The sequence below is a fragment of the Pseudomonas sp. MCal1 genome (assembly GCF_026341415.1).
GTDB lineage: Bacteria > Pseudomonadota > Gammaproteobacteria > Pseudomonadales > Pseudomonadaceae > Aquipseudomonas.
Genome location: NZ_JAKUMP010000024.1, coordinates 1 through 52,590 on the forward strand (window position 1 = coordinate 1; position 52,590 = coordinate 52,590).

Sequence of the window (52,590 nt, forward strand, 5' to 3'; positions counted from 1 at the left end):
AGCCCGGGACGCTCCGCGTCCCAAAGCGGACGCAGAGCGTCCATTGAGGCATTCCCACGCGGAGCGTGGGAACGATCGGGGTGAGGGGGAGTATCGGGGGAAGGAGTCAGACCAACAGCTCTTGCAAGGTCGCCAGGCTGTCGGCCTCATCCACGGTCTTGTCCTGGCGCCAGCGCAGCATGCGCGGGAAGCGCACGGCGATGCCGCTTTTGTGCCGGCGGGAGAGGGCGATGCCTTCGAAGCCCAGTTCGAACACCAGGCTTGGTGTCACGCTGCTGACCGGACCGAATTTTTCCACGGTGGTCTTGCGCACGATGCTGTCCACTTCGCGCATTTCCGCATCGGTCAGCCCGGAATAGGCCTTGGCGAACGGCACCAGCGCCCGCGCACTGGAACCGGGCGGGCCGTCCCACACCGCAAAGGTGTAATCGCTGTAGAGGCTGGCGCGGCGCCCATGCCCGCGCTGGGCGTAGATCAGCACCGCGTCGACGCTGAACGGATCGACCTTCCATTTCCACCACACGCCCATGTCCTTGGTGCGGCCGACGCCGTACATCGCATCCCGGGCCTTGAGCATCATGCCTTCGACCCCAAGTCGCCTGGAGGCCTCACGCTGGCGGGCGAGATCGAGCCAGTCATCACCCGTCAGGAGCGGCGAAGGCAGCAGCACCGGGTTGTTGCATTTGGCGATGACCTGCTCCAGTTGCTCACGACGTCTGGCCTGGGGCTGGTTGCGCCAGTCTTCGCCCTGCCATTCGAGCAGGTCATAGGCGAGTACCACCACCGGCGCGTCTTCGAGGATTTTGCGGTCCAGCGACTTGCGGCCGATCCGCTGCTGCAACAGCGCGAAGGGTTGCACCGCCGGAGCCTGCGTCGTCTGGGGATCGAACGCGTCTTCGGTGACCGGGCGGTTGTTCTTCCACACCACGATCTCACCATCGATCACTGTGCCGTCAGGCAACCCTTGCACCAGTGTGTCGAGTTCGGGAAAACGTTCGGTGACCAGCTCTTCGCCCCGGGACCAGACCCACAATTTGCCGTCGCGCTTTACCACCTGCGCCCGGATACCATCCCACTTCCACTCCACCTGCCAGTTGCTTGCAGGCCCGAGCAGGGTGTCGAAGGTTTCCACCGGTTGCGCCAGCGCGTGGGCGAGGAAGAACGGGTAGGGCTGGCCTCCGCGCTGGGCGTGTTCATCGCTGGATTCGGGCGCGATCAGTTTCAGGTAGCTGTCAGCGCTCGGCCGGTTGGACAAGTCGGTGTAACCCACCAGCCTTTGCGCCACGCGTTTGCTGTCGAGCCCGGCCATGGAAGCCAGGGCTCGGGTCACCAGCAATTTGGACACGCCAACCCGGAAGCTGCCGGTGATCAGTTTGATGCACAGCATCAGGCTCGGTCGATCCAGTTGCGCCCACAGTGCGGGTAACTGGTGGGCGAGGTATTCCGGGGTTTCACCGCGCAAGGGCAGCAGTTTGGCTTCGATCCATTCGGCGAGGCCGGCCTCGGAGGTGTGCGGGTGTTCCGGCAACACCAGCGAGATGGTTTCCGCCAGATCGCCGACTGCTTGATAGCTCTCCTCGAACAGCCACGGCTCCAGCCCGGACACTTCGACCGCCAGATCCCGCAGGATCCGCACCGGCACCAGTTGCCGAGGCCGCCCGCCGGACAAAAAGTACACCGCCCACGCGGCATCCTGCGGTTGCGCCTGAGCGAAGTAGGTCTGCATGGCCGCCAGTTTGGCGTTGCTGGAGGTGGTGGCGTCGAGTTCGGCGTACAACCCGGCGAAGTCTTTCATGGCTGCACCTCGGCGACGGCGGGCGTGGCGGTGGAATGCTCTTCTTCATCGTCACCGTATTCAGTATTGAAGCCTTGGGCGTCGAGCCCTTTTTCGCGCAGATGGCGCACCAGTACACCAATCGAGCCGTGGGTGACCATGACCCGTTCGGCACCGGTCTGTTCGATGGCCCACAACAGGCCGGGCCAGTCGGCATGATCCGAAAGCACGAACCCGCGATCGACCCCGCGCCGCCGGCGGGTGCCGCGCAGGCGCATCCAGCCGCTGGCGAAGCTGTCGCTGTAATCGCCGAACCGGCGCATCCAGCTGCTGCCGCCGGCCGACGGCGGGGCGATGACCAGCGCCTGGCGCATGATCGGGTCGTTCTTTTTCACGTCGCCGGCGTAGATCGTCGGCGGCAGGTAGACGCCGGCCTCGCGGTAGACCCGGTTCAGCGGCTCGACCGCACCGTGGCTGAGGATCGGCCCGAGGGTTTCGTCGATGCCGTGGAGAATCCGCTGGGCCTTGCCGAACGAATAACAGAACAGCACGCTGGCCTTGCCGGCCTCGATGTTGGCCTGCCACCACTGGTTGATCTCGGCGAATACCTGCGCCTGTGGCTGCCAGCGATAGATCGGCAGGCCGAAAGTCGATTCGGTGATGAAGGTGTGGCAACGCACCGGTTCGAACGGCGCGCAGGTGCCGTCGGGTTCGATCTTGTAGTCGCCGGACGCGACCCAGACTTCGCCGCCGTATTCCAGCCGCACCTGGGCCGAGCCGAGCACATGGCCGGCGGGATGAAAACTCAGGGTGACGCCGTGGTGGGTCAGGCGCTGGCCGTAGTCGAGGGTTTGCAGGTTGATGTCCTGGCCCAGGCGCGCGCGCAAAATCCCTTCGCCAGGGCTGGCGGCCAGGTAATGCTGGTTGCCGCCACGGGCATGATCACCGTGGGCATGGGTGATCACCGAGCGCTCGACGGGCCGCCACGGGTCAATGTAGAAATCCCCGGCGGGACAGTAGAGGCCTTCGGGGCGAGCGATAACAAGGTCCATGGTGTTACCGGAATGGAGGACTTGTTAGCTATGAGGCAGGCGCGAAGTCAGAAGTTCTATCGAGTTTTTTACTGTCACATGATCGGTCCCACGCTCTGCTTGGGAATGCAGCCCGTGACGCTCCGCGTCCCTTGAGGCATTCCCACGCGGAGCGTGGGAATGATCAACTGTGGGGGGATTACTTGCCGGGGGTAAGCGTCAACCGCGTCTTGCCATACACCCGGTCAAAGTTCTGCGGCTGCATCGGCAGGCCGATGTACTGGCCCTTGAGCCACGGATCGATGCCGTTCAGGTAGTTCGGGCTCACCGGATTACCCGATTGCCCCGTCCCGTTCTGCCCCATCAGCGGCTCGCTCTGACCGAAGTCGACGATGAAACGCATCGACGGCGCACGGGTGGTGTTGAAGTCCTGGCCCCAGGCAAACGCCGCCATGTTGAGCGTGGTGTGGTCGCCGCCCGCCGCGATCGGGCCGCGAACAGTCTGGCCGTTGGCATTCTTCCACTCGTAGCGGTGCAGTTTGCCCCACTGCCACGACCGGCGGTCGCCACCCAACTGACTGTCGCCAGCGCTGATCGCAGCCGCCAGACTGCGGGCGAGAATCGCCGGTTTGTCTTCTTTTTGTGGCGTACGGGCGTCGTCCCAGAACGGACTGTCTTCGCGGCCCAGCAAGTGATCGGCCTGTGCGGCGTAGGACAGATCGCCGTTGGCGATAAACGCTTTCCACGCCGGACTGTTTTGCGGGCCGAGTTCGTCGAGGAAAATCTGCTTCATGCTTTCCTGCAGGAACAGCTCGTAAATCGCCGCATCGGCGGAAGTCGGGCTGAGCTTGCCGTCGAACGCCATCAGACGGGTGTAAGCCTCGCGGGCCTTGCTGCGCTCGGCGTCCGGCAGCGCGTCGATCGCCTGTTTCAGCGGCTGCGCCATGCCCGGTGCTTCGAACATTTTCTTCAGCTTGGCAGCGAAGGTGGTGGTCTGGTCGTACTGCATGGCGATCACGCTGCGACCGTCGTGTTTGCCGCTGCCGGCCAGTTCAGCCAGGCGCTCGCCACGTTCCGGCGCCGCCCAGGAATTGGACAGTTGCATGCCGTAGCCATGGGGAATGACCCGCTGGTTGGCGGTGCCGAGCCAGCCCTGGGCCGGATCCTGATCGTAGGGATGCAGCATCGGGTCGGCGTAGCCGTCCCAGTCGAAGCGACCTTCCCAGCCCGGCGACGGCAGCAGGCCTTCGCCCTCACGGCGGTTCGGGAAACGTCCGGTGACTTGCCAGCCAATGTTGCTGGCGTCGGCAAACACCAGATTCAACGCGATGGCGCGGATTTCCCGGCTGGCGTCCGAGGCGCGTTCAACGTTCTGGGCGCGGCTCAGATCGAAAAACGCATCGAGGGATTTGTCGTCGGTGAAGCTCGGCGTCTGCAGGGCCAGGCCGAAACCTGCGCCCTGCGCGGCGGCTTGAACACTGTTGAGCAGCGCGCCATGGCGGGTTTCGTACACCGCTTCGCGAATTGGCCGCTGGCCTTTGACGAAATAGGTTTCGTTGCGCACGGCGACCGGTTGCCACTTGCCGTTGACCTCGTAGGACAGCGTGCTGCCCTGACGACGGATTTTTTCCAGGAACAGGTCCTGGTTATCGCCGAGCACGCTGGTCAGGCTCCACGCCACCTTGCCGTTGAAGCCGCCGAGCACCATGGGCAGACCCGCCACGGTCACACCGGCGGCCTGGTATTTCGGTGCGCGGATCTGCACGAAACTCCACAGCGACGGCGCGGCCAGCGGGCCATGGCTGTCGCTGGCCAGCAGGCTCTTGCCGCTGCGACTGCGTTGCGGGGCGATGGCCCAGTTGTTCGACGACTGAGTGCCCAGCAGGTTGATGGCGGCCAGTTGTTCGCTGGCGTTGCTCAGTTCCGTCAGCCCCGGAATCTGCCCGTTGAGCTTGATGCCTTGCAGCTTGTCGGCCTCGGCCAGCGGCAGGTTTTCGTCAGGGGCGGACGGCGTCAGCCACGCCAGTTTGTCGTTGGTCACCGTCTGCGCCAGCACCAGCGAAGCGATTTCTTCCGGTAGGTTGGCCGACTGGCTGAAATTCAGCAGGCAGAAGATCAGCGCCGAATCTTCCGGTTTCCAGTACTCGGGCTTGTAGCCGCTGGATGCCAGATCCCCCGGCAGTTTGTCGGCGTAGCGGAACAGGTAGGCGTTGACGCCCCGGGCATAGACTTCGAAGAAGCGCTTGAGCCGTGGCGACGAGGCCTTGTACAGCTCGCCGGCGCTTTTCTTCAGGTTGACGGCGCGCATGTAGCGGTCGGCGTCGAGCATCGACGAACCGGACATTTCCGCCAGACGGCCCTGGGCCAGCAGGCGCAGGGTGACCATCTGATTGATCCGGTCGCTGGCATGCACGTAGCCGAGGGCGAAGAGTGCGTCGTGGAAGCTGTTGCTTTCGATCAGCGGCATGCCCATGGCATTGCGGCGTACCGAAACGTTCTGCGCCAGGCCCTTGAGCGGCTGCACACCGGAGGTCGGCGGGAGGGTGTCCTGGGCGTTCCAGGTCTGACAACCGGTCAGGCTCAGAACACCGGCCACTGCTGCGGCAACGCCGAACCGGGGAAGAAAATGTGAAAGGGCTGGCGAGGCCATGGCAAAGCTCCTGCGGGGGTGTAGAGGCTGGGGGCGCAATAAAGCCGCTACGTTAGTGAGCAGGTGGGGGCCGCGCAAGCGGGGCGAGCGGTTATTTGTTCCCGCTCATGCAGATCGTTCCCACGTCGAGGCGCCGAACCGTCTGCGCGGGAATGCAGTCCGGGCCGCTCTGCGGCCCATTTCCACGCGGACGATTCGACGCCTCTGCATGGGAACGATCAAGACAGGTCAGGACTTTGGCGGATTGATCTTCTGCACCAGCGCATACGCCTTCACGGTCGCCGGGCGATCCTTGATGTGGTTGAACCAGCGCTGCACGTTCGGGAAGTTTTCCAGGTTCTGGCTCTGCCACTTGTGCGAAACGATCCACGGGTAGATCGCCATGTCGGCGATGCTGTATTCGCTGCCGGCGACGAACTCATTGTTCGCCAGTTGCTTGTCCAGAACCCCGTACAGGCGCGCGGTTTCGTCGATGTAGCGCTTGATCGCGTAGGGGATTTTTTCCGGGGCGAACTGGCTGAAATGATGGTTCTGCCCGGCCATCGGCCCCAAGCCGCCCATTTGCCAGAACAGCCATTGCAGCGCCACCTGGCGGCCACGCAGATCCTTGGGCAGGAACTTGCCGGTCTTTTCCGCGAGGTACAGCAGGATCGCCCCGGACTCGAACAGCGACAACGGTTCGCCGCCATCGGCCGGCTCATGATCGACGATGGCCGGGATGCGGTTGTTCGGCGAGATTTTCAGAAAGTGCGGCTGGAACTGCTCGCCCTGGCTGATGTTGATCGGGTGCACGTCGTAGCGCAGGCCGGCCTCTTCGAGGAACAGGGAAATCTTGTGGCCGTTGGGCGTGGTCCAGTAATACAGGTCGATCATGGAAAACTCCAAATCAGGAAAATGACTTACGTGCGGACAGCAAACGCCGGCTTCAGGTTGTCCTGTGTGCGTTTGATAGCTTGCTTACTCACAGGAGGTGATGCTCAAGTACGGGAAATTCAATGACCCTGCGTGAGAAAAATCGCCATGGAGCTCAAGGCCAACGCTGCACTTATCATCATCGACCAGCAAAAAGGCATTCTGGAACCGCGTCTGGGGCGGCGGAACAATCCGTCGGCCGAAGAGCGGATCCTCGATTTGCTGGGCTTCTGGCGGCGCAGCGGGCGGCCGGTGATTCATGTACAGCACCTGTCGCGCTCGCCGCAATCAGTGTTCTGGCCAGAGCAGTCAGGGGTGGAATTTCAGGACCGGTTCTTGCCGCAGGACGGCGAATGGCTGATCCGGAAACAGGTACCGGATGCGTTTTGTGCGACGGGGCTCGAGGCGAAGCTGCGTGAGGCGGGGATCGGGCAGTTGATCATTGTCGGCGTGGCGACGAACAACTCGGTGGAGTCCACGGCACGCACGGCGGGCAATCTGGGGTTCGAGGCGTGGGTGGCGGAGGATGCGTGCTTTACCTTCGACAAGGCTGACTATTTCGGCACGTGGCGTTCGGCGCAAGAGGTGCATGCCATGTCGCTGGGGAATCTGCACGGGGAGTATGCGACGGTGGTTGGCAGTGCGGAGATTCTTGCGGCCCGATAGGGCTTTGCTGAATGTGCCGCCGCCATCGCCGGCAAGTCGAATCGTCGCACCGCAGCTCCCACATTCGACCGAGTTGCTCCTGACGGAACGCGATCCCTGTGGGAGCGAGCTTGCTCGCGAAAGCGGTGTGTCAGGCGAAGTCGGTCTTCGCCCGAAGCATCAAGCGCCGTGGCACTTCTTGAACTTCTTGCCGTTGCCGCATGGGCAAGGGTCGTTGCGGCCAACGTCTTTCAGGGCATTGCGCACCGGTTCCTGGTGGGCGTGGCCGCAGTTCGGGCCGTGGACATGGCCATGGTCGTGATCATGGTGGTGGTCATGATCGTGGTTGCAGTCAGGGCCATGGACATGAGGTTGCTGGGTCATCGGGGTCACTCCGTAATCAAATCGGCGGGGATTATCACGCCATTGCGCGCCAGGTGCACGTAGTGAGCGATGAATAAACCGGTTTCCATCTCGCCTTCCAGCCGATAGGGAATCTGCTGGTTCGGGTTTTTCAGCATTTTCACCACCTCTTTGACCTTCGGCCACAGGTTGGTACGGATCGGCACGTTGTAGAACGCGCTGCTTTTGGGGTTCACCGTGATCCAGTGTTCGTGCTCGCCTTCGGCCAGCAGCATGTCGGCCAGGTGTATGCGGTATTCCAGGCCGCGCACGGTCAGGTCGCTGTCGTTGGGGTTGTCGATGCGAAAGTGCAGGATGAATTTCTGTTCCAGCAACCTGGCGCGTACTACTTCGACTTTCACCAGGTGCACGGCGGGATCGCGGGAGTCGTCGCTGAACCAGGACGCACAGCCGCCGAGCCCCAGAAACACGAGCAGTGAAAGGACCTGAAATGTGCGCCAATGACCGAGCATGGTTTAACTCCCTTTGCGGCCCAGTCTAGCCTCAGCTGCCGAAATACCCCGCACAGCATTTCTTGAACTTCTGGCCGCTGGCGCACGGGCAGGCGTCATTGCGGCCCAGCTTCAGTTGCACGGTCGGGTCGATGAAATACCAGCGCCCGCTGTTCTGCACGAACGACGAGCGTTCGCGGTGGCTGTGCTCGCCCTGACCGTCATGCCAGCGCGCAGTGAACGTGACGAACGCGTGTTCCGGCTGGCCGCCGAACACTTCCGAGCTTTCCACGTCCAGACCGAGCCAGGTGCTCTGGGCGCTCCAGTTGCTGATCGACTGGCGATCCAGCCCCGCTTGCTGGGCGGGCAGGGTGGTGGCCACCAGATAATCGACCAGACCCAGCACGTAGGCGCTGTAGCGCGAACGCATCAGGGCTTCGGCGCACGGGGCCGGGTGGCCGGCGTGATAAGGACCGCAGCAGGCATCCAGCAGGTTGCCGCTGCCGCAAGGGCAAATGGCTGTACTCATTGCATTACCACCAGTATTTCCCGAAGTTTTCCGGATTGGCCCAGAACCGCGAATTGAGCCAGTCGGGGACTTGTTTGTAGTCAAGCAGATCGTAGGTGAAGAGGGTCAGCACCTGTTCGTCCCGGGCGAAGCGTTCGCTGGCCTGCAGGGCCAGGGAATAAAAATCGGTCTCCTGCCAGCCGCTGGCCGGCAGATCCGCCAGCACCGCGATGCGGCTGGCGTTGAGGTTGCGGATCCCGCCCAAAAGATTGAGGCCGTCGCGCTTGGGCAAATGTTCCAGGCAATCGACCACCAGCGCCAGGTCGAAACGGCGCGCCGCCAGTTCGGCCGGCAACGCACCGGGCGCGGCGTGCGCGACGCAGGTCTGCGGGTGCGCCTGCTTAAAGGCAGCCAGCGCCGGGAATTCGCTGGCGCCGATCAGCAGCAGGCGTGCCGGGGCGTAGCGGTCGAGCAGGGTGGCCAACGCCTGCTGCGGGGTGCGGGAAGAAATGGCAACGTTCATCGAAGGTCCTCAATCAGAGCGCCAAGACTAGCCTGCCCGGACGCCAAGGCCTAGATCTCTGGCCTGCGGGTTTGCGGCAAATTCGCCGAAGTCCCGTGAACAGGCGCACAAACGGCAATGGCCTATTGCTGGCGGAGATTAAAACTCCGGTCTTTACTCCCTGAATCGGTTCTAAGCCGATCCCTCAGGAGAAAACTAGATGAGCATAGTTCGGACAGCATTACCCTTGGTTCTGCTAACCAGTGTGTTGACTGGTTGTGCAGGTTTGCAGAAAACCGACTGGCCGACCTGTGCGGCAGTCGGCGGTGTCGTCGGTGCGGGCCTCGGTGCGACCGAAAGCTCCGCATGGGCGGGGTATGGCGCGTTACTCGTCGGCGGTACGGCAGCAGCCTATTGCTGGGTTCACGGTGATGGCGATGAAGACGGCGATGGTGTGCCGGACAGTCGCGACAAGTGCCCGGGCACGCCTAAAGGCGTACAGGTCGATGCTGACGGCTGCCCTCCACCAGCCCCTGCGCCAGTGGTCGAAGAAGCTGTAGTGGTCAAGGAAGAAACCATTGTCATCCGCGATGTTCACTTCCAGTTCGACAAGGCCACGCTGACTCCGGCCGACAAACTGGTCCTGGATAAAGTCGCTTCGCGCCTGAAACAGGAATCCAGCACGGCGCAACTGACCGTGACCGGCCACACCGACAGCGTCGGCAGCGATGCCTACAACCAGAAACTGTCGGACCGCCGTGCGCACTCGGTGGTCAAGTACCTGGTCGAAAGCGGCGTACCGCAAAGCAGCTTCGTGTCGGTGACCGGTGCCGGTGAAAGCCAGCCGGTGGCAGACAACAAAACTGCCGACGGTCGCGCGTTGAACCGTCGTACCGAAATCAAAATCAACCGCTAGCCCCCCTCGCATCCGCGGCTTGTGCAGTCGCGGATGCGGGTCTTTACTCCTGTGTAACCGGTATGGGCCGGTGACACAGGAGCTTTAACGATGAGTGTTCTTACAAGGTCCGTCTTGCCGGTTCTGCTGCTGGGCAGCCTGTTGACCGGTTGCGCCACCCACAGCGATGGCACCGCTCCCCTCAATCAACGTACCTGGCCGATCTGCAGCCTTATTGGCGGACTGGTCGGCGGCGGTCTCGGCGCGCTCGAAAATAGCGGCTGGGCCGGCGGTGGCGCTGCGCTGGGGATCCTCACTGGCGGATTGATCTGTTACGCCCAGGATGGCGATGAAGACGACGACGGCGTATTCGATCGCCGCGACCGTTGCCCCGACACCCCGGCCAACACTCCGGTCGATCATCGTGGCTGTCCGTTGCCGCAATACCCGGTCACCGAGAAACCGGCCGAACCGGCCCCGCAAACCGAAGTCATCACCCTCAACGACGCCGGCAACGTGTTGTTCGATTTCGATAAGTCCGATTTGAAACCCGCTGCCAGAAGCCAGCTGGACACGTTGATGGACAAACTGTGCAATGCCGATGTGGTGAGCATCAAAGTCATCGGCCACACCGACAGCAAAGGTTCGGATGCTTATAACCAGGCGCTTTCGGAACGTCGAGCCAGCAGCGTGGCGGAATATTTGCTGAGCCAGGGCCTGGCGCCGAACAAACTCACCAGTGAAGGGCGCGGCGAGAGCGAACCGGTCGCCGATAACAATACTGATGAGGGGCGTGCGCAGAACCGTCGGGTGGAACTGCACATCAATCGTTAGATAACGTCTGTAGTCTGCAGGCTAGAGCTGTCGGTCGATGAATCTCGTCGAACCGGCAGCCATCCGGCGACGGACCGGTTTTTTTCATTTTCCCCTCTGGCTTATCCCCTGCAGAAGCCGTTACTGTGCGCCCAAAGAATAATTCGCAACACGGGGGAGCGTATGAAGGTGTTCTGTGGGCTGGGGCGATTGTTGACCCTGCTGTTCTGCTGCGTTGTGCTGGCCAATCAGCTGGTGCCGTTTGTTCATCCGCTGCACCTGATGGTCAATCTGGCCGCCGGTCTGCTGCTGGCGATCCACCTACTCGAAGTGCTGCTGTGCAATCGCAGCCTCAAGGGCCGTCCGCACCCCTGGCGTGATCGTGGCCGCATCCTGTTGTTCGGCGTATTCCACCTGCAAACCATCCCGGCCCCGGCCGCTCCGGAGGCTTCCCATGCGTAAACTCTGCCTGCTCGCTGCATTCATCAGTCCCCTGGCCTGCGCCCAGGTGGTCAGCGTCGAAACCAACTCCCTCATGCGTCTGCCGAACACCGCCAGCACCTTGCAGCTGGAAAAACTGGTGGTCGCCGATTACGGCACCTTGCTGATTCCTTCGAACGTGACCGAACTGAATGTCGGTGAATTGCAGCTGGGCCACGAAGCACGCATCGCCATCGTGCCGAGCGAACAGGCGCTGGATATGAAAGTCATCCGCGCCGAACTCGCCGAAGGCAGCCAGATCACCGCCCGTGGCGCGCCGGGGACGTACGAAAAAGCCGCCCGCGCCGGGCGCAATCTGAATCTGCAATTCAAAGCGTTGAATGCGCCGAAACTGGTGGTCGATGCCCGTGGCGGTACCGGTGCGCCGGGTTTTGTCGGGCTCGATGGCGCCAACGGTCAGGAGCCGGGTTGCACCTGGGGTCAGGCAGGGCGCGGTTTTGATGGCAGCAACGGTAGCGACGGTCAGCCAGGGGCGCCGGGCGCACTGGTGCGTCTTGAAGTGCCGCGGGAATTTCCGGCCGAGCTGATCAAGGTCGAAGTCGCCGGCGGTGCCGGTGGTCCGGCCGGTCCTGGGGGCAAGCCGGGTGCGGGTGGCAAGTCCAAGGGCTGTCTGGTCTATCGTGCCGATGGTGGCAAGAGCGGCAAACCGGGGGCCGACGGACAGCCGGGGCCTGCGGGGGCGGCGGGGTCTGTCACCGTACAGCGCCTCTGACCGATTGATCGTTCCCACGCTCTGCGTGGGAATGCCTCAAGGGACGCTCCGCGTCCAGTGACGCGGAGCGTCACGGGCTGCATTCCCACGCAGACGGTTCGACGCCTCGACGTGGGAACGACCAGCATCACTTCAGAACGACGGTCGCGCTGCGGCAATCGCCACCAGCACCATCCCGACCAGCAGATTGAACCCCACCACCTTGCGAATCCGCCCCAGCACTGCCGCACCGGCCGGCCAATCCTTCGCCTGCACCGCCGTGCGCAGTTCCGGCAGCATCAATGCCTGAATGCGGATGAACAGCGCAGTCATCACCACATACAACCCCATCATCACTTGCACGTAACGCGGCGCGCTATCGAAGGCGATGTGTTGCAGATGCAACATGCCTACTCCGGTCACCGGCAGCAAAATCACCGCCCCCCACACCCAACGAAAAAAACCTTGAAACACTTCCACCCAGAGCGTCAGGCGCCCGGGACCGTCCAGCGCCTTCATCGCCGCAGGACGCAGCACCATCCAGGCGAAAAACATACCGCCGACCCACACCAGCGCGGCCAGTACATGGATGGGGTAAACGAGGCTAAAAGGTGTCATTGGGGTACTCCGTTCTGCGCGGGATCGATTCGCGGGGTATGATAGCCCCCCATTCGAACCACTGAAAATTTATCCAGCGTTTTTTGCGCCCGACACTCAATGATCAGCACTGAACTCAAAACCACGATCCAGGGCGCCTACTCGCGTTTTCTAGAGGCCAAGAGCCTCAAGCCGCGTTACGGCCAGCGCCTGATGATCGCTGAAGTCGCCAAGGTCCTCGGGGATATCGACACCGATGACGAAGGCCGGCGCAGTGGCGACCCCGCGATTGTCGCGGTGGAAGCCGGCACCGGTACCGGCAAGACCGTGGCCTACAGCCTGGCGGCGATCCCGACGGCGAAGCTGGCCGGCAAACGCCTGGTGATCGCCACCGCCACCGTCGCCCTGCAAGAGCAGATCGTCTACAAGGACTTGCCCGACCTGATGCGCAACAGCGGGCTGAACTTCAGCTTCGCCCTGGCCAAGGGCCGTGGCCGCTACATGTGCCTGTCCAAGCTCGACATGCTGTTGCAGGAAGGCCATGCCCAGACCGCCACCGCCCAGTTGTTCGAAGAAGAAGGCTTCAAGATCGAGGTCGATGAGGCCAGCCAGAAGCTGTTCACCAGCATGATCGAGAAGCTCGCCGGCAATAAATGGGACGGCGACCGCGACAGCTGGCCCAACGCGCTGGAAGACGCCGATTGGGCGCGCCTGACCACCGATCACAGCCAGTGCACCAACCGGCATTGCCCGAACTTCGGCCAGTGCGCCTTCTACAAGGCCCGCGAAGGCATGGGCAAAGTCGACGTGATCGTCACCAACCACGACATGGTGCTGGCCGACCTGGCGCTGGGCGGCGGGGCGGTATTGCCCGATCCGCGCGACACCATTTATGTGTTCGACGAAGGCCATCACCTGCCGGACAAGGCCATCGGCCACTTCGCCCATTACACGCGCCTGCGTTCCACCGCCGACTGGCTGGAAACCACCGCCAAGAACCTCACCAAACTGCTGGCCCAGCACCCGCTGCCGGGTGACCTCGGCAAGCTGATCGAGCAGGTGCCGGAGCTGGCGCGGGAGATCAAGACCCAGCAGCAGTTCATGTTCACCGCCTGCGAACAGATTGCCGATTTCAAGCCCGGCGAAGACGTTGAGGGCCGCGAACGCCCGCGTCATCGCTTCATCGGCGGGGTGATTCCCGAACACATGCGCGAGATGGGCATCGAGCTGAAAAAAGGCTTCGCCCGCCTCAACGATCTGTTCACCCGCCTGACGGATCTGCTCAAGGAAGGCATGGACGGCGAGGTCAACATCGGCATCGCCAGCAATCAGGCCGAAGAATGGTATCCACTGTTCGGCAGCCTGTTGTCCCGTGCCTCCGGCAACTGGGAACTGTGGACCGCATTCACCGCCGAAGACCCGGAAGACAACCCGCCGATGGCCCGCTGGCTGACCCTGGCCGAAAGCGGTTCGCTGTTCGATATCGAGGTCAACGCCAGCCCGATCCTCGCCGCCGAAACCCTGCGCCGCAGTCTGTGGAACGTGGCCTACGGCTGCCTGGTGACTTCCGCGACCTTGACCGCGCTCGGCACGTTCGATCGCTTCCGCATGCGCGCCGGCCTGCCGAAAAAAGCCGTCACCGCCGTGGTGCCGAGCCCGTTCCATCATGCCGACGCCGGAGTGTTGCGGGTGCCGGACCTCAAGGCCGACCCGCGCGATGCGGCCGCCCACACCGCCGCGATCATCCGCGATCTGCCGGAACTGGTGGAAGGCTCTCGCGGCAGTCTGGTGTTGTTCTCGTCGCGCAAACAAATGCAGGACGTGTTCGACGGCCTTGACCGCGACTGGCGCAAGCAAGTGTTCATTCAGGGCAACCTGTCGAAGCAGGAAACCCTGAACAAGCACAAGGCGCGGGTCGATGGCGGCGATTCCAGCGTGCTGTTCGGTCTTGCCAGTTTCGCCGAGGGTGTGGACTTGCCAGGGGCCTATTGCGAGCACGTAGTGATTGCCAAGATCCCGTTTTCGGTGCCGGACGATCCGGTCGAAGCCGCGTTGTCTGAATGGATCGAAGCCCGGGGCGGCAATCCGTTCATGGAAATCTCGGTGCCCGACGCCTCGCTGAAGCTGGTTCAGGCCTGCGGTCGTCTGCTGCGCACCGAAGAAGACCGCGGCACCATCACTTTGCTGGATCGGCGACTGGTCACCCAGCGCTACGGCAAGGCGATCCTCAATGCGTTGCCTCCTTTCCGTCGTGAAATATCCTGAGACATCGGTGGGCAGTTTTGCCCGCCGCGCTGTCTATCTCTCTGTCATTGCTTTTCCATTGGCCCTTGTGGGTCGTTAGGGAGAATTCCGTTCTCATGATTCGTCGTTCGTTGCCTGCCATTTTTGCCCTGGTTTTCGCTGGCCCCTTGCTGGCGGCACCTGCCGGCCAGCAGACCCTGTTCAACTTTGTCCGCCCCGCCGATGTGGTGAAAGTGGCGACCGAAAACGCCGACCTGCCGCAAGCCAACGCCGAGCAGACCCCGGAAGGTGAAGTGCTGCGCCGGGTGACGTTCAATCCGACGGCCCGCCCGACCTTGCGTCTGTCCCCGCAGACCGGTGCCTGGGACTGGTCGCAGTCCGGCATGATGAGCCTGCGCATCCAGAGTGCGATGAACTGGGCGGTGACCGTCTACGTACAAATCCAGAGTAACGACGGCAAGACCCTGGTCAGCCGCGTTGATCTGCCGGCCGGCCCGGCGCAGACCTTGCTGGTGCCATTGACCGCGACCTCGCCACTGAGCCAGGGCATGAAGGCCGGGCCAGTGATGCCGATGACGATTGACGGGCAGCGCATCCTGCTGGCGAGCAGCAGCGGTGAGCTGGATCGCAGCCAGGTGGTATCGGTCAGCCTGTCGATGGACCAGCCGAAAGCCGCGCAAAGTCTGTTGCTTGAGCGTTTTGGCGTGCAGGACGAAGGTGAGGTGATCAAATCCGCCTACGGCAATCTGGTGGATGCCTATGGCCAATCGACTCGCGGTAAGTGGCCGGAAAAAGTCGCCAACGACGAACAACTGAAATCCGCCGCCGCCAAAGAACAGCAACAACTGAAAACCTGGCTGGCCGAGCGCGAAAAGTCGTCGCTGGACAAGTTCGGTGGCTGGAATAAAGGCCCGGCGTTCAAGGCCAGCGGTTTCTTCCGCACCGAAAAGCGTGACGGTCGCTGGTATCTGGTGACGCCCGAGGGCCATCCGTTCTATTCCTTGGGCGTAAACACTGTCAGCCCCGAGGTCAACCAGACCTACGTGGCCGGTCGCGAATACATGTTCGAATCCCTGCCCAAACCAGGAGAGCCGCTGGCCAGCCACTTCGGCGAAGGTGACAACCGTGGCGGTAACGGTGTCGATCAGGGCCGTGGTTACAATTTCGGGCGCTGGTACGACTTCTACGGCGCCAACCTTCAGCGCCTGTATGGCGAGCCGTGCATCCCGGACAGCGGCAACAAAGCCGGAGTGGCCGAAGCCGCCAAGGCTGGCGCCGCAGAAGAGGCGGCAACCAACGCCAGTGCACCGGTAGCCGCCTCCGAACAGCCGAAAGCCGGGGTCGCCGAGTCGGCTGCCACCACCGGGCAAAGCGTAGCGACACCGTGCAACAACACGGTCGACGAGCAAAAGTGGGCCAGCCACACCCTTGATCGCCTGCAGGCCTGGGGCTTCAACACCGTCGGTAACTGGAGCGCCCCCGTCCTTGGTGACGCCGAGCGCATGCCGTACACCTTGCCGCTGTCAATCGTCGGCGACTACACCAGCATCAGCACCGGCACCGACTGGTGGGGCGGCATGCCTGACCCGTTTGATCCACGTTTCGCCATGGCCACCGAGCGCGCCGTGGCGATTGCCGCCCGCGATCATCGCGATGATCCGTGGCTGATCGGCTACTTCGCCGACAACGAACTGGCCTGGGCCGGCCCCGGAGATGATCCGAAATCTCGCTACGCGCTGGCTTACGGCACCTTGAAAATGACTACAGACGTGCCGGCCAAACGTGCGTTCCTCAAGCAGTTGCGCGACAAGTACCGCAACCAGGCGGGGCTGTCGAGGGCCTGGGGGATTGATCTGCCGGCATGGGAATTGATGGAAGACCCGGGTTTCGAGGCGCCACTGCCGAATCCGGAGCATCCGGAAATCGAGGCCGACTTCAAATACTTCCAGAAGGTTTTTGCCGACACCTACTTCAAGACCATTTCCGACTCGCTGAAATGGCACGCGCCGAACCAGTTGCTGCTCGGCGGCCGTTTCGCCACCAGCACCCCGGAAGCGGTGGCCTCCTGCGCCCAGTATTGCGACGTGCTGAGCTTCAACATGTACACCCTGCAACCGCAGGACGGCTATGACTTTGCCGCGTTGCGCAGCCTCGACAAACCGGTGCTGATCACCGAATTCAACTTCGGCTCCACCGACCGTGGCCCGTTCTGGGGCGGCGTGACCCCGTTGAGCAAGGAAGAAGATCGCGGTCCGGCCTACGCCAACTTCCTCAAGCAGGCGCTGAGCGAGCCGTCGATTGTCGGCGTGCACTGGTTCCAGTATCTGGATCAACCGGTGACCGGCCGCCTGCTCGATGGCGAGAACGGTCACTTTGGTCTGGTTGGCGTCACTGATCTGCCGTTCCAGGGTTTTGTCGAAGCCGTGCGCAAGAGCAACCTGGCGACCGTCGATCAGTTGAACAAAGAGGCGCAAAAAGCGGCTGCCGCATCGGACAAGGCTGGCCACGAAGCCGAAGGCGGCCGCAAGGCTGACGCCGGCAAAGGCCCGGGGCAGGGCGCTGGCCACAGCGGCGGGCATTCCGGCAACGGTCACTGATCGTTACGAAACCTGAAGACCGCCCGGCCCGCAGCAGTTCCCAAAACCCTCACGGGCTGGAACAATGCGGGCCACTTTGTAGAGCGTTTTCGCCGGGGAGTTGCGGGTGCAGATTCAGGGACATTACGAGCTTCAATTCGAAGCGGTGCGCGAAGCCTTCGCCGCACTGTTCGACGATCCCCAGGAACGCGGCGCCGCGTTGTGCATCCGGGTCGGCGGGGAAACCGTCCTTGACCTCTGGTCCGGTACCGCCGACAAGGACGGCGCCGAGGCCTGGCACAGCGACACCATCGCCAACCTGTTCTCCTGCACCAAGACCTTCACCGCCGTCACCGCGCTGCAACTGGTTGCCGAAGGCAAGTTGCAGCTCGATGCGCCAGTCGCCCGTTACTGGCCGGAATTCGCTGCCGCCGGCAAGGAATCCGTCACCCTGCGCCAATTGCTTTGCCATCAGGCCGGTCTGCCGGCCCTGCGCGAATTGCTGGCACCTGAAGCGCTGTACGACTGGCAAACCATGGTCAACGCCCTCGCGGCCGAAGCACCGTGGTGGACGCCGGGCACCGGTCACGGCTATGCCGCGATTACCTACGGCTGGCTGATCGGCGAATTGCTGCGGCGCGCCGACGGCCGCGGGCCGGGGGAATCGATTGTGGCGCGGGTCGCCAAACCGCTGGGGCTGGATTTCCATGTCGGTCTGGCCGACGAAGAATTCCATCGCGTGGCGCACATCGCCCGGGGCAAGGGCAACACCGGTGATGCGGCCGCCCAGCGCCTGCTGCAAGTGACCATGCGTGAGCCGACAGCCATGACCACCCGGGCCTTCACCAATCCGCCTTCGGTGCTCACCAGCACCAACAAGCCGGAATGGCGGCGCATGCAGCAACCAGCGGCCAACGGCCACGGCAATGCCCGCAGTCTGGCAGGGTTCTACGCCGGTCTGCTCGACGGCAGCCTGCTGGAAAGCGAAATGCTCGACGAATTGACCCGCGAACACAGCCTCGGCGAGGACAAGACCTTGCTGACCCGCACCCGTTTCGGTCTCGGCTGCATGCTCGATCAACCCGACGTGCCGAATGCCACTTACGGCCTCGGCCCGCGTGCATTCGGGCATCCGGGTGCCGGCGGTTCCATCGGTTTTGCTGATCCGGAGCACGATGTGGCCTTTGGATTTGTGACAAATACACTGGGGCCGTACGTCTTGATGGATCCGCGCGCGCAGAAGCTGGCGCGGGTACTTGCCACTTGTCTGTAAAGCGTCGCCCGAGGTTCCAGGGCCGGAACCTCATGGCGATTTTCGTTTCAAAGCGTCTGTTTATCCGGGCGAAAGTCCTCTGATTGTTCACTAATTCTTTTTGTGGGTTTCCAATGTCGTCCAAACAAACTCTCGCCCTGGCCCTGTGTTTCGCAATCACCGGTTGTGCACAGACTCCGAAGAACGACGCCGATGGCGGCAGCTGGTGGCCGTTCGGTTCTTCCGACAAAGTCGCCGCCAAGGAGCCGGCTCCGGCACCTGCACCGTTGAAACCGGCTGCTGCCGCGCCGGTGGCCAAGGCCGAGAGCAGCAACCCCTGGTACTGGCCGTTTGGTTCGGACGACTCGGCGGACAAGGCTGAAGTGAAAGCTGAAGCCAAGCCCGAGGCAAAACCGGTCGAAGTCGCCAAGGCTGAGGCCGACAAGGGCGGCAAATGGTGGTGGCCGTTTGGCGGCAAGGAGCAGGACACGGCCAAAGTCGTGCCGATGCCCGATCCGAAAGTGACTCAGGCCTGGCTGGATGATTACGAGCCGCGCCTGCGCACCGCGATCAAGGACAGCAACCTGCAACTCGAGCGTCGTGAAAACGTACTGGTCGTAACCGCGCCGGTGGAAGGCTCGTTCAACCCGGATCGCCCGGCGATGCTGTTGCCGGTAACCCTCGGCCCGTTCACCCGCGTGGCGAAAATCCTTGAAGCCGACCCGAAAACCGCCGTGCTGGTGCTCGGTCACAGTGACACCACCGGTGCCGCTCCGGCCAACATCAAGCTGAGCCAGGAACGTGCCCAGGCGGTGGCGGCGATCTTCCGTCTCAGCGGTCTGCAGCGTGATCGCCTGATGCTGCGCGGCATGGGTTCCGAAGCACCGCGCGCCGCCAACGACAGCGTTGAAGGCCGTGCCCTCAACCGTCGTGTCGAACTGCTGGTGACCCCGCAGAACACCATGGTTGCGCTGCTGAGCAAGTACAACATGCCAGCACCGAAGCCAGTGACCATGGTCGCCGCTCAGGACGTCAAGCCTGCCGCCAAACCGGTGACCCCGGCGCCGGCTGCGAAGAAGGCCGCCGTACCGGCCACCAAAAAGGCCCCGGCCAAGAAAGCTGCTGCCAAGGCTCCAGCGAAGAAGGCCCCGGCCAAGGCTCCGGCGAAAAAGACCGCGCCCGCCAAAGCTGCCGCAACCGACAAGAAAGTCGCTGCGACCGATACCACCAAAAAGTGATCCGCTAACGAAAAGGAATGCGCCGTGACCCAGTCTCTGGCAGATATGCGTCGTGATTACACCCGGGACGGCCTGACCGAGGCGCAAGCCCCGGCCGAGCCCTTTGCGTTGTTTCACCAGTGGTTTGCCGAAGCGGTGAAAACCGAACAGGCGCCAGTGGAAGCCAACGCGATGACCCTGGCCACGGTGGATGCGGACGGCCGTCCGCATTGCCGCATTCTGCTGCTCAAGGGGCTGGACGAGCAGGGCTTCACCTTCTTCACCAACTACGAGAGTGCCAAGGGCCAGCATCTGGCCGCGAACCCCTTTGCCGCCATGACGTTCTTCTGGCCGACCCTGGAGCGCCAGGTGCGGATTGAAGGGCGGGTGGTGAAGGTCTCGCCCGAAGAGTCCGACGCGTATTATCAGGTGCGACCGCTGGGCAGCCGACTGGGCGCCTGGGCTTCACCGCAGAGCCGGGTGATCAACGGCCGGGGTGAACTGGAAGACTTGCTCAAGGCGACCGAACAGCGCTTCACCGACACTCAGCCTCACTGCCCGGAACACTGGGGCGGCTACCGCTTGCTCCCCGAACGCATCGAGTTCTGGCAGGGCCGCGCGAGCCGTTTGCACGATCGCCTCAACTACCGTGTGCAGGGCGCCGAGTGGATTCTTGAACGTCTGGCACCCTGAGCAGTCTACCGAGCGGGATAACCTGCCGCAGCGGCCTCAAGCCACTTCGGCAGGTCCCGGCGCTTGATCTTCTGTGCCTGAGCCTGCTCCAGCCGTTCAAGCATGAATGCGCGTTTGCCTTCATCCTTGCCGGCCAGTGACAAGGCCAGATCGCGATCCATCCAGCGTTTGATCCGCACATACAGCCACCAGTGGAAGTACAGGCCGGCGGCGGTGGTGACGACAATGATGAAGTAATCCATGGAAATCCTCGGGTCGACGACGCAGGAAATGGAATTTGGCGCTACTGTTGGGTGAGTTCGCGGGTGCCTGTACCGGACCTGAATGAAAGCAACTTTATCCGGGCCACGTCGTGACAGGCGTCAAGCTGCGGAGTTTAATGAATACCTGTCCTTTGGAGTTGATGCTATGCGTAAGTCTGTTCTGCTGGTTGCTTCCTTTTCCACGATGGCGATGTTGCTGACCGGCTGCCAGTCGAGCCTGACCGGTGACTCCTACTCCCGTGACGAAGCGCGTCGCGTGCAGACGATTCGCATGGGCACCATCGAATCCCTGCGTCCGGTGAAAATCGAAGGCACCAAGACCCCGATCGGCGGCGCCGCCGGTGCAGTGGTCGGCGGTGTCGGCGGCAGCGCCATCGGCGGCGGTAAAGGCAGCATCGTTGCAGCCGTTATCGGTGCCGTGGCCGGCGGCCTGATCGGTTCGGCCACTGAAGAAGGCCTGACCCGCACTCAAGGTGTCGAAATCACCGTGCGCGAAGACGACGGGAGCATGCGCGCCTACGTGCAGCAGGTTCAGGAAAATGAAGTGTTCCGCGTCGGTGAGCGGGTACGGATTTCGACTGTCGGCGGGACCAGCCGCGTTTCGCACTAAGCGCAAACGAGCGGTAAAGGAAAACCCCGATCAGGTGACTGGTCGGGGTTTTTGTTTGGTGTTCAGCAGGGATCGCGATAGACGAATGCGATTTGGTAGGACGTATCTTTAAAGGCGTGGGGGATTTTCGACGTGAATAAGGGCCGACATTAAGAGAAGTCGAAGGCTTGTGATCTAGATCAGTTTATCGAGTACGAACTCTTTAAACCAAGGTGGCTGTACGTCTGATTTAATTTCAATCAGCTCCCCGTCCGTAATCTCTGCTACATGTGTCAGTCCTTCGCTACCTTCGTCGGAGTTATCAAAGATATAGGCTCTGTTCGAGGTGAGGATTGCGTCCGATAGAAGCGCCAGAGATCTCCAATAACGCTTTCGTATCTTTTCAGGAGGAACGTTGTGACCACCCTGCGATACGCGATAGGCAACCCTGGCAACATTGATTTCCGGGTCGGCTGTTGCAACGTAATAGACGTAAACCCTATACCCGGATCTCTGGGCTTCGTAGAGCAAATCGACCTTGTCTGAGGAGGACATTACAGTTTCGAACGTAAAACTGATTTTCTCTTTGATCAGAGAACGCCGTATGAAGTCGGAGAGAGCGGAGGCTACATATGAGTCGATTTGAGTATCCGAGAAGCTGAGCCTGTCACCTTCAATCGCAATCGAATCCAATTTTGCCAATGACTCCGGAGCTTTTTTCAGCAGGGCGTGGCTGCGGAAAAAGTCGAAAATGTCATTTTTGTGAGATTCGATGCGATAGGTGGTGAAATCAAAATATCCAGTGTCCTTGATTGCACGCTCTATATCATCCGGGTTTATGTAATTGCCTAATAGATGCGCAGGAACCAACCGATTAAAGGTGCTTTTTCCTGATCCATTTGGTCCGGCGAATATACGTATCCTCGGTGTGCTCAAGAAACGACCTGTTTAGACAGTTTGCTGATGTGCAGGCGAGTCCCGCTTTTCAGGTTTCCATAGGTGCCGATCGAACGCAGTGCGACTGAAGACTTTTCTGTCACTTCAAACAACTGACCATCTTTGGCGACAAGCACCGCAGCCCCATTGGCAAGTGCCATTTTGTAGGCGTTATTGAACGCTTTCAGGGCAATGTCCGGAATATAAGATTCCTGCACGGCGATCTGACTGTCCGTCATGGGGCGCTTTTCTGCTTTGCGTGACATGGAAAACTCCGAAAAAACGTTCTGGGGTAACGCTGCTGTCAACAGAAGATATAGCACACTTGAAAGGCTCAGGTTAAGCGCTGCGAGCAGCACCAACGGGACACTTACCAACGGTTTGCAGGGGGCTGGAGCCCAATCATGTGTGTGAATCTTTCATTGAATCCTGGGCCTTCCAGCGAGAGGCGCCGTATTGATCGTGTTAACTGCTTTGAGTGGATCTTTTTCTGCTCGCCGCCAACGTCACCGCATAACCGATCAATGCCGCGAACACCGAACCGGTGAGAATGCCCATCCGGTCCATCCCGGCGTATTCACTGGCACCCGGCACGAAGGCGAGGGAGCCGACAAACAGGCTCATGGTGAAGCCGATCCCGCAGAGGATTGCCACGCCCAGCACCTGGCCCCAGTTGGCGCCCTGAGGCAGTGCGGCGATGCCGGATTTGACGGCGAGCCAGGTCAGGCCGAACACGCCGATGGTCTTGCCCAGCAGCAGGCCGACGGCGATGCCCATCGGAACGTGGTGGGTGAAGCTTTCGGCGGTCACGCCGGTCAGCGACAGGCCGGCGTTGGCGAAGGCGAACAGCGGCAGGATGCCGTAGGCGACCCACGGGTGCAGCGCGTGTTCGAGGGTCAGCAGTGGCGAAGGCTCGGCATTCCTGGTGCGCAGCGGAATGCAGAAAGCCAGGGTCACACCCGCCAGCGTCGCGTGAACACCGCTCTTGAGCACGCAGACCCAGAGGATCAACCCGATGATCATGTACGGTCCGAGCTTGACCACCCCGAGCCGGTTCATCGCCACCAGCGCCGCGATGCACGCGGCAGCGAGGCCCAGCGACAGGGTCGAGAGCTCGCCGGAGTAGAAGATCGCAATGATCACGATGGCGCCGAGGTCGTCGATGATGGCCAATGTCATCAGGAACAGCTTCAGCGACACCGGCACGCGCTTGCCGAGCAAGGCCAGCACGCCGAGGGCGAAGGCAATGTCGGTGGCGGTCGGAATGGCCCAGCCGTCGAGGGCGGCCGGGTTGTCACGGTTGAGGAACCAGTAGATCAGCGCCGGCACCAGCATGCCGCCGATGGCCGCCGCGCCGGGCAGGACGATCTGCGACGGTTTCGACAACTGGCCGTCGAGCACTTCGCGCTTCACTTCCAGGCCGATCAGCAGGAAGAACAGCGCCATCAGACCGTCGTTGATCCACAGCAGCAGGGGCTTGGCGATCTTCAACGCGCCGATCTGCGCCACCACCGGAGTGTCGAGCAGGCCGCTGTACAACCACGACAGCGGCGAGTTGTTGATGATTAGAGCCAGGATGGCCGCGGCGATCAGTAACAGACCGCTGGCAGCTTCCAACTGAAAGAAACGCGTGAAAGTGCTACGCAGAGGCAAGGTCGCTCTCCATCGATAAAGTCAAAAGGTGGCACACCCTAACCCGTACTGTTAGTTGTTAAAACAAAAGTTATATTCTTTTTTGTTATATATGGTTACAAGGCGCATGCCAGACCTGCAGCAGAGCCTAGCAGTTGCCAAAGGTATTGAAGCTCAGCTGTATCTGTCAGTGCTGTAGGTTTTTTCCTAAGCTTGGGGGCTGAGCCTGTGAAGGCACTTCTGCCCGATTCAATGAGAACGACAGCCATGAGTGACAACCGACAGTGGGCCCGCGAAGCCATCCGGATCATCGAAGCGGACTTCCAGCGCAGCGCCGACACTCACCTGATCCCCTTGCCGCTGCCGGGGTTCGCGGGCATCGAGTTGTACTTCAAGGATGAATCCAGCCACCCGACCGGTAGCCTCAAGCATCGGCTGGCCCGTTCGCTGTTTCTCTACGCCTTGTGTAACGGCTGGCTGAAACCCGGCGCGCCGGTGATCGAGGCGTCCAGCGGTTCGACGGCGATTTCCGAAGCGTACTTCGCGCGGATGCTCGGCCTGCCGTTCATTGCGGTGATGCCGGCGACCACGTCCAGGGAAAAGATCGCGCAGATTGCGTTCTACGGTGGCCAGAGTCATCTGGTGCAAGACCCGACGCAGATATACGCCGAGTCCGAACGCCTGGCCCGCGAGCACGACGGTCATTTCATCGACCAGTTCACCTACGCCGAGCGCGCCACGGACTGGCGGGCGAACAACAACATCGCCGAGTCGATCTTCCAGCAGATGCGCTACGAGCAACACCCGTGCCCCACCTGGTTGATTTCCAGCCCCGGCACTGGCGGCACCACCGCGACCCTCGGCCGTTACGTGCGTTATCGCCAGCACTGCACCCGTGTGCTCTGCGCCGACGCCGAGCGTTCGGTGTTCTTCGACTACTACCAGACCGGCGACGCGAGTTTGCGGCTGGATCACGGTTCGCGGATCGAAGGTATCGGCCGGCCACGGGTAGAAGCGTCGTTCCTGCCGAAGGTGATCGACGCGATGGTCAAGGTGCCGGACGCCTTGTCGCTGGCGGCCATGCATTACCTGGCGCAGCGTCTGGGCCGGCATGTGGGCGGGTCGAGCGGGACCAACCTGATCGGTGCGTTGATGGCGGCGCAGCAGATGAAAGCGGCGGGGGAGTCGGGGTCGATCGTGGCGATCCTGTGCGATGGCGGCGAGCGCTACGCGGACACCTATTACGATCAGGCGTGGCTCAAGGCGCAGGGCTATGAGCTGGAGGGATTGATAGCGGTCGTGGCGGCGAGTGCCGAACGGGGTGAGGCGCTGCCGGCCAGCGTATTACGCGCCAATATCTGACGCCGAATACCTCTGTGGGAGCAAGCTCGCTCCCACAGGGGTTGTGTCACTTCAAAGCATGTTTATCAGGCTTCGAGGCCCAGGATGTCTCGTGCCACGGCTTCCGCAATCCGAATCCCGTCCACACCCGCCGACAGAATCCCGCCCGCATAACCCGCGCCTTCGCCGGCCGGGAACAGACCTTTGACGTTCATGCTCTGCAGCGCCTCGTTACGCGTGATGCGCAGCGGTGACGAGGTGCGGGTCTCGATTCCCGTCAGCACCGCATCGTGCAGTGAATAACCGCGAATCTGTTTCTCGAACGCCGGCAATGCTTCACGAATGGCTTCGATGGCAAATTCCGGCAGCGCCAGGGCCAGATCGCCCAGAGCGACGCCCGGTTTGTATGACGGCTCGACTTCGCCCAACTCGGTCGAAGGAATGCCATTGATGAAGTCGCCGACCAATTGCGCCGGCGCCTTGTAGTCGCTGCCGCCGAGGATGAAAGCGTGGGATTCCAGACGTTCCTGCAACTCGATCCCGGCCAGCGGGCCGCCCGGATAATCGACTTCCGGGGTGATGCCGACAACGATGCCGGAGTTGGCGTTACGCTCGTTACGCGAGTACTGGCTCATGCCGTTGGTGACTACGCGGTTCGGCTCGGAAGTCGCCGCCACCACCGTGCCGCCCGGGCACATGCAGAAGCTGTAGACCGAACGGCCGTTTTTGGCGTGGTGCACCAGTTTGTAGTCGGCAGCGCCGAGTTTCGGGTGACCGGCGTATTTGCCCAGTCGCGCGCGGTCGATCAGCGATTGCGGGTGCTCGATGCGGAAACCCACCGAGAACGGCTTGGCTTCCATGAACACACCACGGCTGTGGAGCATGCGGAAAGTGTCGCGGGCACTGTGGCCCAGCGCCAGAATCACGTGTTTCGAATGCAGGATCTCGCCGCTGGCCAGTTCGACGCCGACCAGTTGGCCGTCCTCGATCAGCACGTCGGTGACACGCTCCTGGAAGCGTACTTCACCGCCCAGAGCGCGGATTTCTTCACGCATGGTCTCGACCATGCCGGTCAGACGGAACGTACCGATGTGCGGCTTGCTGACGTAAAGAATTTCTTCCGGCGCGCCGGCCTTCACGAATTCATGCAGAACCTTGCGGCCGAGGAATTTCGGATCCTTGATCTGGCTGTACAGCTTGCCGTCGGAGAACGTGCCCGCGCCGCCTTCGCCGAACTGCACGTTGGACTCGGGGTTGAGCACGCTTTTACGCCACAGGCCCCAGGTGTCCTTGGTGCGCTGGCGCACTTCGGTGCCGCGCTCGAGGATGATCGGCTTGAAGCCCATCTGCGCCAGCAACAGGCCGGCGAAGATCCCGCACGGGCCGAACCCGACCACGATCGGGCGCTGGCTCAGGTCGCTTGGCGCCTGGCCGACGAATTTGTAGCTGACATCCGGCGCCATGTTGACGTTACGGTCGTCGGCGAACTTGCCCAGCACTTTGGCCTCGTCGCGCACTTCGAGGTCGATGGTGTAGATGAAGCACAGTTCGGAGGACTTTTTGCGCGCATCGTAGCTGCGCTTGAACAAGGTGAAATCGAGCAGGTCATCGCTGGCGATGCCCAGGCGTTGCACGATGGCAGCGCGCAGGTCTTCGTCGGGATGGTCGATCGGCAGCTTGAGTTCGGTGATTCGTAACATGACAGGATCCGGTTCGCGGGGCGCACAACTGCGCCAGGGCGTTTGAAGGCGGCGATTATAAGCCGCAACGGCCGGATCTCGTGAGGGTAAAACGATCAGTCGTTACGTGAACCGCCGAAATACCCGCAACCGCGCTGTACCATGCCGTCGATACGCAACTCGGCGCTCATGTGCTGCACGCTGCCGGTGTTGCTGTCGACGCAGCGCTGCGGCGCTACCCACAACTCGATGCGCTGGTTGTTGGCTTCGCTGCTGAGGTTGAAACGACCGTCGCCCAGTTGCTCTTCGACGTAGGGCACGGCGAGTGGTGGCTGGCCTTCGCGGTCGATGACCAGGCCCTTGCCGCTGACCTTGACGTTCCATTCCGGACCATGGCCGGCGGCGCGCAGGATCAGCTGTTTGAAGTTGGGGTCGTCACAGGCAGTGCCGGAACGTTCGACGCGATAGAGCTGCGTCAGGTCGAGGCGGTCGCCGGCGATCTTTCCGCGCACGTCTGCGAACAACTTGCCCTGTTGATCGGCCAAGGTGGCGGCCTCTTGCAGGATGCTGGTGCCGCCGATGTCATTGACCACGTACTGGCGCTGCTCGCCGCACGCCTGGAAAACCAGTTTGCCGTCGGCAGCGGTCAGTTGTCCCTGCATCCGCGTCTGGCCGACGTGGGAGGCACTTTCCCGCGCACCATCGAACAACTGGCACGCGGCAAACAACGGGAGCAGGGCAACAACGATCAGGGAACGGGCAACACGCATCTTTGGCTCTCCAGACAAGTGTCGCCACGTTACGCAGGCTGACCGTTCATCACAAGGGTTTAGCCCACGTGAAATGTCTGACCTGTCTGCAAGCCTTCGACACTTTTGGCGTAGGCCAATGCCACATCCGCCGCAGGAACCGGCTTGTAGCCACGGAAGTACGGGGCGTAACTGCCCATGGCTTCCACCAGCACGGTCGGGCTGATCGAGTTGACGCGCAGACCGCGTGGCAGCTCGATGGCCGCTGCGCGGACGAAACTGTCGAGCGCGCCGTTGACCAGTGCCGCCGACGCGCCGCTGCGGATCGGATCGTGGCTGAGCACGCCGGTGGTGAAGGTGAAGGATGCGCCGTCGTTGGCGAATTCGCGGCCGATCAACAGCAGATTGACCTGGCCCATCAACTTGTCTTTCAGGCCGAGGGCGAAGCTGTCTTCGGTCATTTCACCCAGCGGGGCGAAGGTTACGTTGCCGGCGGCACACACCAGCGCGTCGAACTTGCCGGTCTGTTCGAACAATTTGCGAATCGATGCGCTGTCGCTGATATCCACCTGGAAATCGCCGCTGTTGCGGCCGATACGAATGACTTCATGACGCTGCGACAGCTCTTTGTCCACCGCCGAACCGATGGTGCCGCCGGCGCCGATCAACAGAATTTTCATCGTGATTGCCTCAAGTGATTGAACGAGGTTTCAGTCTAGAGTGGTTTTTTCTGCGGATAAGCGCACTAATGGGCAACCTTTGGTTTTCAAACGGAAACAATCCATGAGCGAGATGGATGATCTGGCGGCGTTCGCGGTGTTGATCGAGGCCGGCAGTTTTACCCTGGCGGCGCAGCAATTGGGGTGCAGCAAGGGGCAGCTGTCCAAGCGTATCAGTCAGCTGGAGGCGCGTTTTTCCGTGGTGTTGCTGCAACGTACGACGCGTCGGCTGAGCCTGACCGCGGCCGGTGCGGCGTTGTTGCCACAGGCACAGGCGCTGGTAGTCCAGGTAGAGCGAGCGCGTCAGGCATTGGCGCGATTGAAGGACGACATGGCTGGCCCGGTGCGTATGACGGTTCCGGTGTCGCTGGGAGAAACGTTCTTCGACGGTTTGCTGTTGGACTTCTCGCAGAAATACCCCGAAGTGCAGATCGAACTGGAGCTGAACAACAGCTACCGCGACCTGTCCCGCGACGGCTTCGATCTGGCGATTCGCACCGAGGTCGCCAATGACGAGCGACTGGTGGCCAGGCCGCTGCTGGCCTGGCAGGAAATGACCTGCGCCAGCCCCGCCTATCTGGAACGTTTTGGCGAACCACTGACGCCGCAGGCACTGGCCGAACACCGTTGCCTGCTCAACAGTCATTACAGCGGTCGCGAGGAATGGCTTTATCACCAGCAACACGAACTGCTGCGGGTGCGGGTGTCGGGACCGTTCGCCAGCAATCACTACAACCTGTTGAAGAAAGCCGCACTGGCCGGCGCCGGGATCGCTCGCCTGCCGTCCTATCTGTTGCAGGCGGAATTGGCTGACGGCCGATTGCGCTGGCTCCTTCGCGATTTTCAGACCCGTCGCATGCCGATGTACCTGGTGCACCCTTATCAGGGAGGATTACCGAAACGGACTCAGGTGCTGGCGGATTACCTGATCGGCTGGTTCAAACTCAGCGGCGAAGCGCTGGACCGGTTGTAGTGCCTGGCGATCAGGTGATCGATCGACACTTTGCCCGGCCCGGTGGCCATCAGGTACAGCAGAACCGCTGCCCAGGTGCCGTGAGTCGGGTAGGCGTCGGGGTAGACGAATAGCTCGATGACCAGCGTCATGCCCAGCAAGGCCAGCGCTGAAAACCGTGTGGCGAAGCCGATCAGGATCAGCATCGGGAAGAAGTGCTCGGCAAACGCCGCCATGTGCGCGGCGATGTCCGGCGACAGCAACGGCACGTGGTATTCGCTCTGGAACAGCGGAATCGTCGAGTCCGCCAGATGCGGCCAGCCAATCTGGAATGTTCCGTCGATCAGGTCGATGGCCAGGCCCTCGACCTTGGTCTGTCCGGATTTCCAGAACACCGCCGCGATGGAAAAACGCGCGATGAAGGCGATCAGGCTGTGTGGGATTTTTTCCAGCAGCGCGATGGCGCGCGCAACGAGACAGTTCATGACGACACCTTTGGATAGAAATGAGTGATGACTTGGCGGTTGATCAGCAGGGCGAGGGTCTGGCTGAGGTCGAAGGCTTCGGCGGACTCCAGCGCCTGCGTGAGTGACAGGCCGGCCTTGAGGTGGCGAATGAACTGGCCGGCGCCGCGATCCACGGCGAACACCTCGACCTCCAGTCCGTTGCGCAGAATCAACGCGTGTTGGGCGTGAAGAGGATCGATCCCGGCCAGTGTGGCGTCGTGCTGATGCGCGGCCCAGATGTTCACTACGGCGAAGCTTGAATCGAGCAGATGCAGCGAAGGGTGCAGGCCGATGCGCAGTTCATTCAGCGCATCGGCATCTGCAAACACGGCGGCGATCCGCTCCTGACTCAAAGGCAAAGCATCGGCCGCGTGATAAGCCAGCGTGCGCAAGCGTTCCAGCCGCGCGACGTCGGCCAGATAGGGGACGCTCGCGGCAGGTTCGAATCTGCTGATGAAGTCCGCCAGCTCACTGCCGTAGTCGCTCATCAACGGACTGTGTGGCGGATGGCTTTGCACGAAAACGCCGGCCATGGCCTGGAAGAATTCGTCACCCACCAACTGCATCACCACGGGATAGCTGTCGGCCAGTGCGTTGATCAGCGAACCCTGCACGTTGTTGCGGTAGACCGCGAAACGGCTGGCAGGATCGGCGCCGTTGGTGCTGCACAAACCGTCGGGGCAGGGCAGCCCGGTATCGAGCAACGCAGCGCTGAACGCGGTTTGATTACTCATGGCCGAGCTCCCGCACCCAGCAACAGCGCATCGGCCTGCTGCGCTTCTGCCAACAGCACGTTAAAGGCCGGCACCTGATTGTCCCGTTCGATCAGCGTCGCCACCGGGCCGACGCGTTCCAGCGCTTGCCGGTACAACGACCAGACGGCTTGATCGATTGGCGCGCCGTGATCGTCGATCAGCAAACGATCACCGTGGCTGTCGGAGTCTTCAGCAAACCCCGCCAGATGAATCTCGCCCACTGCGCGCAGAGGTAGTGCGTCGAGATAGGCCAAGGGATCACGTTGATGGTTGATGCACGAGACGTAGACGTTGTTCACGTCCAGTAACAGGCCGCAGCCACTGCGCCGGACGACTTCACGGATGAAATCCGCTTCGTCGATGGTCGAGCGCTCGAACGCCAGATAGGTTGCCGGGTTTTCCAGGAGCATCGGGCGTTTGAGGGTGTTCTGCACCTGGTCGATGTGGTCACAGACGCGGTTCAGCGTCGGTGTGTCATACGCCAGAGGAAGCAAATCATTGAGAAACACCGGGCCATGGCTGGACCAGGCCAGGTGTTCGGAAAAGGATTGGGGTTGATAGCGCTCGATCAGTGCCGCCAGGCGTTTGAGGTGCTGGACATCCAGCGCGCCTTCGGTACCGATAGACAGCCCGACACCGTGCAGCGACAGCGGATACGCCTCGCGGATCAAACCCAGAAAATGATGGAACGGGCCGCCGGCCACCATGTAGTTTTCGGCGTGGACCTCGAAGAATCCGATGTCCGGAAGAGAACCGAGCACTTCACGAAAGTGCCCGGTCTTGAGCCCCAGCCCGGCGCGGGGCGGGAGCCCGGTGAGGGCTGCCCGAGTGCGGGGGGAGGCATGGTCGCAGGAGGTGATCATGTTCGTCACTCGGGCAGGCCGTGGATCAGGACTTGGCCTTGAAGGCTTCCATCTGGCCGAAACCGGTCGGCGAGGTCTTGCTTTCGGTGGTGGTGCAGGTGCCTTTCGGTACGAATTTCCAGGCGTTGGCCTGGTAATCCATTTTCGCTGTGCCTGCGCAGGTGGTGCCGGCGCCGGCGGCGCAGTCGTTATGACCTTTCATGGCCACGCCGAAGCATTTTTCCATGTTGCTGTTGTCGGCGGCCTGAGCGGTCGAAACGGCGGCCATGCTCAGGGCAGAACCGAGGGCCAGAACCAGGGCGGTGGCGGACAGGGTGCGGGTGGTAGCAGTCATGATGTTTCTCCGGTCTTTTACTTGGATTGAACAAGCGAATGCGCTTGCTTGCCCCACTAGAGAAACGACTTGGCGATGCGTTACAGCGATCGGTAAAAGTTTTTTTCCGGCACAAACAGAAAACGGCCCGAAGGCCGTTTTCTGTTTGCTGCGATCCATCAACCGCCGAGGTACGCCTCGCGTACTTTCGGGTCGGTCAGCAGCGCTTCACCGGTGCCTTGCATGACCACCCGGCCGTTCTCCAGCACGTAGGCGCGGTCAGCGATTTTCAGTGCCTGGTTGGCGTTCTGCTCGACCAGGAATACCGTCACACCATCCTTGCGCAGCTGTTCGATGATGTCGAAGATCTGCTGGATGATGATCGGTGCCAGGCCCAGCGACGGCTCGTCGAGCAGGAGCAGTTTCGGCTTGCTCATCAGCGCGCGGCCGATGGCGAGCATTTGCTGTTCGCCGCCGGACATGGTGCCGCCACGCTGGTTGAAGCGTTCTTTCAGGCGTGGGAAAAGTCCGAGAACCTTGTCCATCTGTTCCTGATAGTCGCCCTTGTCGGTGAAGAATCCGCCCATGGACAGGTTTTCTTCGACAGTCAGGCGGGCAAACACCCGACGGCCTTCCGGCACCACGGCGATGCTTTTGCGCATGATCTGCGACGAGTCCTGGCCGACCAGTTCCTCACCCATGTAGCGGATGCTGCCACTGTGGGCCTGCGGCGAACCGCACAGCGTCATCAGCAGCGTGGACTTGCCGGCACCGTTGGCGCCGATCAGGGTCACGATCTCGCCCTGGCGGACTTCGACGTTGACGCTGTGCAGGGCCTGGATCTTGCCGTAGAAGGTGGAAACGTTTTCGAACTGCAGCATTTACGCTTCCCCCAGGTAGGCTTTGATCACTTCAGGATTGTCGCGGATCTGTTCGGGCGTGCCGTCGGCCAGAGGCGTGCCCTGATTGATCACGACGATGTGGTCGGAAATGCTCATGACCAGTTTCATGTCGTGTTCGATCAGCAGCACGGTCACATTGTGCTCTTCACGCAGCACGCTGATCAGCGCCTTGAGGTCTTCGGTTTCCTTCGGGTTCAGGCCGGCGGCCGGTTCGTCGAGCATGAGAATCCGCGGACGGGTCATCATGCAGCGGGCGATTTCCAGGCGACGCTGCTGACCGTAGGCCAGGGTGCCGGCGGGGCGGTTGGCGAACTCTTTCAGGTTGACCTTTTCCAGCCAGTACTCGGCGAACTCCATGGCCTCGCGCTCGCTCTTGCGAAACGCCGGGGTCTTGAACAGGCCGGACAGGAAGTTGGTGTTCAGATGACGGTGCTGGGCGATCAACAGGTTCTCGACCGCCGTCATGTCCTTGAACAACCGCACGTTCTGGAACGTGCGCACCACGCCTTTGAGGGCGATCTTGTGGCCCGGCAGGCCCTGGATCGGCTCGCCGTCCAGCAGGATGCTGCCGCCCGACGGCTGGTAGAAACCGGTCAGGCAGTTGAACACGGTGGTCTTGCCGGCGCCGTTCGGCCCGATCAGTGCCACCACCTGTTTTTCCTTCACGGTCAGGGCCACGCCGTTGACCGCCAGCAGGCCGCCGAAGCGCATGCTCAGATTTTCGACTTTCAGGATCTCGCGGCTCATTTGCGCAGCTCCATGTGAGGACGTTGCATGGGCAGCAGACCTTGAGGTCGCCAGATCATCATCAGCACCATCAGGGCGCCGAACATCAACATGCGGTACTCACTGAACTCACGCATCATTTCCGGCAGCAGGATCATCACCACAGCCGCGAGAATCACGCCCAGCTGCGAGCCCATGCCACCCAGCACCACGATGGCGAGGATGATCGCCGACTCGATGAAGGTGAACGATTCCGGCGTCACCAGACCCTGACGGGCGGCGAAGAAGCTGCCGGCAAAACCGGCGAAGCTCGCGCCCAGGGTGAACGCCGACAGCTTGATCACGGTCGGGTTGAGACCCAGCGCACGGCAGGCAATCTCATCTTCACGCAGTGCTTCCCACGCACGGCCGATCGGCATGCGCAGCAGGCGGTTGATGATGAACAGCGCCGCCAGCGCCAGCAGCAGGGCAACCAGGTAGAGGAAGATCACCTTGTTGATCGAGTTGTATTCCAGGCCGAAGTACTCGTGGAAGGTTTGCAGGCCTTCCGCGGCCTTGCGTTCGAAGGTCAGGCCGAAGAACGTCGGTTTCTCGATGTTGCTGATGCCGTTCGGGCCGCCGGTGATGTCGGTCAGGTTACGCAGGAACAGGCGGATGATTTCCCCGAAACCCAGGGTCACGATCGCCAGATAGTCGCCGCGCAGACGCAATACCGGGAAACCGAGCAGGAAGCCGAACGTCGCCGCCATCAGGCCGGCAATCGGCAGGCAGATCCAGAAGCTCAGGCCATAGTAGTGCGACAGCAGCGCGTAGCTGTAGGCGCCGACGGCGTAGAAGCCGACGTAACCCAGGTCGAGCAGACCGGCCAGACCGACCACGATGTTCAGGCCCAGGCCGAGCATCACGTAGATCAGGATCAGCGTCGCGATGTCCACCGCGCCACGGGAGCCAAAGAACGGCCACACCAGCGCACCGATGATCAGCGCGATGATGAAGTAGCGCTGGGTGGTCGGCAGGGTCAGGAAGTTGCTGGCCTTGGCCGGGATCAGCGGCATGCCAGGCGACGAACGCCACGCCTTGCTGATCTGCTGGTTGAACAGCACCCGCAGGAACATCAGCACCGAGCAGATGGCGATGGTCGCCAGAATGGCCGGGCTGGTGTTGTGCACTTCCAGGTTGATGCCGACGATGGTCAGTTTCAGACCCAGTACCGGATAGGCCACGGCCCAGACCAGCAAGGCGCTGAACAGCGCCTGTTTAAGATTCCTGTTCATACTTTCTCAACCTCCGGACGGCCCAGAATGCCGGTCGGACGGAACAACAGCACCAGAACCAACAAGCCGAAAGCCACGACGTCCTTGTACTGGTCGCCGAAGATATCGGCGCCAAAGGCTTCCGCCACCCCGAGCACCAGCCCGCCGAGCATGGCGCCGGGGATGCTGCCGATCCCGCCCAGTACCGCAGCGGTGAAGGCCTTGAGGCCGACGAGGAAACCGGCGTTCGGGTTGATCACGCCGTATTGCATGCTCAGCAGCACGGCCGCGACGGCCGCCAGCGCAGCACCGATGACGAAGGTCAGGGCGATGATGTTGTTGGTGTTGATGCCCAGCAGGTTGGCCATCTTGATGTCTTCGGCGCAGGCGCGGCAGGCGCGGCCCAGGCGAGAGCGGGAGATGAACAGCGTGAGGCCGAGCATGGCGATCAGGGTCACCACGAACACCACGATTTGCATGTAGGAAATCAGCACTTCATGTGCGCCACCTGGGCCGAAGGCAAAATTGCCCGGAATCAGGTTGGGGATAGCTTTGTCCTTGGAGTCTTGCGCCAGCAGAACCGTGTTCTGCAGGAAGATCGACATACCGATCGCGGAAATCAGCGGGATCAGACGGTTGCTGCCGCGCAACGGGCGGTAGGCAATGCGTTCGATGCTGTAACCGTAGGAGCTGGTGACGACGATGCTGGCGATGAAAGCCACGGTCATCAACAGCGGGACGCTTTCGAGTCCCATCATGGTCAGCCCGGCGATGGCGATGAACGCCACGTAGGAACCGATCATGTACACCTCGCCGTGGGCGAAGTTGATCATTCCAATGATGCCGTAGACCATCGTGTAGCCGATGGCGATCAGGGCATACATGCTGCCAACGTTCAAGCCGTTAACCAGCTGTTGGAAGAAGTGATAGATGTCAGGCATTACAGCGCTCCTAAAAACCTGATACGCATTTCACTGGTGGAGTCATTTTCCCGCCCGGTCCCGTGGATCTTTATCCACTTCGAATCCGGGTTTTGCCAGCGAACCGCTGATGACGGTTTTGAGATTTTCAGGTGGGGAGACTGGCGGATCACGCCAGCGCGGCCCAATACATTCGTAAAACAAAGCCCACGGCACGCCGTGGGCTTTATTGGCAGTCAGTCAGGCAGCGCCTTACTGAGGCGACACTTCGGTTTTAGGTTTGCCGTTGTGCCACTCGTAAACCACGAATTTGAAGTCCTTCAGGTCGCCCTTGGCGTCGAAGCTCAGATCGCCGGTCGGGGTCTTGAAAGTACCGGCATGGATGGCTTCAGCCACTTTGGCAGGGTCTTCGGACTTGGCCGCAGCGATACCGCCGACAATCACTTCAACTGCCGAGTAGGACGGGAACACGAACGGACCGCTCGGGTCTTCTTTCTTGGCCTTGAATGCATCGGCCAGGGCCACGTTGGCCGGATCCTGGTCGAAGGATTTCGGCAGGGTCACCAGCAGGCCTTCGGACGCGTCCTTGGCGATCTGGGTGATCGAGTCGTTACCCACGCCTTCCGGACCCATGAACTTGGCTTTCAGGCCTTTTTCCTGGGCTTGACGCAAGATCAGGCCCAGCTCCGGGTGGTAGCCGCCGTAGTAGACGAAGTCGACGTTGGCTTGCTTGAGTTTGGCGATGATCGCGGAGAAGTCCTTGTCGCCGGCGTTGACGCCTTCGAACACGGCAACCTTGGTGCCTTTCTTCTCGAGGGTGGATTTGACGGCGGTGGCGATGCCTTCACCGTACTGCTGCTTGTCGTGCAGCACGCCGACGATTTTCGGCTTCACGTGATCGGCAATGTAGTTACCGGCGGCAGGGCCCTGGGCGCTGTCCAGACCGATGGTGCGGAAGACCATTTTGTAACCACGGTTGGTGATGTCCGGGCTGGTGGCAGCCGGGGTGATCATGATCACGCCTTCGTCTTCGTAGATATCCGAAGCAGGCTGAGTGGAGCTGGAGCACAGGTGACCGACCACGAACTTGACGCCGTCGTTGACGACCTTGTTCGCAACCGCTACCGCTTGTTTAGGATCGCAAGCGTCATCGTATTCAACGGCTTCGAGCTTCTTGCCGTCGACGCCGCCTTTGGCGTTGATCTGTTCGATGGCCATTTTCGCGCCACTGAACTGCATGTCGCCGTACTGGGCTACTGGACCGGTTTTGGGGCCGGCGATACCGATCTTGATGGTGTCAGCCGCGAACGAATGGCTGGCAACCCCGGCCAGAACCATAGCGGCAAACAGTTTGGAAATCTGCTTAGTAGCCTTAGTCATAGTGCTCCACTCTTACTGTTGTATTTTTTAGAGTCCTGACGCCGTAGCAGCAGAACCGGGACAGATATCTGGGCGATACCCTCCGGAAAAGCCCCCGGCAACTGTACCGGTACAGTGTAGAGCGCCGGTTGTTGGCCTGGGAAGCTGGCGCCAGGGGGCAAAACCTGAGGGTGTCGCTTAAATGAAAGAAAAAGACAGAATTGCGGCTGGGCGTTCAGAGGGTTTATGCCCAATCATCAGCATTCCCTGGCGTTCCTGCTCTTTTCATTCGGTACGGCCTTTTGCAACCGGGTTTTTCTGCCGGACCACCGACGTTATCATTCGCGCCGATTTCTTTTCCGGACAGTCCCATGAATCAAGAACCTAGCACCCTCTATGCCAAGCTGCTTGGTGAAACCGCAACTATTACGTGGAAGGAGCTGGAGCCCTTCTTTGCCAAGGGTGACCTGTTATGGGTCAGCGCCGAGCTGGATTTGATCGCCGTAGCAGAGGCAATGGCATCGAATCAGAGCGCGAAAGTGGCTGCCTGGCTGGGCGAAGATAAGGTCGCCAAGCTCTCTGCGCCGCGGGCGCAAGACATTCTTGAGCGCGATCCCGAGTTGTGGTCGGTTGTGGTGCGACCGTGGATTCTGATCCAGGAAAGGGCGTCGCGCTGAATCGATGCCCTTTTGTGGTGCGTGTCACTGCCGGGAAAAAGTGTGTAGCCGAGTAGCGTGATGGCACGTTGCCGTAGAGAAATGCCACAAGCGTGGGTGGCATAACGGTGACGTAAACGTAACGGGCACAGTTCAGTAAGCAGCCTAACGGCTGCTTAATTGTTTCGGGATGTTGGAAAGACTGAAATTTCCAGGGAATTTCGGGGCCTCATCGCTGGCAAGTCGAGTCGTCGCACCGCAGCTCCCACAGGGGCCGAGTGAACACAATATTGTGGACACCACGAAAACTGTGGGAGCTGGCTTGCCAGCGATGGGGGCGACCCGGTCTTCGATCAGACCGAGTAAGACTTGCCAGTATGGTTATTGAGGGAAATAACCTTGGTCTTGCCGATCCGGTGACGGTAGATCTCGCGCAGGTACTTGATCGACTTCTTCACGCAATCGCGCGACAGGCGAATGTCGTTGATCGAGACAAACTTCTCTTTGTCGTTGATCAGCTCGCGGTACTTCTTCTCGTACATCGGCTTGATCGCATACCAGTTGGTATCCAGGATTTTCGCCGGGTTCTCGAACTCGTTCAGCAGGTCGTCGATGCGGTCTTCGTCGAATGCTTCGCTGATGATGAAATCGAGGATCGAATTGTCCAGGGTGTCGTCGAAACGGTACGGGGTCTTGGCGAAGCAACGCTTGATGAACGCCACGATCAGCGTCAGGAAGTCGTCCGACAGGCACGGGCTCTTGGCGATCAGGGTGGTCAGCGACAGGTTGGCCGAGGCGCCGATCACCAGCGCGTAGCGCTTGAGCGTGGTGTTGGGGAACAGGCTGTTGAGGTGGGTCTTCAACCGGTTCAGGTCCATGTACGACAGCTTGTAGTCTTTTGGCAGCGAAACGATCGAGACCACCGACGAGCAGTTCTTGAAGAAGTGCAGGTCGTGCAGCGCGGCCGCGTCGTAGCCGGAATTCTTGTACTGCTCCAGCGACGCGCGATAGCGCTTGGACTCGATCGGCAACAGGCTGATGCCTTCGATGGCCTGGGTCACTTTGTTGAAGTGCGGCAGGTCGATCGAGCGGAAGAACAGGTCGTCGATGTTCAGGCGCTGCGGCTCTTTGTCGAACACCTTGAATTTGTCGCTGCTCGGCGGCGGCGTTTCCGGCACCACGGACTCGGCGTAGGCAATCGCCACCGGGCCGGCCAGGCTCATGAACAGGTCGTTGGCATCCAGGCGAATGGTCTCGCCGATGTCGATGCCGGCGCGACGGAAATAGTTCTGGTCGTAGTCGGTCGTAACCGCCTGGGCCGTCAGAATGTTGAAGATCTGCTGCGAGATATATTGGTTGGCGTGTTTCTCCATCGCATTGACATCAATGTTCTGGATGTTGCCGTCATCGCTCTCTTCGGCGTAACGCATGATGTCGTTGGAGATCAGCATCATCGCGTTCCATGGGCGGATACGGCCCATGACGCTGGCTTCGCTGCTGTCTTCGTTGGCGAAGTTGTACGAGAAATCCCATTCTTCCGACAGGTATTTGCACAGCAGGCGACCGGCGTTGATGTGCAGCGCCTCGGACATTTCGCTGCGGTGGTCGGAAATGTTCGGCAGTACGCAGATGCCGCTGGTGAAGATCGGTTCGAACACGAACGAATGACCGCTCTTGCCGTCATGCTCGTCCATCGGCTTGGTGTCGAACGTCTTGTTCATGTACGAGTGCTGCTGGGCTAGGCCGAATTCCGAGGCCATGCCCGAACCGGTACCGCCGCCGGCACTGAAGATCGAGAAATACAGGCGCGACTGGTTGGCCTTGATCCCGCAGCTGTCGATCAGGTACGAGTGGATCATTTTCCAGTCAGGGCTGGAGAAGCGCTGGGTGTCCTTGTTGAGGATGATCTTCGCCAGATACTGGCCGAGGATCGGCGCGTTACCGGCGCCACCGGCGTGGACTTCCGACAAGTCCATGATCTTCATCTTGCTGTAATCGCGCAGGAAACCGCTTTTTTCGCCCTTGCGCGAGAAACGGATGCGCCCGGCAATGTCCTTGTCGAGGTCGCCGAGCATCACCAGCGGTTCCACCAGAAACACCGGTTTGCTGCCCTTGTTCGGGCCGATTCGCAGGTTGGTCTTGATCCACTGGGCCGGGCTGTAGCCTTTGTCGGCCAGGCGACGCTCGCTCGAAGGACGATCTTCGTTGTTGAATTCGTTGAGGTAGAACTTGCGCGCGTTGTACACCAGCTCCGCCACGTCGAGGGCGATGTTGGAGCCGCAGCGACCGAGGCCGATCAGGCACACCGAGGGGAATTCCTGGTCGTTGTGCTGTTCGTTGTCGCCTTCCAGATGCGGCGGGCGCGGGAACACCAGGTCACGCAGGCCATCGAGATTGTCGAGGATGCGGTCGGTATTGGTTTCGGTGAAATACAGGTATTGCTGGGTGCCCAGCGGACGCGAAGGTGGCAATGGCTTCATTGGGGCAGGGCTGTTCGCCGCAGGGCTCAGAGTCAGATCGGATACCGCAGTGGCCGGATTGTTTTTAGAAGTCATTGTGCGCCATTTACCTGGACTGGTTGGATCGGCGACCGCTGTCGTCGAGCCTCACGGAATGGGAATCTCGCGTCTTTTTTCTGCGCGTGTTTGGCCCGTGCGTCAGGGTGATGGCCTGAGTGCCGCGCGGGGGAATCCTTTCCTGATTGATGATGGATCGGCCATTATTCGGCGATCTTTAATCAAAAGGAGGCTAAATGATGTCAACGCGACCTTCGTTGGGGTTTGCCGGAATCGGCCTGATGGGCCTGCCGATGTGCCGCCGTCTGCTGGCCGCCGGTTATCCGTTGACCGTGTGGAACCGCAACCCGGCCAAGTGCGCGCCGCTGGTCGAGGCCGGCGCCCGGCAGGTGGCGACCCCCGCCGAACTCTGTGAACAGGCTGATGTGGTGATGTTGTGCCTGGCGGACACGGCGGTGGTGCGCGAGGTGGTGTTCAGCCCGGCCGGCGTGGCCGAAGGGGCGAAACCCGGTCAGTTGCTGGTGGACTTTTCCAGCCTCGAACCGACGGCCACCCGAGAAATGGCGGCTGAGCTTGCCGGCAAGACGGGCATGGCCTGGCTCGATTCGCCGGTGTCCGGCGGAGTGGTCGGGGCCGAGGCCGGCAGTCTGGCGATCATGGTCGGCGGTGATGCCGCGGACCTTGATCGGGTACGCCCGGTGTTGCTCGAACTCGGGCAGCGCGTCACGCACATGGGCGGCGTCGGCACCGGCCAGGTGACCAAGGCCTGCAATCAGATGATCGTCGCCTGCAATGCCTTGGTGATCGCCGAAGTGGTCGCGCTGGCCGAGCAGTCCGGGGTCGACGCCAGCCTGATTGCCGAGGCGCTGGCCGGTGGTTTCGCCGATTCGAAGCCGCTGCAGATCCTCGCCCCGCAAATGGCCGAAAGCCGTTTCGAGCCGGTGAAGTGGCACGTGCGCACGCTGCTCAAGGATCTGGATACCGCAGTGAAGTTTTCCCGGGAAACCGGCTCGGCCACGCCGATCAGCGGATTGGCCGCACAACTGATGCGCCTGCATGGGGCACAAGGCTTTTTGCAGAAGGATCCAGCGACACTGGTGCAAATGTACCGCGCGCCAGACTCAGCGGATTGACCGTGTGCGCGTGTTTGCGCTGGTTGATTTCCTCCAGCACCGGGCGCAGTTCGGCCAGCGGAACCGGGCGACTGAGCAGGTAACCCTGAATGAAGTCGCAGCCCGAGCGCTCGAGGAACTCGTATTGCTCCAGGCTCTCGACGCCTTCGGTGACCACCTGTAAATGCAGGGTGTGCGCCATGACGATGATCGCCTGGACGATCTCCATGTCGGCGGTGGCCTTGGGAATGTCGAGGATGAACGAGCGATCAACCTTCAAGGTGTTGAGCGGCAGGCGCTTGAGGTAGGCCAGCGACGAATAGCCGGTGCCGAAGTCGTCGATCGACAGTGACACGCCGAGGGCGCGGATCTGCCGCAACAGCACCAGGGTGTTGGCGATGTTGCCCATCAAGGCGTTTTCGGTGACTTCCAGTTCCAGCCGTTCCGGGGCGACGCCGGCGCTGCGCAAGGCATGCTCGATTTCATTGGCCAGTTCTTCCCGGGCCAGATTCAGCGGTGAGCAGTTCCAGGCGATCTTCAAGTCTTCGCAACCATGGCGCGACAACTCGCCGAGGTCTTCACAGGCCTTGCGCAGGACCCAGTTGTCGAGCTCGGCGATCAGGCCGTTGTTTTCGGCGATGGCAATGAAGCGATCCGGGGTGAGCAGGCCGTGCACCGGATGCTGCCAGCGGATCAGCGCTTCGAGCTTGGTGACCTTGCCGGTCTTGAGTTCGAAGATCGGCTGGTAATACAGCAGCAGGCCGTTTTCTTCACGCAGCGCATGGCGCAGTTCTTCCTCCAGTTGCAACTCGAGGCTGGCGCGGTTTTTCAGGTTGGAATCGAAGAAGTGCACGCCGTTGCGCCCGGCGCCCTTGGACTGGTACAGCGCAAGATCTGCGTGCTTGAGCAGTTCATCGCAGGTCGTGCCGTCTTCGGGAAACAGGCTGATGCCGATGCTGGTCGTCATCACCATGCGCCGTCCGGCCAGCTCGATCGGCTCTTTCATCTTGAGCATGATGCGCTGGGCCAGATTGCGCGCTTCTTCGCGGTCGCGCAGGCCGATCAGGATGCAGAACTCGTCGCCGCCAAACCGCGCCACCACGTCTTCATGGCTACGGACCGAGCCCTTGATGTGCTGGGCGATAACCTTGAGCAGTTGATCGCCGGCGTCATGGCCGAGGCTGTCGTTGATGCGTTTGAAGTGGTCGATGTCGAGAAACATCACGGCCAGCATGCCGCCTTCGCTGGATTTCTGGCTGAGCTTTTCCGCGAAGATCTGATTGAAACCGCGCCGGTTGATCAGGTTGGTCAGGGCGTCGTAGTTGGCCACGTGCTGCAGCGACATGCGTGCCTGATCGAGCTGGCTGAGGAGGGCGTTGACCCGGCGCAGGTCGTGTTCCTTGTTCTGCAGCTTCTTGTCGGCCAATGCGGCGCTGATGGCGCTGCCGAGGATCAGCAATGTGATCAACGCGACGGTGAGGCCCAACTGCAAGTGACTGGTTTGCGACGTCTGAGTCGGCAATTGCCCCTCGGGCAGCACCAGTTGCAGTGCGGCCATGCCGGTGAAGTGCATGCTGAGGATGCCCGCACCGAGAATCAACGCCGCCACGTATTTGAGCATCTGGATGTGCAGGCCGTTGCCTTCGCGCAAATGACCGGCCACCCACAGCGCGGCGAAGCTGGCGCCGATGGCGATCACGATCGATGAGATGAACAGAGTGGGTTGGTAGTAAGTCGTGGCGGCGGATTCGATGGCCGTCATGCCGACGTAGTGCATGCCGGCGATGCCCAGGCCGATGACGATGGCGGTCTTGAGGTATTCCAGCAGGCTTGGTTGGGGCGTGCTCAGGGTGTGCATCGCCAGCCAGGATGCGAGTAACGCAATTAACAGCGAAAACAGGGTCACGGGCAGATCGTACTGAATGTCGATCGGCGCCTGGAACGCCAGCATGCTGATGAAATGCATGGCCCAGATGCCGCCGGCCAGGCAGGTTGCGCCGATCCAGCGCCACAGTCGCTGCGAACCGGGTTCTTCAGCGTGGGCGACCCGTTCGGCCATGTCGAGGGTGGCGAAACTCGCGGCGCAGGCGACCAGGTAGGCCACCAGCACCAACAGGGGATTGTGTGTGCAATTGAGGATGACCTGCCCGCTCTCCGGCTGCTCGGCAACAAATTGCAAACCAAGCCATTCCATAGCATGCCCCGTCTCTGAATACGTCCTTACTGCGTCATCAACGCAGGCGAATGTCTGGAGTATAGAGGCGGTTTTTGCCGTGCAAGCGATAGTGGCACATTGGCGCTAATGATTTCGGCATTAGCGTCATAGCGATTGGCGCTAAGTGCCCGGATGCCGGAGTTCAGGCGACTTCGTTCCAGTGCGGTTGCAGTGGCGGCAGGCCGAAACGGGCACGTGCCTTGTCACAGTCGATGTTCTGCGCGCCGTTTTCCCACGATGCTTCGAACTCGCGGCAGGGGCTGGAACGCTTGTCGTAGATCGTGCAGGCCACTGACTTTCCGACTTCGCCTTCCAGCGCGGTGCAGCGCGGCGCCTTGCGGTCGGTGCCGATCATCGCGACCCGGCTGGGCGTGATCTGAGTGACCAGTTCATCGGGGACTGTCCCGCCGGAGGACGCGCATTCACCCCAGAAAAAAGAAACACGAAAATGGGAACAGCAGGCACCGCAATTCAGACACGGACTGGCTTCGGACATGGGCGGGGGTATCAAAGGGATTGATTGGCAGGATCCGGACGGATCCGGCGGCCATTCTAGGCTTTGCCACGGCGTTGGGAAGGGGGGCGCGAAAGTATTTTTTCATTGCCGGATTTTTCCGCAAAACCCCCGGTTTCAGGGGGATTCGAAGCATTTCAAGGGCTTACGTTTCGTTACACGGCCATGGCTTGTCATCAGGCTGACGAATGATGACAGACAGCCCCGACGAGCGTGACTAGATTGCAGGTTCCGGGCTCGGATGCGTTGGCAGTGAAGCCCCAATAACAATAAAGAGACGGACCCATGCAGAACTCGACCCAAGCGGCGAATGCCTGGCGCATTCTGTTCCTGCTGTTCCTCGCCAACCTGTTCAATTTCTTCGACCGCACCATTCCGGCGATCATCATCGAACCGATCCGCATGGAATGGCACCTCAGCGACTTCCAGCTCGGGATCGTCGGCACCGCGTTCACGCTGGTCTACGCGATTGCCGGATTACCACTGGGGCGCCTGGCCGACACCGGTTCGCGCAGCAAACTGATGGGCTGGGGCCTGGCGACCTGGAGCGCGCTGACTGCCGTTAACGGTCTGGTCGGCAGTTTCTGGAGTTTCCTGCTGGTGCGCATGGGGATCGGCATCGGGGAAGCGAGTTACGCACCCGCCGCCAACTCACTGATCGGCGACCTGTTCCCGGCCCATCGCCGCGCTCGGGCCATGGGCATTTTCATGCTCGGCCTGCCGCTGGGGCTGCTGCTGGCTTTCTTCACCATCGGCTGGATGGTCAAGGCGTTCGACAGCTGGCGCGCGCCGTTCTTTATTGCCGCCGTGCCAGGGTTGGTGCTGGCGGTGTTCATGTTCTTCATCAAGGAACCCAAGCGCGGCGCGGCGGAAACCGTGCAGGTGTCCCAGGAGAAAGTCGACAAGCCGATCCGCCGCGTTCTCGCCGTGCCGACCTTCCTGTGGCTGGTGATGGCCGGGCTGTGCTTCAACTTCGCGACCTACGCCTGCAACTCGTTCCTGGTGCCGATGCTCCAGCGTTATTTCCTGATGCCGTTGCAGGAAGCGGCGGTGGCGACCGGCGTGATCGTCGGTGTGACCGGGCTTGTCGGGTTGACCCTCGGCGGCTGGATCGCCGACAAGATTCACCAGCGGGTGGCCAACGGGCGACTGCTGTTTGCCGCGTTCAGCCTGATCATCTCGACCCTTTGCACGGCGTGGGCGCTGCATGCCGGGCGTATCGAGATCGGGGTGTTTGTCGCGGTGTTCAGCGTTGGCTGGCTGTTCGCCTACAACTTCTATACCTGCGTCTATACGGCGATTCAGGACGTGGTCGAGCCACGCCTGCGGGCTACGGCGATGGCGCTGTTCTTCGCCGGGTTGTATCTGCTCGGCGGCGGCCTGGGGCCGGTGGTGGTGGGTGGTTTGTCGGATCACTTCGCCAAGTCGGCAATGGTCTCGGCGGGTGCCGAGCAGATGACCGAAGCGTTCAAGGCTGTCGGCCTGCATGATGCGATGTACCTGATTCCGGCGGCGCTGTTCCTGACCATGGTGTTCCTGTTCCTCGCGTCGCGGTGTTTTGTGCGGGATGCGAAGCGGATGAAGGAAGGGCTGGTGGCAGTGGTTGAGCCGCAGAGTCAGGCCGTTACCGCTTGATGACCTGCATCGCCTGATCGTTCCCACGCTCTGCGTTGGAATGCAGCCCGGGACGCTCTGCGTCCCATTCGAGAGCTGGAACGCGGAGCGTCCCTTGAGGCATTCCCGCGCGGAGCGTGGGAACGATCTGCGGTGTACAAAAAAGGCCCGCATCACTGCGGGCCTTTTCATTTTTGGCGATGGAGCAGGGCGGTTCAGCCCGCTACCAGCACCCGGATCGCTTCCAGTCGCAGCGCCGCTTTGTCGAGCATCGCCAGACCTTGTTCACGCTGCTTGCGCAGGGCGTCCAGTTCGCTGTCGCGCACGGTCGGGTTGACTGCTTGCAACGCGGTCAGGCGCGCCAGTTCTTCGTCGGTGTCGGCTGCCAGACGACGGCGGGCTTCGGCGACGCGCTCGGCGTGGCGTGGGGCGACCTTGCTTTCACCGGCGTTGATCCGTGGCGTCAGCTGGTCGCGCTGGGCCTGGATGAACTTGTTCGCGCTGGCGCGCGGCACGCTTTCCAGTTGATCGTTCAGGGTTTCGAAGGCCACACGCGACGACAGGTCGTTGCCGTTGGCGTCGAGCAGGCAGCGCAGGGCGGCCGGCGGCAGGTAGCGACCCAGTTGCAGCGAGCGCGGGGCAACCACTTCGCTGACGTAGAGCAGTTCCAGCAGTACGGTGCCTGGTTTGAGCGCCTTGTTCTTGATCAGCGCGACGGCGGTGTTGCCCATCGAACCGGACAGCACCAGATCCATGCCGCCCTGTACCATCGGATGTTCCCAGGTGATGAACTGCATGTCTTCGCGCGACAGCGCCTGGTTGCGGTCGTAGGTGATGGTCACGCCTTCGTCGTCGCCCAGCGGGAAGCTGGCGTCGAGCATCTTCTCGCTCGGCTTGAGGATCAGAGCGTTTTCCGAATGGTCTTCGCTGTCGATACCGAAGGCGTCGAACAGGGTTTCCATGTAGATCGGCAGGGCGAACTGATCGTCCTGTTCGAGGATGGCCTCGACCAGCGCTTCACCTTCGCCGGCGCCGCCGGAGTTGAGTTCCAGCAGGCGGTCGCGACCGGTGTGCAGCTCGGCTTCCAGCCGCTCGCGCTCGGTACGCGCTTCGTCGATCAGCGCTTGCCACTGGCCATCGTCGGCTTCTTCGAGCAGCGGCAGCAGGCGCGGGCCGAACTGATGCTGCAAGGCGTTGCCGGTCGGGCAGGTGTTGAGGAACGCGTTCAACGCTTCGTGGTACCACTGGAACAGGCGCTCTTGCGGGCTGGTTTCCAGGTAAGGCACGTGCAGTTCGATGATGTGCTTCTGGCCGATCCGGTCCAGACGACCGATCCGCTGCTCCAGCAGGTCCGGGTGCGACGGCAGATCGAACAGCACCAGATGGTGGGCGAACTGGAAGTTGCGACCTTCGCTGCCGATTTCCGAGCAGATCAGCACCTGCGCGCCGAACTCTTCGTCGGCGAAGTAGGCGGCGGCGCGGTCACGCTCGAGGATGTTCATGCCTTCGTGGAACACCGTGGCCGGGATGCCGGAGCGCACGCGCAGGGCGTCTTCCAGGTCCATCGCGGTTTCGGCGTGGGCGCAGATCACCAGCACTTTGGTGCGCTTGAGCATTTTCAGCTGGTCAATCAGCCACTCGACGCGCGGGTCGAATTTCCACCAGCGTTCTTCTTCGCTGGCGTCCGGCTGGGCCTGGAAACTGACTTCCGGGTACAGCTCGGCGTGTTCGCCCAGCGGCAGTTCCAGGTATTCGTCCGGGCACGGCAGCGGGTACGGGTGCAGTTTGCGCTCCGGGAAACCCTGCACGGCGGCGCGGGTGTTACGGAACAGCACGCGGCCGGTGCCGTGGCGGTCGAGCAGTTCACGCACGAGTCGGGCGCTGGCTTCGCTGTCGCCATCGTTGACGGCGGTGAGCAGGGCTTCACCTTCGTTGCCGAGGAAACCGTGGATGGTCTTGTGCGCGGCCGGCGACAGGCGCCCCTTGTCCAGCAGCTCCTGAACGGCTTCGGCCACCGGGCGATAGTTTTCGCTCTCGGCGCGGAAGGCGGCCAGGTCATGGAAACGGTTCGGATCGAGCAGGCGCAGACGGGCGAAGTGGCTGTCCTGACCGAGTTGTTCCGGCGTCGCGGTGAGCAGCAGCACGCCGGGAATGACTTCGGCCAGTTGTTCGACCAGCGAGTATTCCGGGCTGACTTTGTCTTCATGCCACACCAGATGGTGGGCTTCGTCGACAACCATCAGGTCCCAGCCGGCAGCGAACAGGGCGTCCTGCGCCTTTTCATCGTCGACCAGCCACTCCAGCGCCACCAGCGCCAGTTGGGTGTCTTCGAACGGGTTGGTGGCATCGCTTTCGATAAAGCGCTCTTCGTCGAACAGCGCGACCTGCAGGTTGAAACGGCGGCGCATTTCCACCAGCCATTGGTGCTGGAGGTTTTCCGGAACGAGGATCAGCACGCGGTTGGCGCGGCCCGACAGCAACTGGCGATGGATCACCAGACCGGCTTCGATGGTCTTGCCCAGACCCACTTCGTCCGCCAGCAATACACGCGGCGCAATGCGGTCGGCGACTTCACGGGCAATGTGCAACTGGTGGGCGATCGGTTGTGCACGCACGCCACCCAGGCCCCAGAGCGCAGACTGCAACTGGCGGCTGGTGTGTTCCAGGGTGTGATAGCGCAGGGAGAACCACGCCAGCGGGTCGATCTGGCCGGCGAACAGGCGGTCGCTGGCCAGACGGAACTGAATGAAGTTCGACAGCTGGGTTTCCGGCAGGGTGACCGCTTCGTTCTGCGCGTTGAGGCCGTGGTAGACCATCAGTCCGTCGACGTCGTCGACTTGCTGGACAGTCATCTTCCAGCCTTCGAAGTGCGTGATCGAATCGCCGGGCGAGAACCGCACGCGGGTGAGGGGCGCATTCCGTAGCGCGTACTGGCGAGTCTCGCCAGTGGCCGGGTAAAGCACGGTCAACAAGCGGCCGTCCTGTGCCAGAACGGTGCCTAAACCAAGCTCTGCTTCGCTGTCACTGATCCAGCGTTGCCCCGGTTGATACTGCTGCGCCATGCTGCCTGACTCCCACCTTGAAAAAGCGGGCTATCTTAACGGAATGAGGGCCCGAGGCCAAAGGATAAGGAGCCTCGGCCCGGCTTTTAAACGCAATCGGCCAATTGCAGGGAAGATTAGGTCATGCATCGGTTTTACGGGATGTTGCGGCACCCCTGAGTGCCAAACCGGTCACAAGTTTGCGACCGATGGCTCAAGGCACCCTGGGCGCCGCCGATAACCTGCTGACAGGAGACCCTTCATATGCTGCCACCGATGCTCCCCCTGAGCGCCGTGCCGATCACTTCCCAGCAGGATCCGATCCGCCAGCGACCGGATATTCCCCCTGTGGTGCCGGTGCAGGAAAGCTCCAACGAAAGCACCATCGACTTGCAAAAGCGCGATCCGGAAGAGGACGGCTATCTGCTGCGCGAAGAGCAGCGCCGCCAGCAGGAGCGCGATCGCCGGCGCCGCGAAGCCGACGATGACCCCGAAGCGCATCTCGCCGTGCCCGGTACCGAACTGAATGCCGACAACACCGTGCCGGTGGCACCGCTGATGGAAGATCAGCCGCGTCAGGGGCTTTGGGTCGACATCGAAATCTGAGGCCGGGCGGCCAATTCCGTCAGGTTTTCCAGCAACACGTCGATCTCTTCCTGCGTGTTCAAATAGCTCACCGCCACCCGCGCGATATTTGTCAGCCCGCGCGCCTGCATGTCCAGCGGCGTGTAGGCCACGCCATTGGCGCCGATGTTGATTCGCCGTTCGGCCAATGTCTGCTTCAGCGCCACGCTGTCCCAGCCTTCCAGCGTGAAGGCGATCAACCCGGATTGTTGGTGGGTCGCTCCGAGATCCCGCAGCGTCAGGCCGGGAATCGCCTTCAGGCGTTGGCGCAATTCGCTGCTCAGTTGTTCGATCCGCTGGCGAACCGGGATTGCGCCGAGGCGGTTGTACTCTTCCAGCGCATTGGCCAGCCCGGCCAGCAGGGCCAGCGATACTTCACTGGTTTCAAAGCGGCGCGCGTCGTCGCGCAGGGTGAATCGTCTGCCGTCCCACGGCGCCGACAATACATCGCGTTGCACGGGGAGCAGCCGTTGCAAAAATGCCGGCCGGATGTACATCAGCGCCGTGCCGCGCGGGCCGCGCAGAAACTTGCGTCCGGCACCCTTGAGCATGTCGCACTGCAAAGCCTGAACGTCACAGGGCAACTGCCCCAGCGCCTGACCGGCGTCGATGAAATAAGGGATGCCGTGGCGCCGCGCCACGCGGCCGATTTGCGCGGCGGGATTGATCAGGCCGCCGTTGGCCGGCAGCCAGGTGAGTGCGATCAGCCGTACCTGGCCGTCGATCATCTGCGCCAGAGCTTGCGGGTCGACCGCACCATGGGCGTCACAAAGAATCACTTCAAGCCGCGCGCCGGCCTTCACCGCTTCGGCCATGCTTGCCAGATTGCCGGCCCATTCATGGCGGCCCACCAGAATTCGCTCCCCGGGCTGCCACGGCCCCAGTGCGTTGAACGCCTGACTCCAGGCTGCCGAGCCGCTGCTGGCGAAGGCGATGTCCTCGGGTTCGGCGTTGAGCAGGGCGGCGGCCGCGTTGCGCGCGCGTTCCTGTACCCGGTTGTCTGCCGATTCCATTGGCCCGCCGAGCGCTTCGCGTTGCAACTGTTCGATCACTGCGTCGAGGGTAGCCTGGCTTGGCAGCGAGGCGCCGGCGTGGTTGAAGTGGATCACCTGGGCGCAGCCGGGTGTGGCGGCGCGCAGGTGCGTGAGGTCGTCGATGTTCACGGCTTGATCTCGAAAATCGCGTCGATTTCCACCGCCACGCCGGCCGGCAGGCTCGACACGCCGACTGCGGTGCGCACGTGACGGCCCTTGTCGCCGAGAGCGTTGACCAGCAGATTCGAGGCGCCGTTGGCAACGACGCCCTGAGCCTTGAAGTCCGGTGCGGCGGCGACGAAAACCCCGAGGCGCAGGATGCGCACCAGTTTCGACAGGTCGTCACCCAGCGAATGGCTCAATTGGGCGAGCAGCCCCAGGGCCGCCAATTCGGCGGCGTTGGCACCTTCTTCCTCGGAGATCGCTTCGCCCAGTCGCCCGATGAACGCAGGTTTGCCGTCGAGCAACGGAATCTGTCCGGAGATGAACAAATTGTTCTGGCTGACCACGTGGTTGACGTAATTGGCGATCGGCTGGCTCGGTTCGGGCAGGCGCAGGCCGAGTTGTTGAACGCGTTGGCTGAGGGAATCGGTCATGGGAAGTCCTCCTGAGTGAAGGCTTCAGCATGTTGTCCCGGGGGAAGGGCGACAAACGGATAGATTTAATCCGACGTATCCAAAAAATTCACGCGTTCGCGGTTTCCTCCAGCCACTGGCAGAAGCTTTGCGCCGCCGGTGTGGGCGGGCGTTGCGGGGTGACCAGCCAATAGCCGATATCGCCGAGCATCGGCGGCGTGTCGAAGGCCGGCACCAGGGCGCCTTCCTTGATTCGTCGTTCGATCATTCGCTGGCGACCCATGGCAATGCCCTGACCGGCCACGGCCGCTTCGACGACGATGTTGTAGTCGTGGAGCATGACGCTGGGCACATGAGCCAGATCGATGCCGCTGTGTTGCTGCCAGTCGATCCATTCGAACGGCTGGTGCGATTTGGCCATCAGCAAGGGCCCGTTGTTCACGCCTTTGGCCTTGAAGGCCGGGCTGCACACCGGTGTCAGGGTTTCGCCCATGAACCGGCGGGCCTCGACTCTCGCCCAGCCGCCCTTGCCATAGCGGATCGCCAGATCCACCTCGCCGGCGTCGACGTCGGCCAGTTGCACGGCGGGCAGCAGCTCGACATGGATGTTCGGGTATTTCGCGTGGAAGTCCGCCAGACGTGGTGCCAGCCATAAAGTGGCGAAGGAAGCGAGCAGACCGATGCGCAGAGTGGTGGGGCGCTCGCCGCGCAGTTCGTGGGTGGCGGCGGCAATCGCGGCCAGGGCCGGTTGGATTTGCCGGTAATACTGTTCGCCGGCAGGTGTCAGATCGATCGCCCGGGTGCGGCGCACGAACAATCGCTGATCGAGGAATTCTTCGAGTTTGTGCACCTGATGGCTGATCGCGCTTTGGGTCACCGACAGCTCATCGGCAGCCTTGATGAAACTCAAATGACGGGCCACGGCTTCAAAAGCGCGCAAGGCCATCAGCGGGGGCAGATCCTGATGCAGGGGCACGGCGCAGATCCTTCGTATTAACGGCAAAGCGCCGATTGTGCGGGCAAATCCGGTGGGCGGTACATGAATTGTTGTACAGCGTTTAGGTCAGTGGCTGGTCAGCGCCTGCGTCAGGCCGCATTATTGGCGCAGTCCTGTCGGTGAACCGGCAGTTGTGATTCAGTCCAAGCGATGCACCGAACGCCATGAGCCAAGACGACAAGCTGATCGACCTCAACACTGAACGCGCCAAGCGTATCCATGACCTCAACGAGAAGCGCCTGAATGAGGTACGCCAGGCTTTCGAGCAGGCCATGCCGTTGGGCAAGCCGAAAAAAAAGCCAAAAAACAAACCGAAAAAGCGTTGATCTCCCCTGCATCCTTTGATGCAGGTCAGTTATTTCCCTTCCTTTCCTCCGTGCGGTGACCGGCATTGATCCCGGTCAATTCCTGCGCCTGCCTGATTGGTTAACTTGGTTCCATCGCAGCAGAGCAGGGGCCAGGAGGCCAGTCATGTTTTTCGATAACGTGGTGTTTGCCGGGGTCCTGACTGTGGGCCTGATGGTTCTGTTTTTTGCAGGGTTTGGATTTTTTATCTGGAAGGATGCGAACAAGCGCAAGAAGCGTTGATTCTTCTGGATTTGATGAGCACGCAAGGCATTTTGGGCAACTTCGGTTGCCCTTTTTTTTGTCTTCCTGGCGGCCTTTTGGCCGACCATGCTTTGAGTGTTTTTTGTGAATATCGGTTTTTCGGGTGTTGCGGCTGGCGGACTGCTTTTGCTTTGATCGTTCCCACGCTCTGCTTGGGAATGCCGCCCGGGACGCTCCGCGTCCCATTTCTGGAATGTCTAGTCCTGAAATAGGTTTACACCTGTTTCAGCCTCAAAACGCCCGATGCACCGCATCGGGTGTTTTGTATTTC

At 61.5% G+C, this 52,590-nt stretch carries 51 protein-coding genes; 19 read left to right on the forward strand and 32 right to left on the reverse strand.

All coding sequences use genetic code 11. The features are described from left to right. Positions 1-106 precede the first annotated feature (106 nt). The 4 genes from MKZ87_RS28000 to MKZ87_RS28015 all read right to left on the reverse strand — a co-directional run bounded on the left by MKZ87_RS28000 (position 107) and on the right by MKZ87_RS28015 (position 6,328). Positions 107-1,795, reverse strand: coding sequence for an ATP-dependent DNA ligase (locus tag MKZ87_RS28000; protein WP_234204594.1), 1,689 nt, complete (start codon positions 1,793-1,795; stop codon positions 107-109). Then, on the reverse strand, positions 1,792-2,826 hold the full coding sequence (locus tag MKZ87_RS28005; RefSeq protein WP_085697411.1) for a ligase-associated DNA damage response exonuclease: 1,035 nt from the start codon (positions 2,824-2,826) through the stop codon (positions 1,792-1,794). Before MKZ87_RS28005 ends, MKZ87_RS28000 begins: the two co-directional genes overlap by 4 nt. A 178-nt stretch (positions 2,827-3,004) precedes the next feature. Beyond that, positions 3,005-5,455, reverse strand: a complete 2,451-nt coding sequence (locus MKZ87_RS28010; RefSeq protein ID WP_266202195.1) for a penicillin acylase family protein — start codon at positions 5,453-5,455, stop codon at positions 3,005-3,007. Positions 5,456-5,683: 228 nt separating this feature from the next. Then, positions 5,684-6,328, reverse strand: coding sequence for a glutathione binding-like protein (locus MKZ87_RS28015; protein WP_266202196.1), 645 nt, complete (start codon positions 6,326-6,328; stop codon positions 5,684-5,686). Between the two features lie 147 nt (positions 6,329-6,475). Here MKZ87_RS28015 and MKZ87_RS28020 point away from each other — a divergent pair, with 147 nt between their 5' ends. After that, a complete protein-coding gene (locus tag MKZ87_RS28020; protein WP_234204599.1) occupies positions 6,476-7,033 on the forward strand; it encodes a cysteine hydrolase family protein in 558 nt (185 codons plus the stop codon). Between the two features lie 159 nt (positions 7,034-7,192). Here the strand turns inward: MKZ87_RS28020 and MKZ87_RS28025 are convergent, their stop codons facing one another. The 4 genes from MKZ87_RS28025 to MKZ87_RS28040 are packed head-to-tail and all read right to left on the reverse strand — an operon-like array spanning position 7,193 to position 8,897. Next, positions 7,193-7,396 (reverse strand): SEC-C metal-binding domain-containing protein, encoded by a 204-nt coding sequence (locus tag MKZ87_RS28025; protein ID WP_003198420.1) that lies wholly within the window; start codon positions 7,394-7,396, stop codon positions 7,193-7,195. A gap of 5 nt (positions 7,397-7,401) precedes the next feature. Continuing rightward, positions 7,402-7,887 (reverse strand): LEA type 2 family protein, encoded by a 486-nt coding sequence (locus MKZ87_RS28030; protein ID WP_085697415.1) that lies wholly within the window; start codon positions 7,885-7,887, stop codon positions 7,402-7,404. 31 nt (positions 7,888-7,918) lie between these two features. Further along, positions 7,919-8,395, reverse strand: a complete 477-nt coding sequence (locus tag MKZ87_RS28035; protein WP_085697416.1) for a YchJ family protein — start codon at positions 8,393-8,395, stop codon at positions 7,919-7,921. Positions 8,396-8,399: 4 nt separating this feature from the next. After that, positions 8,400-8,897 carry a DUF6231 family protein gene (locus MKZ87_RS28040; protein ID WP_234204601.1) on the reverse strand — a complete coding sequence of 166 codons (498 nt, stop codon included), beginning with the start codon at positions 8,895-8,897 and terminating at the stop codon, positions 8,400-8,402. A 199-nt stretch (positions 8,898-9,096) separates the two neighbouring features. Between MKZ87_RS28040 and MKZ87_RS28045 the strand changes: the two genes are divergently transcribed. The 4 genes from MKZ87_RS28045 to MKZ87_RS28060 all read left to right on the forward strand — a co-directional run bounded on the left by MKZ87_RS28045 (position 9,097) and on the right by MKZ87_RS28060 (position 11,797). Further along, positions 9,097-9,792 (forward strand): OmpA family protein, encoded by a 696-nt coding sequence (locus MKZ87_RS28045; protein WP_011332779.1) that lies wholly within the window; start codon positions 9,097-9,099, stop codon positions 9,790-9,792. 90 nt (positions 9,793-9,882) lie between these two features. Beyond that, the gene (locus MKZ87_RS28050) at positions 9,883-10,605 is read left to right on the forward strand and encodes an OmpA family protein (protein WP_266202197.1); all 723 of its coding nucleotides are present in this window, start codon (positions 9,883-9,885) and stop codon (positions 10,603-10,605) included. A gap of 162 nt (positions 10,606-10,767) precedes the next feature. Beyond that, the gene (locus MKZ87_RS28055; RefSeq protein ID WP_085697419.1) at positions 10,768-11,046 is read left to right on the forward strand and encodes a DUF1145 domain-containing protein; all 279 of its coding nucleotides are present in this window, start codon (positions 10,768-10,770) and stop codon (positions 11,044-11,046) included. Beyond that, the gene (locus tag MKZ87_RS28060; protein WP_085697420.1) at positions 11,039-11,797 is read left to right on the forward strand and encodes a collagen-like triple helix repeat-containing protein; all 759 of its coding nucleotides are present in this window, start codon (positions 11,039-11,041) and stop codon (positions 11,795-11,797) included. The genes MKZ87_RS28055 and MKZ87_RS28060 overlap by 8 nt, the downstream gene beginning before the upstream one ends. A 132-nt stretch (positions 11,798-11,929) precedes the next feature. Here the strand turns inward: MKZ87_RS28060 and MKZ87_RS28065 are convergent, their stop codons facing one another. Next, the gene (locus MKZ87_RS28065; protein WP_085702638.1) at positions 11,930-12,394 is read right to left on the reverse strand and encodes a CopD family protein; all 465 of its coding nucleotides are present in this window, start codon (positions 12,392-12,394) and stop codon (positions 11,930-11,932) included. 99 nt (positions 12,395-12,493) lie between these two features. On the opposite strand from MKZ87_RS28065, the gene dinG reads away from it, so the two are divergent. The 5 genes from dinG (at position 12,494) to pdxH (ending at position 20,355) form a co-directional block, all read left to right on the forward strand. Then, complete coding sequence (gene dinG, locus MKZ87_RS28070) at positions 12,494-14,638, forward strand: ATP-dependent DNA helicase DinG (RefSeq protein WP_007952008.1); 2,145 nt, start codon at positions 12,494-12,496, stop codon at positions 14,636-14,638. Between the two features lie 95 nt (positions 14,639-14,733). After that, positions 14,734-17,214, forward strand: a complete 2,481-nt coding sequence (locus tag MKZ87_RS28075; RefSeq protein WP_234204605.1) for a beta-galactosidase — start codon at positions 14,734-14,736, stop codon at positions 17,212-17,214. Between the two features lie 106 nt (positions 17,215-17,320). Continuing rightward, positions 17,321-18,466, forward strand: a complete 1,146-nt coding sequence (locus MKZ87_RS28080; protein ID WP_234204607.1) for a serine hydrolase domain-containing protein — start codon at positions 17,321-17,323, stop codon at positions 18,464-18,466. Between the two features lie 113 nt (positions 18,467-18,579). Further along, positions 18,580-19,683: an OmpA family protein gene (locus MKZ87_RS28085; RefSeq protein ID WP_227234647.1), complete on the forward strand. Its 1,104-nt coding sequence runs from the start codon at positions 18,580-18,582 to the stop codon at positions 19,681-19,683. Between the two features lie 24 nt (positions 19,684-19,707). Continuing rightward, on the forward strand, positions 19,708-20,355 hold the full coding sequence (gene pdxH / locus MKZ87_RS28090) for a pyridoxamine 5'-phosphate oxidase (RefSeq protein ID WP_085702643.1): 648 nt from the start codon (positions 19,708-19,710) through the stop codon (positions 20,353-20,355). 5 nt (positions 20,356-20,360) lie between these two features. Here pdxH and MKZ87_RS28095 read toward each other — a convergent pair whose 3' ends face one another. Further along, positions 20,361-20,597 (reverse strand): hypothetical protein, encoded by a 237-nt coding sequence (locus MKZ87_RS28095; protein WP_039771369.1) that lies wholly within the window; start codon positions 20,595-20,597, stop codon positions 20,361-20,363. A 166-nt stretch (positions 20,598-20,763) separates the two neighbouring features. Between MKZ87_RS28095 and MKZ87_RS28100 the strand changes: the two genes are divergently transcribed. Continuing rightward, positions 20,764-21,228 carry a glycine zipper 2TM domain-containing protein gene (locus tag MKZ87_RS28100; protein WP_007969461.1) on the forward strand — a complete coding sequence of 155 codons (465 nt, stop codon included), beginning with the start codon at positions 20,764-20,766 and terminating at the stop codon, positions 21,226-21,228. Between the two features lie 174 nt (positions 21,229-21,402). Here the strand turns inward: MKZ87_RS28100 and MKZ87_RS28105 are convergent, their stop codons facing one another. The 3 genes from MKZ87_RS28105 to nhaA all read right to left on the reverse strand — a co-directional run bounded on the left by MKZ87_RS28105 (position 21,403) and on the right by nhaA (position 23,796). After that, on the reverse strand, positions 21,403-22,143 hold the full coding sequence (locus MKZ87_RS28105; protein WP_085697426.1) for a zeta toxin family protein: 741 nt from the start codon (positions 22,141-22,143) through the stop codon (positions 21,403-21,405). Further along, entirely contained in the window at positions 22,140-22,409 is a 270-nt protein-coding gene (locus tag MKZ87_RS28110; RefSeq protein ID WP_085697427.1) for a hypothetical protein, read from the reverse strand. The genes MKZ87_RS28105 and MKZ87_RS28110 overlap by 4 nt, the downstream gene beginning before the upstream one ends. Positions 22,410-22,608: 199 nt before the next feature. Beyond that, a complete protein-coding gene (nhaA, locus tag MKZ87_RS28115; RefSeq protein WP_234204609.1) occupies positions 22,609-23,796 on the reverse strand; it encodes a Na+/H+ antiporter NhaA in 1,188 nt (395 codons plus the stop codon). Between the two features lie 246 nt (positions 23,797-24,042). On the opposite strand from nhaA, the gene MKZ87_RS28120 reads away from it, so the two are divergent. Further along, complete coding sequence (locus MKZ87_RS28120; RefSeq protein ID WP_085697429.1) at positions 24,043-25,137, forward strand: PLP-dependent cysteine synthase family protein; 1,095 nt, start codon at positions 24,043-24,045, stop codon at positions 25,135-25,137. A 65-nt stretch (positions 25,138-25,202) separates the two neighbouring features. On the opposite strand, the gene MKZ87_RS28125 is transcribed toward MKZ87_RS28120, so the two are convergent. From MKZ87_RS28125 to MKZ87_RS28135, 3 genes are all read right to left on the reverse strand, one after another. Beyond that, entirely contained in the window at positions 25,203-26,816 is a 1,614-nt protein-coding gene (locus MKZ87_RS28125; RefSeq protein WP_085697430.1) for an NAD(P)/FAD-dependent oxidoreductase, read from the reverse strand. Between the two features lie 95 nt (positions 26,817-26,911). After that, positions 26,912-27,565 carry a COG3650 family protein gene (locus MKZ87_RS28130; protein WP_085697431.1) on the reverse strand — a complete coding sequence of 218 codons (654 nt, stop codon included), beginning with the start codon at positions 27,563-27,565 and terminating at the stop codon, positions 26,912-26,914. 59 nt (positions 27,566-27,624) lie between these two features. Further along, the gene (locus MKZ87_RS28135) at positions 27,625-28,224 is read right to left on the reverse strand and encodes a short chain dehydrogenase (RefSeq protein WP_085702647.1); all 600 of its coding nucleotides are present in this window, start codon (positions 28,222-28,224) and stop codon (positions 27,625-27,627) included. A 103-nt stretch (positions 28,225-28,327) separates the two neighbouring features. Here MKZ87_RS28135 and MKZ87_RS28140 point away from each other — a divergent pair, with 103 nt between their 5' ends. Continuing rightward, on the forward strand, positions 28,328-29,236 hold the full coding sequence (locus MKZ87_RS28140) for a LysR family transcriptional regulator (RefSeq protein WP_085683276.1): 909 nt from the start codon (positions 28,328-28,330) through the stop codon (positions 29,234-29,236). Here the strand turns inward: MKZ87_RS28140 and MKZ87_RS28145 are convergent. From MKZ87_RS28145 to MKZ87_RS28185, 9 genes are all read right to left on the reverse strand, one after another. Continuing rightward, entirely contained in the window at positions 29,185-29,700 is a 516-nt protein-coding gene (locus MKZ87_RS28145) for a DoxX family protein (RefSeq protein WP_266202198.1), read from the reverse strand. The two genes, MKZ87_RS28140 and MKZ87_RS28145, sit on opposite strands and share 52 nt — an antisense overlap. Then, complete coding sequence (locus tag MKZ87_RS28150) at positions 29,697-30,455, reverse strand: DNA-binding domain-containing protein (RefSeq protein WP_266202199.1); 759 nt, start codon at positions 30,453-30,455, stop codon at positions 29,697-29,699. The genes MKZ87_RS28145 and MKZ87_RS28150 overlap by 4 nt, the downstream gene beginning before the upstream one ends. Next, the gene (locus tag MKZ87_RS28155) at positions 30,452-31,339 is read right to left on the reverse strand and encodes a DUF692 domain-containing protein (RefSeq protein ID WP_266202200.1); all 888 of its coding nucleotides are present in this window, start codon (positions 31,337-31,339) and stop codon (positions 30,452-30,454) included. Before MKZ87_RS28155 ends, MKZ87_RS28150 begins: the two co-directional genes overlap by 4 nt. 25 nt (positions 31,340-31,364) lie before the next feature. After that, positions 31,365-31,673 (reverse strand): DUF2282 domain-containing protein, encoded by a 309-nt coding sequence (locus MKZ87_RS28160; protein WP_085697436.1) that lies wholly within the window; start codon positions 31,671-31,673, stop codon positions 31,365-31,367. A 158-nt stretch (positions 31,674-31,831) separates the two neighbouring features. Next, positions 31,832-32,533 carry an ABC transporter ATP-binding protein gene (locus tag MKZ87_RS28165; protein ID WP_003222380.1) on the reverse strand — a complete coding sequence of 234 codons (702 nt, stop codon included), beginning with the start codon at positions 32,531-32,533 and terminating at the stop codon, positions 31,832-31,834. Next, on the reverse strand, positions 32,534-33,301 hold the full coding sequence (gene livG, locus MKZ87_RS28170; protein ID WP_085697437.1) for a high-affinity branched-chain amino acid ABC transporter ATP-binding protein LivG: 768 nt from the start codon (positions 33,299-33,301) through the stop codon (positions 32,534-32,536). Further along, positions 33,298-34,554, reverse strand: a complete 1,257-nt coding sequence (locus MKZ87_RS28175; RefSeq protein ID WP_085697438.1) for a high-affinity branched-chain amino acid ABC transporter permease LivM — start codon at positions 34,552-34,554, stop codon at positions 33,298-33,300. The genes livG and MKZ87_RS28175 overlap by 4 nt, the downstream gene beginning before the upstream one ends. After that, entirely contained in the window at positions 34,551-35,474 is a 924-nt protein-coding gene (gene livH / locus MKZ87_RS28180; RefSeq protein ID WP_007959165.1) for a high-affinity branched-chain amino acid ABC transporter permease LivH, read from the reverse strand. Before livH ends, MKZ87_RS28175 begins: the two co-directional genes overlap by 4 nt. Positions 35,475-35,705: 231 nt before the next feature. Next, positions 35,706-36,833, reverse strand: a complete 1,128-nt coding sequence (locus MKZ87_RS28185; RefSeq protein ID WP_064382946.1) for a branched-chain amino acid ABC transporter substrate-binding protein — start codon at positions 36,831-36,833, stop codon at positions 35,706-35,708. A 350-nt stretch (positions 36,834-37,183) separates the two neighbouring features. Between MKZ87_RS28185 and MKZ87_RS28190 the strand changes: the two genes are divergently transcribed. Continuing rightward, a complete protein-coding gene (locus tag MKZ87_RS28190) occupies positions 37,184-37,489 on the forward strand; it encodes a DUF2288 domain-containing protein (RefSeq protein WP_085697439.1) in 306 nt (101 codons plus the stop codon). 332 nt (positions 37,490-37,821) lie between these two features. Here MKZ87_RS28190 and MKZ87_RS28195 read toward each other — a convergent pair whose 3' ends face one another. Further along, positions 37,822-40,023, reverse strand: coding sequence for a hypothetical protein (locus MKZ87_RS28195; RefSeq protein ID WP_085697440.1), 2,202 nt, complete (start codon positions 40,021-40,023; stop codon positions 37,822-37,824). A gap of 197 nt (positions 40,024-40,220) precedes the next feature. On the opposite strand from MKZ87_RS28195, the gene MKZ87_RS28200 reads away from it, so the two are divergent. Beyond that, positions 40,221-41,117, forward strand: coding sequence for an NAD(P)-dependent oxidoreductase (locus MKZ87_RS28200; protein WP_266202201.1), 897 nt, complete (start codon positions 40,221-40,223; stop codon positions 41,115-41,117). On the opposite strand, the gene MKZ87_RS28205 is transcribed toward MKZ87_RS28200, so the two are convergent. Together MKZ87_RS28205 and MKZ87_RS28210 are read right to left on the reverse strand one after the other, a co-directional pair. Further along, positions 41,008-43,290: a putative bifunctional diguanylate cyclase/phosphodiesterase gene (locus MKZ87_RS28205; protein WP_266202202.1), complete on the reverse strand. Its 2,283-nt coding sequence runs from the start codon at positions 43,288-43,290 to the stop codon at positions 41,008-41,010. The genes MKZ87_RS28200 and MKZ87_RS28205 overlap by 110 nt on opposite strands. A 163-nt stretch (positions 43,291-43,453) precedes the next feature. After that, entirely contained in the window at positions 43,454-43,807 is a 354-nt protein-coding gene (locus MKZ87_RS28210; RefSeq protein WP_085697442.1) for a YkgJ family cysteine cluster protein, read from the reverse strand. Positions 43,808-44,110: 303 nt separating this feature from the next. On the opposite strand from MKZ87_RS28210, the gene MKZ87_RS28215 reads away from it, so the two are divergent. Further along, positions 44,111-45,460, forward strand: a complete 1,350-nt coding sequence (locus MKZ87_RS28215; protein ID WP_085697443.1) for a spinster family MFS transporter — start codon at positions 44,111-44,113, stop codon at positions 45,458-45,460. 194 nt (positions 45,461-45,654) lie between these two features. Here MKZ87_RS28215 and rapA read toward each other — a convergent pair whose 3' ends face one another. Continuing rightward, positions 45,655-48,501, reverse strand: a complete 2,847-nt coding sequence (gene rapA / locus MKZ87_RS28220) for an RNA polymerase-associated protein RapA (protein WP_085697444.1) — start codon at positions 48,499-48,501, stop codon at positions 45,655-45,657. A gap of 243 nt (positions 48,502-48,744) precedes the next feature. Here rapA and MKZ87_RS28225 point away from each other — a divergent pair, with 243 nt between their 5' ends. After that, complete coding sequence (locus tag MKZ87_RS28225; protein ID WP_007959194.1) at positions 48,745-49,086, forward strand: hypothetical protein; 342 nt, start codon at positions 48,745-48,747, stop codon at positions 49,084-49,086. On the opposite strand, the gene MKZ87_RS28230 is transcribed toward MKZ87_RS28225, so the two are convergent. The 3 genes from MKZ87_RS28230 to MKZ87_RS28240 all read right to left on the reverse strand — a co-directional run bounded on the left by MKZ87_RS28230 (position 49,056) and on the right by MKZ87_RS28240 (position 51,689). Beyond that, positions 49,056-50,267, reverse strand: coding sequence for an aminotransferase class V-fold PLP-dependent enzyme (locus MKZ87_RS28230; RefSeq protein WP_266202204.1), 1,212 nt, complete (start codon positions 50,265-50,267; stop codon positions 49,056-49,058). The genes MKZ87_RS28225 and MKZ87_RS28230 overlap by 31 nt on opposite strands. Then, positions 50,264-50,734 carry a RidA family protein gene (locus MKZ87_RS28235; RefSeq protein ID WP_266202206.1) on the reverse strand — a complete coding sequence of 157 codons (471 nt, stop codon included), beginning with the start codon at positions 50,732-50,734 and terminating at the stop codon, positions 50,264-50,266. Before MKZ87_RS28235 ends, MKZ87_RS28230 begins: the two co-directional genes overlap by 4 nt. A gap of 88 nt (positions 50,735-50,822) precedes the next feature. Further along, the gene (locus tag MKZ87_RS28240; RefSeq protein WP_085702654.1) at positions 50,823-51,689 is read right to left on the reverse strand and encodes a LysR substrate-binding domain-containing protein; all 867 of its coding nucleotides are present in this window, start codon (positions 51,687-51,689) and stop codon (positions 50,823-50,825) included. A gap of 185 nt (positions 51,690-51,874) precedes the next feature. Between MKZ87_RS28240 and MKZ87_RS28245 the strand changes: the two genes are divergently transcribed. Both MKZ87_RS28245 and ccoM read left to right on the forward strand, forming a co-directional pair. Beyond that, positions 51,875-52,036: a hypothetical protein gene (locus MKZ87_RS28245; RefSeq protein ID WP_170929710.1), complete on the forward strand. Its 162-nt coding sequence runs from the start codon at positions 51,875-51,877 to the stop codon at positions 52,034-52,036. A 145-nt stretch (positions 52,037-52,181) separates the two neighbouring features. Then, positions 52,182-52,298 carry a cytochrome c oxidase subunit CcoM gene (gene ccoM / locus MKZ87_RS28960; RefSeq protein ID WP_305880187.1) on the forward strand — a complete coding sequence of 39 codons (117 nt, stop codon included), beginning with the start codon at positions 52,182-52,184 and terminating at the stop codon, positions 52,296-52,298. Positions 52,299-52,590 lie beyond the last annotated feature (292 nt).

What these genes read in the sequence shown, in the direction of transcription:
- livG (WP_085697437.1), bottom strand. Translation starts at nt 33,301, where the DNA reads ATGAGCCGCGAGATCCTGAAAGTCGAAAATCTGAGCATGCGCTTCGGC.
- MKZ87_RS28010 (WP_266202195.1), bottom strand. Translation starts at nt 5,455, where the DNA reads ATGGCCTCGCCAGCCCTTTCACATTTTCTTCCCCGGTTCGGCGTTGCC.
- dinG (WP_007952008.1), top strand. Translation starts at nt 12,494, where the DNA reads ATGATCAGCACTGAACTCAAAACCACGATCCAGGGCGCCTACTCGCGT.
- MKZ87_RS28020 (WP_234204599.1), top strand. Translation starts at nt 6,476, where the DNA reads ATGGAGCTCAAGGCCAACGCTGCACTTATCATCATCGACCAGCAAAAA.
- MKZ87_RS28150 (WP_266202199.1), bottom strand. Translation starts at nt 30,455, where the DNA reads ATGAGTAATCAAACCGCGTTCAGCGCTGCGTTGCTCGATACCGGGCTG.
- MKZ87_RS28030 (WP_085697415.1), bottom strand. Translation starts at nt 7,887, where the DNA reads ATGCTCGGTCATTGGCGCACATTTCAGGTCCTTTCACTGCTCGTGTTT.
- livH (WP_007959165.1), bottom strand. Translation starts at nt 35,474, where the DNA reads ATGCCTGACATCTATCACTTCTTCCAACAGCTGGTTAACGGCTTGAAC.
- MKZ87_RS28205 (WP_266202202.1), bottom strand. Translation starts at nt 43,290, where the DNA reads ATGGAATGGCTTGGTTTGCAATTTGTTGCCGAGCAGCCGGAGAGCGGG.
- MKZ87_RS28155 (WP_266202200.1), bottom strand. Translation starts at nt 31,339, where the DNA reads ATGATCACCTCCTGCGACCATGCCTCCCCCCGCACTCGGGCAGCCCTC.
- MKZ87_RS28195 (WP_085697440.1), bottom strand. Translation starts at nt 40,023, where the DNA reads ATGACTTCTAAAAACAATCCGGCCACTGCGGTATCCGATCTGACTCTG.
- MKZ87_RS28120 (WP_085697429.1), top strand. Translation starts at nt 24,043, where the DNA reads ATGAGTGACAACCGACAGTGGGCCCGCGAAGCCATCCGGATCATCGAA.
- MKZ87_RS28015 (WP_266202196.1), bottom strand. Translation starts at nt 6,328, where the DNA reads ATGATCGACCTGTATTACTGGACCACGCCCAACGGCCACAAGATTTCC.
- MKZ87_RS28085 (WP_227234647.1), top strand. Translation starts at nt 18,580, where the DNA reads ATGTCGTCCAAACAAACTCTCGCCCTGGCCCTGTGTTTCGCAATCACC.
- MKZ87_RS28035 (WP_085697416.1), bottom strand. Translation starts at nt 8,395, where the DNA reads ATGAGTACAGCCATTTGCCCTTGCGGCAGCGGCAACCTGCTGGATGCC.
- MKZ87_RS28145 (WP_266202198.1), bottom strand. Translation starts at nt 29,700, where the DNA reads ATGAACTGTCTCGTTGCGCGCGCCATCGCGCTGCTGGAAAAAATCCCA.
- MKZ87_RS28175 (WP_085697438.1), bottom strand. Translation starts at nt 34,554, where the DNA reads ATGAACAGGAATCTTAAACAGGCGCTGTTCAGCGCCTTGCTGGTCTGG.
- MKZ87_RS28050 (WP_266202197.1), top strand. Translation starts at nt 9,883, where the DNA reads ATGAGTGTTCTTACAAGGTCCGTCTTGCCGGTTCTGCTGCTGGGCAGC.
- MKZ87_RS28110 (WP_085697427.1), bottom strand. Translation starts at nt 22,409, where the DNA reads ATGTCACGCAAAGCAGAAAAGCGCCCCATGACGGACAGTCAGATCGCC.
- MKZ87_RS28095 (WP_039771369.1), bottom strand. Translation starts at nt 20,597, where the DNA reads ATGGATTACTTCATCATTGTCGTCACCACCGCCGCCGGCCTGTACTTC.
- MKZ87_RS28160 (WP_085697436.1), bottom strand. Translation starts at nt 31,673, where the DNA reads ATGACTGCTACCACCCGCACCCTGTCCGCCACCGCCCTGGTTCTGGCC.
- MKZ87_RS28235 (WP_266202206.1), bottom strand. Translation starts at nt 50,734, where the DNA reads ATGACCGATTCCCTCAGCCAACGCGTTCAACAACTCGGCCTGCGCCTG.
- MKZ87_RS28045 (WP_011332779.1), top strand. Translation starts at nt 9,097, where the DNA reads ATGAGCATAGTTCGGACAGCATTACCCTTGGTTCTGCTAACCAGTGTG.
- MKZ87_RS28135 (WP_085702647.1), bottom strand. Translation starts at nt 28,224, where the DNA reads ATGAAAATTCTGTTGATCGGCGCCGGCGGCACCATCGGTTCGGCGGTG.
- MKZ87_RS28225 (WP_007959194.1), top strand. Translation starts at nt 48,745, where the DNA reads ATGCTGCCACCGATGCTCCCCCTGAGCGCCGTGCCGATCACTTCCCAG.
- rapA (WP_085697444.1), bottom strand. Translation starts at nt 48,501, where the DNA reads ATGGCGCAGCAGTATCAACCGGGGCAACGCTGGATCAGTGACAGCGAA.
- MKZ87_RS28210 (WP_085697442.1), bottom strand. Translation starts at nt 43,807, where the DNA reads ATGTCCGAAGCCAGTCCGTGTCTGAATTGCGGTGCCTGCTGTTCCCAT.
- MKZ87_RS28140 (WP_085683276.1), top strand. Translation starts at nt 28,328, where the DNA reads ATGAGCGAGATGGATGATCTGGCGGCGTTCGCGGTGTTGATCGAGGCC.
- MKZ87_RS28100 (WP_007969461.1), top strand. Translation starts at nt 20,764, where the DNA reads ATGCGTAAGTCTGTTCTGCTGGTTGCTTCCTTTTCCACGATGGCGATG.
- MKZ87_RS28075 (WP_234204605.1), top strand. Translation starts at nt 14,734, where the DNA reads ATGATTCGTCGTTCGTTGCCTGCCATTTTTGCCCTGGTTTTCGCTGGC.
- MKZ87_RS28185 (WP_064382946.1), bottom strand. Translation starts at nt 36,833, where the DNA reads ATGACTAAGGCTACTAAGCAGATTTCCAAACTGTTTGCCGCTATGGTT.
- MKZ87_RS28245 (WP_170929710.1), top strand. Translation starts at nt 51,875, where the DNA reads ATGAGCCAAGACGACAAGCTGATCGACCTCAACACTGAACGCGCCAAG.
- MKZ87_RS28190 (WP_085697439.1), top strand. Translation starts at nt 37,184, where the DNA reads ATGAATCAAGAACCTAGCACCCTCTATGCCAAGCTGCTTGGTGAAACC.
- MKZ87_RS28130 (WP_085697431.1), bottom strand. Translation starts at nt 27,565, where the DNA reads ATGCGTGTTGCCCGTTCCCTGATCGTTGTTGCCCTGCTCCCGTTGTTT.
- MKZ87_RS28125 (WP_085697430.1), bottom strand. Translation starts at nt 26,816, where the DNA reads ATGTTACGAATCACCGAACTCAAGCTGCCGATCGACCATCCCGACGAA.
- MKZ87_RS28165 (WP_003222380.1), bottom strand. Translation starts at nt 32,533, where the DNA reads ATGCTGCAGTTCGAAAACGTTTCCACCTTCTACGGCAAGATCCAGGCC.
- MKZ87_RS28055 (WP_085697419.1), top strand. Translation starts at nt 10,768, where the DNA reads ATGAAGGTGTTCTGTGGGCTGGGGCGATTGTTGACCCTGCTGTTCTGC.
- MKZ87_RS28025 (WP_003198420.1), bottom strand. Translation starts at nt 7,396, where the DNA reads ATGACCCAGCAACCTCATGTCCATGGCCCTGACTGCAACCACGATCAT.
- MKZ87_RS28215 (WP_085697443.1), top strand. Translation starts at nt 44,111, where the DNA reads ATGCAGAACTCGACCCAAGCGGCGAATGCCTGGCGCATTCTGTTCCTG.
- ccoM (WP_305880187.1), top strand. Translation starts at nt 52,182, where the DNA reads ATGTTTTTCGATAACGTGGTGTTTGCCGGGGTCCTGACTGTGGGCCTG.
- MKZ87_RS28060 (WP_085697420.1), top strand. Translation starts at nt 11,039, where the DNA reads ATGCGTAAACTCTGCCTGCTCGCTGCATTCATCAGTCCCCTGGCCTGC.
- MKZ87_RS28200 (WP_266202201.1), top strand. Translation starts at nt 40,221, where the DNA reads ATGATGTCAACGCGACCTTCGTTGGGGTTTGCCGGAATCGGCCTGATG.
- MKZ87_RS28065 (WP_085702638.1), bottom strand. Translation starts at nt 12,394, where the DNA reads ATGACACCTTTTAGCCTCGTTTACCCCATCCATGTACTGGCCGCGCTG.
- MKZ87_RS28005 (WP_085697411.1), bottom strand. Translation starts at nt 2,826, where the DNA reads ATGGACCTTGTTATCGCTCGCCCCGAAGGCCTCTACTGTCCCGCCGGG.
- MKZ87_RS28040 (WP_234204601.1), bottom strand. Translation starts at nt 8,897, where the DNA reads ATGAACGTTGCCATTTCTTCCCGCACCCCGCAGCAGGCGTTGGCCACC.
- MKZ87_RS28000 (WP_234204594.1), bottom strand. Translation starts at nt 1,795, where the DNA reads ATGAAAGACTTCGCCGGGTTGTACGCCGAACTCGACGCCACCACCTCC.